The 56,630-nt window shown below is 71.8% G+C and carries 48 protein-coding genes (1 of these 48 running past the window's edge); 15 read left to right on the forward strand and 33 right to left on the reverse strand.

Features of this window, described 5'->3' with window-relative positions; all coding sequences use genetic code 11:
• Nucleotides 1-261 precede the first annotated feature (261 nt).
• From ACFY9V_RS34005 to ACFY9V_RS34025, 5 genes are all read right to left on the reverse strand, one after another.
• Complete coding sequence (locus ACFY9V_RS34005; RefSeq protein ID WP_391164216.1) at nt 262-1,770, reverse strand: alpha-L-arabinofuranosidase C-terminal domain-containing protein; 1,509 nt, start codon at nt 1,768-1,770, stop codon at nt 262-264.
• A 134-nt stretch (nt 1,771-1,904) separates the two neighbouring features.
• Nucleotides 1,905-2,840 carry an ABC transporter permease subunit gene (locus ACFY9V_RS34010; RefSeq protein ID WP_391164217.1) on the reverse strand — a complete coding sequence of 312 codons (936 nt, stop codon included), beginning with the start codon at nt 2,838-2,840 and terminating at the stop codon, nt 1,905-1,907.
• Nucleotides 2,830-3,747 (reverse strand): sugar ABC transporter permease, encoded by a 918-nt coding sequence (locus ACFY9V_RS34015; RefSeq protein ID WP_355349689.1) that lies wholly within the window; start codon nt 3,745-3,747, stop codon nt 2,830-2,832. Before ACFY9V_RS34015 ends, ACFY9V_RS34010 begins: the two co-directional genes overlap by 11 nt.
• Before the next feature lie 5 nt (nt 3,748-3,752).
• Complete coding sequence (locus tag ACFY9V_RS34020; RefSeq protein WP_355349692.1) at nt 3,753-5,033, reverse strand: ABC transporter substrate-binding protein; 1,281 nt, start codon at nt 5,031-5,033, stop codon at nt 3,753-3,755.
• A gap of 306 nt (nt 5,034-5,339) precedes the next feature.
• Nucleotides 5,340-6,383: a LacI family DNA-binding transcriptional regulator gene (locus ACFY9V_RS34025; protein ID WP_355349695.1), complete on the reverse strand. Its 1,044-nt coding sequence runs from the start codon at nt 6,381-6,383 to the stop codon at nt 5,340-5,342.
• A gap of 347 nt (nt 6,384-6,730) precedes the next feature.
• Here ACFY9V_RS34025 and ACFY9V_RS34030 point away from each other — a divergent pair, with 347 nt between their 5' ends.
• Nucleotides 6,731-8,551 carry an arabinofuranosidase catalytic domain-containing protein gene (locus ACFY9V_RS34030; protein WP_391164218.1) on the forward strand — a complete coding sequence of 607 codons (1,821 nt, stop codon included), beginning with the start codon at nt 6,731-6,733 and terminating at the stop codon, nt 8,549-8,551.
• A gap of 85 nt (nt 8,552-8,636) precedes the next feature.
• Here the strand turns inward: ACFY9V_RS34030 and ACFY9V_RS34035 are convergent, their stop codons facing one another.
• Entirely contained in the window at nt 8,637-10,958 is a 2,322-nt protein-coding gene (locus ACFY9V_RS34035) for an FUSC family protein (protein WP_391164219.1), read from the reverse strand.
• Nucleotides 10,959-11,265: 307 nt separating this feature from the next.
• Here ACFY9V_RS34035 and ACFY9V_RS34040 point away from each other — a divergent pair, with 307 nt between their 5' ends.
• Nucleotides 11,266-11,472, forward strand: a complete 207-nt coding sequence (locus tag ACFY9V_RS34040) for a cold-shock protein (RefSeq protein ID WP_188280047.1) — start codon at nt 11,266-11,268, stop codon at nt 11,470-11,472.
• Between the two features lie 138 nt (nt 11,473-11,610).
• Here ACFY9V_RS34040 and ACFY9V_RS34045 read toward each other — a convergent pair whose 3' ends face one another.
• The 11 genes from ACFY9V_RS34045 to ACFY9V_RS34095 all read right to left on the reverse strand — a co-directional run bounded on the left by ACFY9V_RS34045 (nt 11,611) and on the right by ACFY9V_RS34095 (nt 22,569).
• Entirely contained in the window at nt 11,611-12,942 is a 1,332-nt protein-coding gene (locus ACFY9V_RS34045) for an ammonium transporter (RefSeq protein WP_391164220.1), read from the reverse strand.
• Between the two features lie 79 nt (nt 12,943-13,021).
• On the reverse strand, nt 13,022-14,377 hold the full coding sequence (locus tag ACFY9V_RS34050; protein ID WP_391164221.1) for an ammonium transporter: 1,356 nt from the start codon (nt 14,375-14,377) through the stop codon (nt 13,022-13,024).
• Between the two features lie 78 nt (nt 14,378-14,455).
• Nucleotides 14,456-15,520, reverse strand: a complete 1,065-nt coding sequence (locus ACFY9V_RS34055) for an urease accessory protein UreD (RefSeq protein ID WP_391164222.1) — start codon at nt 15,518-15,520, stop codon at nt 14,456-14,458.
• On the reverse strand, nt 15,517-16,146 hold the full coding sequence (ureG, locus tag ACFY9V_RS34060) for an urease accessory protein UreG (protein WP_355349715.1): 630 nt from the start codon (nt 16,144-16,146) through the stop codon (nt 15,517-15,519). Before ureG ends, ACFY9V_RS34055 begins: the two co-directional genes overlap by 4 nt.
• A gap of 80 nt (nt 16,147-16,226) precedes the next feature.
• On the reverse strand, nt 16,227-16,925 hold the full coding sequence (locus ACFY9V_RS34065) for an urease accessory UreF family protein (RefSeq protein ID WP_391164286.1): 699 nt from the start codon (nt 16,923-16,925) through the stop codon (nt 16,227-16,229).
• Nucleotides 16,926-16,999: 74 nt separating this feature from the next.
• Nucleotides 17,000-18,724: an urease subunit alpha gene (gene ureC, locus ACFY9V_RS34070; protein ID WP_355349718.1), complete on the reverse strand. Its 1,725-nt coding sequence runs from the start codon at nt 18,722-18,724 to the stop codon at nt 17,000-17,002.
• Complete coding sequence (locus tag ACFY9V_RS34075) at nt 18,724-19,191, reverse strand: urease subunit beta (protein WP_355349721.1); 468 nt, start codon at nt 19,189-19,191, stop codon at nt 18,724-18,726. Before ACFY9V_RS34075 ends, ureC begins: the two co-directional genes overlap by 1 nt.
• A 43-nt stretch (nt 19,192-19,234) precedes the next feature.
• Nucleotides 19,235-20,071: a sirohydrochlorin chelatase gene (locus tag ACFY9V_RS34080; protein ID WP_391164223.1), complete on the reverse strand. Its 837-nt coding sequence runs from the start codon at nt 20,069-20,071 to the stop codon at nt 19,235-19,237.
• Entirely contained in the window at nt 20,068-20,373 is a 306-nt protein-coding gene (locus tag ACFY9V_RS34085; RefSeq protein WP_355349727.1) for an urease subunit gamma, read from the reverse strand. Before ACFY9V_RS34085 ends, ACFY9V_RS34080 begins: the two co-directional genes overlap by 4 nt.
• Before the next feature lie 134 nt (nt 20,374-20,507).
• Nucleotides 20,508-21,497: an urea transporter gene (locus ACFY9V_RS34090; RefSeq protein WP_355349730.1), complete on the reverse strand. Its 990-nt coding sequence runs from the start codon at nt 21,495-21,497 to the stop codon at nt 20,508-20,510.
• Between the two features lie 538 nt (nt 21,498-22,035).
• Nucleotides 22,036-22,569: a TerD family protein gene (locus ACFY9V_RS34095; protein ID WP_391164224.1), complete on the reverse strand. Its 534-nt coding sequence runs from the start codon at nt 22,567-22,569 to the stop codon at nt 22,036-22,038.
• Nucleotides 22,570-22,932: 363 nt separating this feature from the next.
• Here ACFY9V_RS34095 and ACFY9V_RS34100 point away from each other — a divergent pair, with 363 nt between their 5' ends.
• Nucleotides 22,933-23,796, forward strand: a complete 864-nt coding sequence (locus tag ACFY9V_RS34100; protein WP_391164225.1) for a GH25 family lysozyme — start codon at nt 22,933-22,935, stop codon at nt 23,794-23,796.
• Nucleotides 23,797-23,939: 143 nt separating this feature from the next.
• Here ACFY9V_RS34100 and ACFY9V_RS34105 read toward each other — a convergent pair whose 3' ends face one another.
• Nucleotides 23,940-24,194 carry a hypothetical protein gene (locus tag ACFY9V_RS34105; protein WP_355349739.1) on the reverse strand — a complete coding sequence of 85 codons (255 nt, stop codon included), beginning with the start codon at nt 24,192-24,194 and terminating at the stop codon, nt 23,940-23,942.
• Between the two features lie 102 nt (nt 24,195-24,296).
• Nucleotides 24,297-25,103, reverse strand: a complete 807-nt coding sequence (locus ACFY9V_RS34110; protein WP_391164287.1) for a VOC family protein — start codon at nt 25,101-25,103, stop codon at nt 24,297-24,299.
• A 345-nt stretch (nt 25,104-25,448) separates the two neighbouring features.
• On the opposite strand from ACFY9V_RS34110, the gene ACFY9V_RS34115 reads away from it, so the two are divergent.
• The 3 genes from ACFY9V_RS34115 to ACFY9V_RS34125 are packed head-to-tail and all read left to right on the forward strand — an operon-like array spanning nt 25,449 to nt 28,995.
• Nucleotides 25,449-27,131, forward strand: a complete 1,683-nt coding sequence (locus ACFY9V_RS34115; protein WP_355349742.1) for an FAD-dependent oxidoreductase — start codon at nt 25,449-25,451, stop codon at nt 27,129-27,131.
• Nucleotides 27,128-28,648, forward strand: coding sequence for an ATP-binding protein (locus ACFY9V_RS34120; RefSeq protein WP_355349745.1), 1,521 nt, complete (start codon nt 27,128-27,130; stop codon nt 28,646-28,648). The genes ACFY9V_RS34115 and ACFY9V_RS34120 overlap by 4 nt, the downstream gene beginning before the upstream one ends.
• Nucleotides 28,645-28,995: a UBP-type zinc finger domain-containing protein gene (locus tag ACFY9V_RS34125; protein ID WP_355349748.1), complete on the forward strand. Its 351-nt coding sequence runs from the start codon at nt 28,645-28,647 to the stop codon at nt 28,993-28,995. The genes ACFY9V_RS34120 and ACFY9V_RS34125 overlap by 4 nt, the downstream gene beginning before the upstream one ends.
• Before the next feature lie 98 nt (nt 28,996-29,093).
• Here the strand turns inward: ACFY9V_RS34125 and ACFY9V_RS34130 are convergent, their stop codons facing one another.
• From ACFY9V_RS34130 to ACFY9V_RS34140, 3 genes are all read right to left on the reverse strand, one after another.
• Entirely contained in the window at nt 29,094-30,107 is a 1,014-nt protein-coding gene (locus ACFY9V_RS34130) for an LAETG motif-containing sortase-dependent surface protein (RefSeq protein ID WP_391164227.1), read from the reverse strand.
• Between the two features lie 315 nt (nt 30,108-30,422).
• Nucleotides 30,423-30,839 (reverse strand): ATP-binding protein, encoded by a 417-nt coding sequence (locus tag ACFY9V_RS34135; RefSeq protein ID WP_355349754.1) that lies wholly within the window; start codon nt 30,837-30,839, stop codon nt 30,423-30,425.
• A gap of 208 nt (nt 30,840-31,047) precedes the next feature.
• Nucleotides 31,048-31,938 (reverse strand): serine hydrolase, encoded by an 891-nt coding sequence (locus tag ACFY9V_RS34140; protein ID WP_391164229.1) that lies wholly within the window; start codon nt 31,936-31,938, stop codon nt 31,048-31,050.
• Between the two features lie 387 nt (nt 31,939-32,325).
• On the opposite strand from ACFY9V_RS34140, the gene ACFY9V_RS34145 reads away from it, so the two are divergent.
• A complete protein-coding gene (locus tag ACFY9V_RS34145; protein ID WP_391164230.1) occupies nt 32,326-33,168 on the forward strand; it encodes a universal stress protein in 843 nt (280 codons plus the stop codon).
• A gap of 6 nt (nt 33,169-33,174) precedes the next feature.
• On the opposite strand, the gene ACFY9V_RS34150 is transcribed toward ACFY9V_RS34145, so the two are convergent.
• A complete protein-coding gene (locus ACFY9V_RS34150) occupies nt 33,175-35,616 on the reverse strand; it encodes a glycosyl hydrolase family 65 protein (protein ID WP_391164231.1) in 2,442 nt (813 codons plus the stop codon).
• 106 nt (nt 35,617-35,722) lie between these two features.
• Nucleotides 35,723-36,457 carry a pyridoxamine 5'-phosphate oxidase family protein gene (locus tag ACFY9V_RS34155; protein ID WP_391052146.1) on the reverse strand — a complete coding sequence of 245 codons (735 nt, stop codon included), beginning with the start codon at nt 36,455-36,457 and terminating at the stop codon, nt 35,723-35,725.
• A gap of 364 nt (nt 36,458-36,821) precedes the next feature.
• Here ACFY9V_RS34155 and ACFY9V_RS34160 point away from each other — a divergent pair, with 364 nt between their 5' ends.
• The 3 genes from ACFY9V_RS34160 to ACFY9V_RS34170 all read left to right on the forward strand — a co-directional run bounded on the left by ACFY9V_RS34160 (nt 36,822) and on the right by ACFY9V_RS34170 (nt 40,079).
• Complete coding sequence (locus ACFY9V_RS34160) at nt 36,822-37,445, forward strand: FAD-dependent oxidoreductase (protein ID WP_391164233.1); 624 nt, start codon at nt 36,822-36,824, stop codon at nt 37,443-37,445.
• A gap of 256 nt (nt 37,446-37,701) precedes the next feature.
• Nucleotides 37,702-38,220 carry a flavodoxin domain-containing protein gene (locus ACFY9V_RS34165; protein ID WP_391164234.1) on the forward strand — a complete coding sequence of 173 codons (519 nt, stop codon included), beginning with the start codon at nt 37,702-37,704 and terminating at the stop codon, nt 38,218-38,220.
• 89 nt (nt 38,221-38,309) lie between these two features.
• Nucleotides 38,310-40,079 carry a GAF domain-containing protein gene (locus ACFY9V_RS34170; protein ID WP_391164236.1) on the forward strand — a complete coding sequence of 590 codons (1,770 nt, stop codon included), beginning with the start codon at nt 38,310-38,312 and terminating at the stop codon, nt 40,077-40,079.
• A gap of 126 nt (nt 40,080-40,205) precedes the next feature.
• On the opposite strand, the gene ACFY9V_RS34175 is transcribed toward ACFY9V_RS34170, so the two are convergent.
• The 4 genes from ACFY9V_RS34175 to ACFY9V_RS34190 form a co-directional block, all read right to left on the reverse strand.
• Entirely contained in the window at nt 40,206-41,273 is a 1,068-nt protein-coding gene (locus tag ACFY9V_RS34175; protein ID WP_391164237.1) for an Acg family FMN-binding oxidoreductase, read from the reverse strand.
• 101 nt (nt 41,274-41,374) lie between these two features.
• Nucleotides 41,375-42,085, reverse strand: coding sequence for a response regulator (locus ACFY9V_RS34180; RefSeq protein ID WP_391164238.1), 711 nt, complete (start codon nt 42,083-42,085; stop codon nt 41,375-41,377).
• Nucleotides 42,086-42,294: 209 nt separating this feature from the next.
• Nucleotides 42,295-42,726: a cyclic nucleotide-binding domain-containing protein gene (locus tag ACFY9V_RS34185; protein ID WP_355347441.1), complete on the reverse strand. Its 432-nt coding sequence runs from the start codon at nt 42,724-42,726 to the stop codon at nt 42,295-42,297.
• Nucleotides 42,726-43,418 carry a CBS domain-containing protein gene (locus ACFY9V_RS34190; RefSeq protein WP_355347444.1) on the reverse strand — a complete coding sequence of 231 codons (693 nt, stop codon included), beginning with the start codon at nt 43,416-43,418 and terminating at the stop codon, nt 42,726-42,728. Before ACFY9V_RS34190 ends, ACFY9V_RS34185 begins: the two co-directional genes overlap by 1 nt.
• Before the next feature lie 326 nt (nt 43,419-43,744).
• On the opposite strand from ACFY9V_RS34190, the gene ACFY9V_RS34195 reads away from it, so the two are divergent.
• The gene (locus tag ACFY9V_RS34195; RefSeq protein WP_391164239.1) at nt 43,745-44,872 is read left to right on the forward strand and encodes a universal stress protein; all 1,128 of its coding nucleotides are present in this window, start codon (nt 43,745-43,747) and stop codon (nt 44,870-44,872) included.
• 280 nt (nt 44,873-45,152) lie between these two features.
• Nucleotides 45,153-47,537, forward strand: a complete 2,385-nt coding sequence (locus ACFY9V_RS34200) for a phosphoketolase (RefSeq protein ID WP_391164240.1) — start codon at nt 45,153-45,155, stop codon at nt 47,535-47,537.
• A gap of 79 nt (nt 47,538-47,616) precedes the next feature.
• Here ACFY9V_RS34200 and ACFY9V_RS34205 read toward each other — a convergent pair whose 3' ends face one another.
• Together ACFY9V_RS34205 and ACFY9V_RS34210 are read right to left on the reverse strand one after the other, a co-directional pair.
• Nucleotides 47,617-48,777 (reverse strand): cation:proton antiporter, encoded by a 1,161-nt coding sequence (locus ACFY9V_RS34205; RefSeq protein WP_355347453.1) that lies wholly within the window; start codon nt 48,775-48,777, stop codon nt 47,617-47,619.
• Nucleotides 48,778-48,858: 81 nt separating this feature from the next.
• Nucleotides 48,859-49,413, reverse strand: a complete 555-nt coding sequence (locus tag ACFY9V_RS34210; protein ID WP_391052131.1) for a hypothetical protein — start codon at nt 49,411-49,413, stop codon at nt 48,859-48,861.
• Nucleotides 49,414-49,894: 481 nt separating this feature from the next.
• On the opposite strand from ACFY9V_RS34210, the gene ACFY9V_RS34215 reads away from it, so the two are divergent.
• Entirely contained in the window at nt 49,895-50,518 is a 624-nt protein-coding gene (locus ACFY9V_RS34215; RefSeq protein ID WP_355347459.1) for a hypothetical protein, read from the forward strand.
• Nucleotides 50,519-50,687: 169 nt separating this feature from the next.
• Here ACFY9V_RS34215 and ACFY9V_RS34220 read toward each other — a convergent pair whose 3' ends face one another.
• Nucleotides 50,688-51,236, reverse strand: a complete 549-nt coding sequence (locus ACFY9V_RS34220) for a hypothetical protein (protein ID WP_391164241.1) — start codon at nt 51,234-51,236, stop codon at nt 50,688-50,690.
• A 60-nt stretch (nt 51,237-51,296) separates the two neighbouring features.
• Nucleotides 51,297-52,454, reverse strand: a complete 1,158-nt coding sequence (locus ACFY9V_RS34225; RefSeq protein ID WP_391164242.1) for a site-2 protease family protein — start codon at nt 52,452-52,454, stop codon at nt 51,297-51,299.
• A gap of 606 nt (nt 52,455-53,060) precedes the next feature.
• Here ACFY9V_RS34225 and ACFY9V_RS34230 point away from each other — a divergent pair.
• The gene (locus tag ACFY9V_RS34230; protein WP_391164243.1) at nt 53,061-54,623 is read left to right on the forward strand and encodes an arabinofuranosidase catalytic domain-containing protein; all 1,563 of its coding nucleotides are present in this window, start codon (nt 53,061-53,063) and stop codon (nt 54,621-54,623) included.
• Between the two features lie 11 nt (nt 54,624-54,634).
• Here the strand turns inward: ACFY9V_RS34230 and ACFY9V_RS34235 are convergent, their stop codons facing one another.
• Nucleotides 54,635-55,537 (reverse strand): ribonuclease BN, encoded by a 903-nt coding sequence (locus tag ACFY9V_RS34235; RefSeq protein ID WP_391164244.1) that lies wholly within the window; start codon nt 55,535-55,537, stop codon nt 54,635-54,637.
• Between the two features lie 221 nt (nt 55,538-55,758).
• On the opposite strand from ACFY9V_RS34235, the gene ACFY9V_RS34240 reads away from it, so the two are divergent.
• On the forward strand, nt 55,759-56,630 hold the 5' portion of the coding sequence (locus tag ACFY9V_RS34240; RefSeq protein ID WP_391164246.1) for a phosphotransferase. Its footprint extends 181 nt past the window's final position; the window shows 872 of its 1,053 coding nt (coding positions 1-872); its start codon is at nt 55,759-55,761; the stop codon falls past the right edge of the window.

Raw genomic sequence — 56,630 nt, forward strand, 5'->3', positions numbered from 1 at the left:
GCCGCCCCGCCGGAGGGGGTGGCGTGAGGGGCCCGACTCCACCCACCCCCTTCCGCCCGCCCCGCCGGGAGGTCGGGGGGCGCAGGGGTCGGGCTTGCCCCCCCCCCCCCCCCCCCCCCCCCCCCCCCCCCCCCCGGGGGGGGCCCGGCGGGCCCCCCCCCCCCCCCCCCCCCCCCCCCCCCCCGCGGCATATCCGGCCTACGGGTCGAAACGGCTCCGGGGTACGGGCGGCGCGGGGCAGGAGGCAGAGAGTCCGGTGGATCAGCTCGTGATCGGCGCCGTCCGGATCATCGTCCAGGAGACCGGCGGAAGCTCGGCGGACAGACCGTTGGCGTCCACGAAGTGCCGGGTGCTGGAGCGCGGCTCGACGCGGCCGGGTGCCGTCCTGGAATTCGTGGCGAGCAGGTCCTGGCCGCCGAGGACGACGTGTTCGACCACGTCGTGCTCGGCGCCGGCCATCCGCAGCCGCAAGGTGGCCGCCTGGGTGTCGTCCCGGTTGACGGCGAAGATCGTCGTCTCGCCGGTCTCGGGGTCGCGGGTGGCGGTGACGTCGACGGCGGCGACGTCTCCGAGCGTCGTGGAGTGCAGGACGGGTGAGTCCGGCTCGACGCGCAGGACGTCGCCGCGGGCGTGCCGGGCGGTGAGGGCGAAGGGGTAGAAGATGGTCTGCCGCCACGCCCCGGTGTCGGGTTCGGTGCGGATGGGCGCGATGACGTTGACGAGCTGCGCGAGGCAGGCGATGGTCACCCGGTCGCTGTGCCGGAGCAGGCTCATCAGGAGGTTGCCGAGGACGACGGCGTCCTCGACGGTGTACTCGTCCTCGATCAGCCGGGGCGCCCGGGCCCATTCCAGGTTGTCCTGGCCCTCGAACCGGCTCTCGTACCAGAGATTCCACTCGTCGAAGGAGAGCTGGAGCTTGCGGCGGGAGCGCTTCTTGGCGGCGATGTGATCGCAGGTGGCGACGACCCCCTCGATGAAGGTGTCCATGACCTGCGCGGAGGCGAGGAAGCCCACGCGGTCGTCGCCGTGCTGCTCGAAGTACGCGTGCAGCGAGATGTAGTCGACCACGTCGTACGCCTCGTCCAGGACGTCGGCCTCCCAGGAGCCGAAGGTCGGCATCCGTTCGTTGGAGCTGCCGCAGGCGACGAGCTCGACGGACGGGTCGATCCGGCGCATGGCCTTCCCGGTCTCGGCGGCCAGGCGGCCGTACTCGGTGCCCGTCTTCTGGCCGACCTGCCAGGGGCCGTCCATCTCGTTGCCCAGGCACCAGGTCTTGATGCGGTGCGGTTCGCGGACCCCGTGGGCGATGCGCAGGTCGGAGTAGCGGGTGCCGCCGGGGAAGTTGGCGTATTCGAGCAGATTGCAGGCGTCCTCGACGCCGCGGGTGCCGAGGTTGACGGCCATGATCGGTTCGACGTCGGTCTGTCTGGCCCAGGCCATGAACTCGTTGAGCCCGAAGGTGTTGGGTTCGAGCGAGCGCCAGGCCAGGTCGAGGGCGACCTGGCGCTCGACGCGGGGGCCGACACCGTCCTCCCAGCGGTAGCCGGACACGAAGTTGCCGCCGGGGTAGCGGACGGCACTCACGCCGAGTTCACGGGTGAGCTTGATGACGTCGAGCCGCAGGCCGTCGGCGTCCGACTCGGGGTGGCCGGGTTCGTATATGCCTCCGTAGACGCAGCGGCCCATGTGTTCGACGAAGGAGCCGAACAGGCGCGGCGGAACCGGGGCGATGACGAAGGCGGGGTCGATGGTCGCGGTGCAGGTGAGCACTCCGGTCTCCGGTTTCTCTGTGATGTCTCAGCGAAATGGGCATGGCGGAAAAGGGCGGGCGGAAGGAGCGGTACGGCGGGGGGATGGCGGGTCGGCCGCGGGCGCGGAAAGGCGGCGGGGAATCGGCCGGGCCGCTATTTGATTCCCGTGGTCGCGACGCCCTGCACGAAGAAGCGCTGGAGGACGAGGAAGGCGATGGCCAGGGGACTCAGGGAGATCGCGGCGCCCGCCATGAGCGCGGCGTGGTCCACACCCGACTGACTGGAGAACAGCGTCAGGGCCGCGGGCAGCGTCTGCATGTCGACGTTGTTCGTCACGACCAGCGGCCACAGGAAGTCGTTCCACAGCGCGGCGAACTGGATGATGAACAGCGAGGCGAGGGCCGGTTTGGCGTTGGGCAGGATGATCCGCCAGTAGACCGTGAAGTCGTTGGCCCCGTCGATCCTGGCCGCGTCGTCCAGTTCGCGCGGCAACTGCATGAAGAACTGGCGGAGCAGGAAGATGCCCAGCGCGCTGGTCGCGCGGGGAATGATCAGGCCCTGGTACGAATTGAGCCAGCCGAGGTGGAACAGCGTCAGGAAGACCGGCACGAGGGTGACCTGGAAAGGCACCATCAGCGTGGCCAGGATCAGCAGGAACACCACGTTCTTGCCCCGGAAGCGCAGCCTGGCCAGCGCGAACGCGGTCATCGAGTCGAACAGCAGGAGGAGCACGGTCGTGCCGCCCGCGAAGACGAACGTGTTGAGCACGAGCTTGCCGAACGGGAGTTGGCCGAGCACCGCGCGGACGCCGTGCAGGGTCCAGTCCCGCGGGATCAGCCGGGCGGGGTCGGCGTACAGGTCGGCGTTGGTCCTGAAGGCGACGCCGAGCATCCAGACGAACGGGATGATCATCGCGACCGCGCCGACGGTGACGGCCGCCCAGGACAGGACCGTGCCGCACCTGGCGCCGTACCGGACGGCGACCTTGGCCGCGGGCCACAGGCGTACCGGCCCGGTCGGCCGGGGGCCGTTCCCGTACGGGCTCGCGCCGCCCTTGGCGGGGCGCGGCCGGAGTGTGTCAGTCGGCATCGCGGAACCTCGACAGACGCAGTTGGAGTGCGGAGATCGCCAGGATGATCACGAAGAGAATCCAGGCGACGGCGCTGGCGTAGCCCATCTGGAATTCCACGAAACCCTTCTGGTACAGGTACATCACGACGGATTCCGTGTGGAAGATCGGCCCGCCGCTGGTCATGGAAAAGACCAGGTCGAACAGTTGCAGCCCGGTGACCGTGGCGATCAGCGTGGTGAACAGCAGTGCCGGGCGCAGCGCGGGCAGGGTCACATGGCGGAATCGCTGCCACGCGCCCGCGCCGTCGAGCGCCGCCGCCTCGTACAGGTCGGGCGGGATCTGCTGCATACCGGCGAGCAGCACGATCATGGTGAATCCGACGTTCTTCCAGATGCCCACGACAATGACGGTGGGCAGCGCCAGCGAGGTGGATTGCAGCCATTCGGGAGGCGTGACGCCGATTCCGGAGAGCCAGGCGTCGACCAGGCCGACCTGCGGGTCGAGCAGGAATTTCCAGACGATTCCGCTCACCACGAGCGAGGCGATGAAAGGGAAGAAATACGCGGTGCGCAGCAGCGCCGAATACCAGGTCGTCCTGCGCAGCCGGGAGGCGATGGCCAGCGCGATCAGCACTTGTCCGACGGAGACAGCGGCGGTGTAGATCACCGTGACGCGCAGCGCGTTCCAGAACCGCGAATCGTGGTAGAGCGCCGTGTAGTTGTCGAGACCCACGAATTTGTGGTGGGCCTCGCCGACGGTCCAGTCGTGCAGGCTCATCCAGCCGGACTGGACGATCGGCTCCGCGATGAACACCCCGATGAGCAGGACGCTCGGCAGGATGAACAGATAGGCGCTGTTGATACGGGGCCTGCGCCGCCGTACGGGTGCGGGCTTCCCTGCGGAGGGGAAGGGTGTGCTCGACATGAGGGCTACTTCTTGCAGCCGGTGAGCGAATTGATCGCCTTGGCGGCCGAGTCGGCGGCGGACTGGACGTCGGCGCCGCGTTCGATCTTCTGGATCAGCGGGACGTAGACGTCGCTGTCGATGCGGGTCGAGTTCGGCTGGCCCGCGAGGTAGAGCTTGGCGTGCGGCAGCGCGGCGGCGAACTGCGCGACGGTGGGATCGCCGTTGACGGCGCCGCCGAGGTCGGTGCGGGCGGGCGGGAAGCCGGAGACCTTCGAGAACTGCGTCTGGGCTGCCTTGCCGGTGTACCAGGCGAGGAATTCCTTGGCCTCGGCCTGGTGCTTGGAGGTGCGGGCGATCATCAGCGGGACCGTCGAGGCCAGTGTCACCGGGCCCGCGGAGCCGACCGGGACCTGGGCGATGCCGAGGTCGACGCCCGCGGACGTGAAGCCCGCGGCGGCCCACGGGCCGTTGATCTCCATCGCGGCCTTCTTGGCGGAGAACAGCGTGTCGGCGTCCGCGCCCGCCTGGCCGACCGGGCTGATGTGGTCCTGGCTGACCAGGCGGCTCCAGCGGGTCAGCGCCTGGACGCTGGCGGGGCTGTTGACGACGGCGCAGTTGTCGGGGCCGACGATGTCGCCGCCGCTCATCCACTGGAGGATCGGCCACATCTGGATCGTGTTGTTGTCGGCGAGCGAGAGGCCGTACTGGCTGGGCTTGCCGCCCGATCCCTTGGTGAGCTTCTTGGCGTCGGCGATGAACTCGTCCTCGGTGGCGGGCGGCCGGCTGATGCCCGCGGCGGCGAACATCGCCTTGTTGTAATAGAGCACGAGCGTGGCCATGTTGGCGGGTACCGCGTAGAGCTTGCCGTCGACGGTGAAGGCGGACTTCACGGCGGCGGGGAAGGCGGCGGAGTCGATCTGTCCGGTGCCGGCGCCGACCGCGGGGTCGAGCGGCAGCACCGAGTTGGTCTTGATGTAGGTGAAGATCGCGCCCGGGTCGGAGCTGGGGGTCGCCAGGTCGGGGCCCTGGCCGGTGGCCCAGGAGGCGGGCAGCTTCTGACCGATGGTGGCCCAGGGTTCGGCCGTCATCGTGACCTGGATCTTGGGGTGGCCGGCGTTGAACTCCTTGATCAGCGCCTGGTACGAGGGGGCGTCGGGGCCGGTGAAACCGGTGAGCATGGTCAGCTTGACCACGCCGCCGGAGGTACCGCCGCCCGCGCCGTTGTCGCCGCAGCCGGCGAGGAGGAGTGAGACCGTGGTGGCGGCGGCGAGTGCCGCGGCCGTTCTCCCGAATCTGACGTACATACCGATCGTTCCATTCCGTTCGGTGCCCCGTCGCTGCGGGGTCGGAGGGTCGATGTGGCTGTCTCCTTCTGCGCACCGCCCGTCCGGGGGCGCGCACCGCCCGTCTCCGGGCGTCAATCACCCGTCCGCGGGCGTGCGTCAGCCGCGTGCGGGTGTGAACCACCCGTCACCGGCCGCGTACCGCCGGTCCTGGGCGTGAACCGCCCGTCCGGGCGGGGGTGTTGGGTACGGCCCGCCCGTCCGGGCGGGGGTGTTGGGTACGGCGTTGGCCTTCGGCCGTGGCCGGTGGCTGGGCGGGGCGGTCGCTCAGCCGGGGTGGCTTCCGCAGGACTCCCGGATCACGAGGTCGAACGGCAGCACGGTGTGGACCGGGTCGGGTGCGGTCCCGTCCACCAGGTCGAAGAGGATGGCCGCGGCCTTCTGGCCGAGCGATTCGGCGGGGACGTGGACGGTGGTGATCCCCGGCGTGGTGAGCCGGGAGACGCCGAAGTCGTCGTATCCGGCGAGCGCGATGTCCTGCGGTATGCGCAGCCCGCGGGAGCGGATCTCCAGCATCGCGCCGTAGGCCATCTCGTCGTTGGCGGCGAAGATCGCCTGGACGTCGGACATGCTGTCCAGCACCTGCCGTGCGGCGAGCCTGCCGGACTCCTCGCTGAAGTCGCCGACGGCCAGGGTGTGGGTGCAGGGCCGTCCCGAATCGGCGAGCGCGGTGCGGAAGCCCTCGTAACGGTCCACCGCGGTCTGGTGGTTGAGCGGTCCGCTGATGTGGGCGATACGGGTCAGCCCGTGGTCCTCCACCAGGTGGCGGGTGATGGCCGCGGCGCCCGCGATCTCGTCCACCCCGACGCTCACCGCGTGCGGCAGGTGGACGAACCGCCCGATGAGGACCACCGGCAGCGCGGAGTCCACCATGCGGTTGACGTTGGGGTCGCTGATCGAGGCCGAGGCGACGATCGCCCCTGACGCGGCCTGCGAGCGCAGCACCCGCTCGTACGCCGCGACGCCGTGGGTCTCGTCGGGGTTGGTCGACACCATGAGCGCGGCGTCGCGGGTGTTGGCCTCCGCGGTCACCCCCACCAGCAGGTGCATGAAGTAGGGGTGGCCGAAGACGTGCTGGCCGGTGTTGGGCACGACGACCGCGATGGAGGTCGAACGGCCCGCCCGCAGCGCCCGCCCCGCGGAGTTCGGGACGTAGCCGAGCTTGGCCGAGGCGGCCCGTACCGCCTCCTTGGTCGTCTCGCTGATCCGCGGATGGTTCGACAGCGCCATCGAGGCGGCGCTCTGCGAGATCCCGACCGCCGTCGCCACGTCCTTGAGCGTGACGGTGGCGCGCTTGTCCGCCGACGCCATATGGCACCCCTCTCAGCAAGAAGCCACCGCCTGAAGCAGGCAACCACCGTCGGGAAGATACCGGCCGGATGTGGTGCGCCAAGGGTTGCTCTAACGATTCAGCGCCTCGGACGCTAAGTGACGCCGGACCGCTCGTCAAGCCTTCGGGACAAGATTGTCCGGGCGTATGACCGCAGGTTCCGAGGGTTGACGGGCACTACGAGACGCCTCTAGCTTCGAAGTCGCTGAATCGTATGAGCAGTTCGCATCTCTCACCGTGTTCCGTGCCATCCCCCCACGGAGAAAGGTCGACGATGACCGCTTCGACGACGACCGCTCGCGACCACCGACCATCCGCACGCCACCTGTTGAGGCGCTTACGCGGCGTCCTGCTCGCCCTGGGCGCGACCTTGACCCTGACCCTCGGCCTGCTGGTCGGTGTCACCGGTCCCGCGCACGCCGCCGCGAACCAGCCGTGCGACATCTACGGCAACGCGGGCACCCCCTGCGTGGGCGCCTTCAGTACGGTCAGGGCGCTGTACGGCTCGTACAACGGCGGCCTGTACCAGGTCACCCGCGTGCGGGACGACGCCGCCCTCGACATCGGGCCGACCGGGACCGGCGGCTACGCGAACGCCGGTGCGCAGAACGCCTTCTGCAACGGCGTGGTGTGCGTCATCACCAAGATCTACGACCAGTCGCCGCGCCACAACGACCTGACCATCGAGGGTTCGGGCACCGCCGGGGCCGCCGATGTCGGCGCCCTGGCGAACGCGCTGCACGTCACGGTGGCGGGGCACTCCGTCTACGGCGTCTATGTGCCGCCGGGCGTCGGGTACCGCCATGCCGTCGGTTCGGGTGTCGCCGTCAACGGGCAGGCCGAGGGGATGTACATGGTGACCAGCGGCACCCATGTCAACCGCGACTGCTGCTTCGACTTCGGCAATGTCGAGGCGATCCCGAACGACACGGGCGCCGGTCACATGGACGCGCTCAACATGTCGTTGGCCCGCGCGTGCAGCCCCTGTTCCGGCGACGGTCCGTGGGTGCAGGCCGACCTGGAGAACGGCATCTTCCAGGCGGACACCAACGCCCACAGCGTCAACGGCGGCAATGCGAGCCCCTTCGTCACGGCCGTGCTGAAGAACAACGGCCAGACGTCCTTCGCTCTCAAGGACGGGAATTCGCAGTCCGGCGGGCTCACGACCTGGTGGAACGGCGCGCTGCCACCGGGCTACGCGCCGATGAGGCAGGAGGGCTCCATCGTGCTCGGCACCGGCGGCGACAACAGCAACCGCGCGGTCGGGTCGTTCTTCGAGGGCGTCATGACCTCCGGCTATCCCACCGACGCGGCGGACAACGCCGTACAGGCGAACGTGGTGGCGGCCGGCTACGCGGGCGACACGGCCGGGGTCGCTCCGGCGACGGTCGCCGCGCCCGGCGGGAAGTGCGTGGACGTGACCGGGGACGACGTCGCGAGCAAGGGCGCCGCCGTCCAGCTCTGGGACTGCCAGAGCGGCGCCGCAGATCAGCACTGGGTGCACGAGCCCGACAGTTCGCTGCGGACGCTGGGCCGCTGCATGGACATCAACGGCAACGGCACCGCGAACAACACGCAGGTCGAACTCTGGGACTGCAACGGGGTCGGCGGGCAGAAGTGGGTGCAGCGGGCCGACGGCTCGCTGTTCAACCCGCAGTCCGGCCGCTGCCTGGACGCCACCGACGGCGCGTCCGCCAACGGCACCCGCCTCCAGATCCACGACTGCAACGGCACGGCCGCCCAGGTCTTCACCGTCAACGGTGGATCGATGATCGCCGGGCCCGGCGCGAAGTGCCTGGACATCACGGGCGACGACATCGGCGGCGATCTGTCCGCGGCGCAGTTGTGGGACTGCCAGTCCTACGCCCGCGACCAGCACTGGGTGCACACGTCCACGAACCGGCTCACCACGCTCGGCCGCTGCCTGGACATCGCGGGCAACGCCACCGCGCAGGACTCGTTGGTGGAGCTGTACGACTGCGACACCGCGGTGGGCGGCCAGGTGTGGGTCCAGCGGTCCGACGGATCGCTGCTCAATCCGCGGTCCGGGCGCTGCCTGGACTCCCCGGACGGCGCCACGGCCAACGGCGCCCGCCTGCGGATCCACGACTGCAACGGCACGGCCGCGCAGAAGTTCGCCCTGAACTGACCGCGGCGCCGCCGAGGCCCGGTGGTGCGGGAGCGCGAGCCCCGTACCACCGGGCCCTGGCTGCCAGGGCTCACGCGCGACCGATTCAGGCCGCCCGGCGGCTGCCGGTCCTGCCGGCCGGCGTCTCGACCGTGACGCCGAGCGGCCGGGCCAGGCCCGCCACGCCCTCGTCCAGCCGCTGGAGGTGGCGCAGCACGCGGAAGGTGACGGAGCCCGAGCGCGGTACGGCGGAGCCGGTGCCCTCCAGCATGGAGGCGATGCTGGGCTCGGTCCGGATCGCGCCCTGCGCCGTCCCGTCCGCTGCCGTCGTACCGCCCTTGGCCCTGCCCTTCCCGCCCTTGTCGTCCTTGATCTCCTCCACATGGGCGATGAGCACGTCGAGGTTGTGCTCCAGGCGTACGCCGACGGCCGTCAGCCGGGGGTCGGCGGCGATGCTCTTGCTGTACGGGACCAGTTCGGCGGTCGCCGCGAGCGAGCGCGCGTGGTAGGCGCAGGTCTCCAGCAGGGCGACCAGATAGCGAGCGGTGCGCCTGCGGCCCCGCAGCGGGGTGATCGGGTGGGTCAGCGGGTGCGTGGAGCGGCGCAGGTCGTCCAGCGCGGTGTCCAGTTCGCGGGCCAGGTCCAGCAGGTCGACGGCCGGGCCGCCGCTGAGCTGGGCGACGGCGGCGGTGGCCACGTCGCGGAGCTTGGCCAGGACGGTGACCAGTTGCTCGTCGGTGCGCAGATCGGTGTGGACCGGGAAGATCAGCACGGCCGCGATGACCCCGCAGGCGGCGCCGAGCGCGGTCTCCTCGATGCGCAGTACGAGCACCGAGACGCTGTACGTGTGCAGCAGGCTGTAGAGCAGGCCGAGCATCGCGGTGACGAAGAACGACATCAGCGCGTACGACACCGGGGCGGTGAAGAACATCGCGAAGATCAGCACCAGAACGAGGGTGAACGCCGTCCAGGTGTGGTTGCCGACGACCCCGGCGAGCAGCACACCGGCCACCACGCCGCACACCGTGCCGATCAGCCGCCGGTAGCCCTTGACCAGGATCTCGCCGGTCGAGGAGGTGTTGAGGAAGACCACCCAGCAGGTCAGGACCGCCCAGTACCAGCGCTGCGTGGACAGGAACTCGCCGCCGAGGATGGCCAGCGCGGACCCCGCGGAGACCTGGACGGCGGCGCGGGTCGTGCGGCGCTTGAGGCCGGTACGGTCCTGCTCGCTCTCGCCCTCCCCCGCCAGCGCCAGGTCCTCGGCCTCGAACTCCTCGCGGGAGCGGATCGTCTCGGGTGTGTCGTCGGACTCGTCGCCCGGCCCGTCGAGCGCCAGCCGCAGGCCGAGGACGGCGCGCGCGGCCTCGCCGATGCCGCGGAAGGCGTCCTGGACGGCGAGCGAGGCGCGCGGCAGATTCTCGTCGTCGCGGTAGGCCAGCAGGCGGTTGCGCACCTGGGTGACGGCGGTGCCGGGGTCGTCGGTGCCGAGCCGGGTCACCAGCAGGTGCAGCGCCCGCAGCTCGGCGCGCAGCTTGCGCAGCGCGTCGTCCTCGTCGTCGGTGCGGCGCGCGGGTGCGGGCAGCGGCGCGTTCGGCAGGTGGAGCGTCAGGGTGTCGGCGCGTTCGGCGCTGCGGGCGGTGAGCAGCAGCAGGCCGAGGCGTTCGACGGCGATCTCGGCGTCCGCGACCCGGCGTTGCAGCAGGGCGGCGGTGGCCTCGTCGTCGGTGCCCACCTCCAGCGCGCTCTGGATCATCAGGGCGGCCTCGTGCAGCCGGGCGACGTCCTTGCGCAGGTCGCCGATGACGCTCTCCAGCCGGTCGGAGTCGGCTTCGAGGAGGTCGATCTGGGTGGCGACGAGCTGGGCGGTTCTGGCCCGGAACGCCTGGCGCAGCCGCCCCAGGGTGCGTTCCGGGGTCTCGGGGACGAGCGCGAAGCGCATGACGGCGCTGCACGCGAAGGCGACGGCCAGCGAGAGGTAGAGCGACGGCAGGCCGGCGCCGGTGGCGTGGACGAACAGGGAGAGGAAGTAGATCTGGAAGCCGATCATGCCGAGCGCGGTGCCGCGTTCGCCGAAGCGGCGGGCGTAGGCGGCGCCGAAGATCAGCAGGATGAAGGCGAGGTCGCCGATGACGATGTGCGGGTTGAGCAGTGCGCCGAGCGACACCGAGGCGAAGGCGGTGGGCAGCCCGAGGGCGAGGGTGACGGCCTGGTCGCGTACCCGCTTCTCGCGGATGGCGAAGGTGGAGACCATGGCGGCCATGGCGCCCGCGACCATATGGGTCACGGAGATGTGCAGCAGGGACAGGATCAGCAGGGCGAGACCGATCGAGCCGACCGTCCGCAGTCCCGCCATCAGCCGCAGCAGGCCGGGGTCGGAGGCCGAGTAGCGGTCCCAGACCCTGTGGCGGATCCTCCGTGCCGTTCTCATCGTGCCGCCGCGTTCCCTCGTCAAGATCGGATCCCGCCCCAGCATCCCACGAGCGTGCCCGGCCGGTGCGACCGCCCACCCCCGGACGGGTCAGTGTTGCTCCGGATGACGGGTCGGTCGAGGGCCGGTTTCCGGCCGTGGCGCGGCGCATGTTCGCCCTCCGCGGTCATCCGCGCGATCGGCGTGCATGCGGCGCGCCGCGATGGGGTACGTACGGCTGCGGGTGCCCGTAGGCGGGCGTCCACAGGCCGCGGATCCACCAGGTTCCGCGACCGGTGCAGACCACAGACGCAGAGGACTCACACGCATGGCCAACGGCACGGTGAAGTGGTTCAACTCCGAGAAGGGCTTCGGGTTCATCGCCCAGGAAGGCGGAGGCCCCGATGTCTTCGCCCACTACTCCAACATCCAGGGCAACGGATACCGGGAGCTGACCGAAGGCGAGCCCGTCACCTTCGACGTCACCCAGGGCCAGAAGGGTCCGCAGGCGGAGAACATCGTCCGCGCGGGCTGAGCCGTACACGGTCCTCCGGGTCCGGGTCCGCCGTCATGGCGGGCCCGGACCCGTCCGTTTGCGGGCGACCGCCGCGTTTGTGACGCATCCAATGCGATGCCTCGGGTCCGGTCCCCCGCGCGGCGGTCCGTACGAAGGTCAGTTCCGCTCGTGGGAGGCGAGCAGAGTGCGCAGTTGGGCGATGAGATGGCTGGGGTCGTTGTCGTCCGTCGGGGCGGCGGGACCGCGCAACGTGTCGGTGACGTCCTGGAGTTGGCTGGCGACGTCCGTGTCGTACGCCTGCTCGTGCTCCACGATGCCGCCGGGCTGGCGCAGCCCGACGGTCTTGTCGACGACCTTGCCGATGACGGCGGTCATGGTGAAGGAGAACAGTCCCAGGACGAGGACGGCGACGAGCTGGTCGCCGAGCAGCCCCCACGAGCCGCCGTAGAACAGGCCCTTCTTGCCGGTGACCGCGCCGGTCGCGGCCAGGCCGGCCATCAGCATGCCGAACAGGCCGCCCCAGCCGTGGATGCCGACAACGTCCAGGGTGTCGTCCACGCCGAGCCGGTACTTCCAGCTCACCGCGAAGGCGCAGGTCAGCCCGGCGAGGAAGCCGATGACGGTGGCCCATACCGGGCTGACCCCGGCGGCCAGCGGCGTCATGGACACCAGGCCGGTGACCGCGCCCATGGAGATGTCGAGCAGGGTGACGCGCCGGTTGTGCCAGTAGCTGGTCGCGGCCCAGCCGATCATGGCCGCGCCCGCCGCGAACTGGGTGTTCACGAACGCCATGGTGGTGCTGGCGGGCCCGTTCAGATAGGAACCGGCGTTGAAGCCGAACCAGCCGAACCACATCAGGGCCAGGCCGATCACGACCAGCGGCAGATTGTGCGGACGGATCGGCTGGCGCTCGAAGTCCTCGCGCTTGCCCGCGACGATGGCCAGGGCGAGACCCGCGGCGCCCGAGCTGAGTTCGACCACGGTGCCGCCGGAGAAGTCGACGGCGCCGACCTCCTTGGCGACCCAGCCGTCGCTGTCGAACACCCAGTGCGCCATGGGCACGTACACCAGCAGCGTCCAGGCGCAGACGAAGGCCGTCCAGCCGCGCATCGTGGCGCGCCCGGCCACCGATCCGCTGATCAGGGCCACGGTGACGATGGCGAAGCTCATGTGGAAGACGGAGTGGATCACGGTGGGCACGTCACCGGTCGCGCTGTTGAGGGAGACGCCGCGCAGGAAGGCGTGGTCGAGGGTGCCGATCATGCCCAGCCCCTCGGCGTCGGGGCCGAAGGCGAGCGAGTAGCCGACCGCCCACCAGATCAGCGTGACGACGGCGACGCAGGCGAAGCACATCTTGAGCATGGCGATGATCTGACTGGTCCTGACCATGCCGCCGTAGAAGAAGGCGAGTCCCGGGGCCATCAGCAGGACCATGGCCGTGGCCATCATCAGCCAGGCGGTGTTGCCGGAGTCGAAGTGCTGGTTCATGACAGGTCCTCACACGGACGGCCGGGCGTGGCCGCTGATTCGGGTACGAGTACGGCTGCGGAGGGGTACGCGGGCGCGGTCATCGGTCGCGCTCGCGTCGTTCCAGGACGTCGAGGATCTTGTTGACGCGGGCCATGTCGTCGTCCGGGGCCGCCGGGGCGCCCACCCGCGCCGGGTGGCGCGGCTCGTCCAGCCGGGCCCTGACCTCGTCCAGCGTCGCGTTGTCGTACGCGATCTCCTCGTCCCGGCCCGGCACGTCCTCGTACTCCGCCTCGGTACGGAAGCCGACCGTGCGGTTGACGGCCTGGGCGATGAGCCAGGTGACGACGAAGGAGAACGAGCCGCAGGCCAGCACGGCGACGATCTGGCGCCAGAGCAGATCGAGACCGCCGCCGTAGAACAGGCCCTCGCGCCCGCTCATCGCGGAGGTGGCGAACAGGCCGATGGACACCGTGCCGACGATGCCGCCCCAGCCGTGCACGCCGACCACGTCCAGGGTGTCGTCCACGCCGATCTTGAACTTGAGGTTGATGGCGAAGGCGCACACCACACCCGCGGCGAAGCCGATGCACACCGCGCCCAGCGGCGACACCTCACCGCAGGACGGCGTGATGGCGACCATGCCCGCGACGGCCGCGGAGGTGACGCCGAGCATGTCCACGCTGCCCAGCCGCCACTTCTCGATCAGCGGCCAGCCGATCATGGCCGCGCAGGCGGCGAGTTGGGTGTTGAGGAAGGCGGTGGGCGCGGCGCCCGCCACGTGCAGCGCGGATCCCGCGTTGAAGCCGAACCAGCCGAACCACAGCAGGGCCAGGCCGATCACGACCAGCGGCAGATTGTGCGGGCGCACCGGCTGGCGCTCGAAGTCCTTGCGCTTGCGCAGCACGATGGCCGCGGCCAGGCCCGCCGCGCCGGAGTTGAGTTCGACGACGAGGCCGCCCGCGAAGTCCAGCGCCTTCAGATGCGCGGACACCCAGCCGTCGGGGGCGAACACCCAGTGCGCCAGCGGTACGTAGACCAGCAGGGTCCAGGCGGCCACGAAGACCAGCCAGCCGCGCATGGTGGCGCGGCCCGCGATGGAACCGCTGATCAGCGCGACGGTGATGATGGCGAACGACATCTGGAAGCAGGAGAACAGCAGCGTGGGGACGCTGCCGTGCAGGTCGGTCATGGTGACGCCGCGCAGGAAGGCGTGGTCGAGGTTGCCGAGCAGGCCCGCGCCGAGGTCGGGGCCGAAGGCGAGGGTGTAGCCGACCGCCAGCCACAGCACGGTCACCAGGGCCAGGCAGACGAAGCTCATCTTGAGCATCACCAGCACGTGCTGGGTGCGGACCATGCCGCCGTAGAAGAAGGCCAGGCCGGGTGTCATCAGCAGCACCATCGCGGTGCTCGCCAGGAGCCAGGCGGTGTCGCCCGTGTTGGCGGTGGCGGCCATGAGCAAGGGGAACTCCTGTGAACGTACGGCGGTCGGTCGAGGTCGGCGCCGTTGTCGTCGTCGGCGGGCGTGCGGGGGTCAGGGCTTGCGCATCGCGGGCGCGGGTACGCCGATCAGCAGCCTGCGTACGGCGTCCCACGCGAGACGCAGCGCGCTCGCGGCGGTCCGCGGGTCGTCGGTGAGCAGCCGCAGCCAGGCCCCGCTGTCGCCGGGCAGCACGCTCACGCCGAAGAGCGCCGGGCTGTCGGCGAGGGCCTCGTGCAGGGTGTCGGCGACGGCCGCGGCCGGTGCGCGCGCGGTGACGACGTAGAAGGTGGACACGATGTCGTGGCCGCCGAGGACGGCCAGGCCGGTCACCGGGGCAGCGCCCGGTTCGAGCCGCATGGCGTCCACGGCGAGGAGCGCGCCGTCGGGGCGCCGGATCTCGACGTCGGAGGCGAAGACCTCGTAGGCGTGGCGCTCGTCGCGCGCCAGGCGGCCCGCGTAGAGCGTCTCCGCGGCCAGGACGGTCGCGGTGGCGTCGGCGGTGACGGTGGTGCGCTGGTAGTAACGGGCCCCGGCGTAGGGGATCGTCGGGTCCGGCAGGTACTCGACGTAGGAGTCGGCTCCGGCGTCGACGGCGACCTGCTGGGTCGCGTAGTCGAACTCCATGCGGTGGACCCTGGTGGCCGTCTGCGTGGTGAGGTGGGTGGCCGCGCCCGGTCCGCAGGTGACGTCGATACGGAGCCGGTCGCCTTGCAGGATGCCGCCGCCGGTCGACATCACCTGTGTGATGGGCAGGTCGGGCCTGGCCGGGTCGTAGTAGAGCGGCCGCATGATCTGGAGCGGGGTCTTCTGGAAGTGGCCGGTCAGTTCCGTCCGTTCGGCGCGGCGCTCGAAGGTCAGTTCCAGCAGCCCGACCTTGCCCGCGTGACCGACCGGCAGGGTGTCGGGCACGGCCGCGTGCCGGCGGACCTCCCGGGGGACGCGCGCGGGCTCGTAGTGCGCCGGGTCCAGCCGGGCGGGGCGCGACGGCGCGACGGCCCGGTCGTCGGAGCCCTTGGTACGCACCGGGTGCTCGGGGCCGTCCGGTTCGGCCACCCGTACGGCCGGCGACGGCGCTTGCCGCGGCGCCCGGGCACGAGCGGCGCCGGTGAGGCTCATACGGCGGCGACCTTGCGGTACGTCTCCAGGAAGGTGGCGATCTCCTCAAGACCCTGCCCGCTCAGGCAGTTGGTGAGGATGACCGGCGCGCCGTCGCGTACCCGGTGCGCGTCGGCCTCCATCACCGACAGGTCGCACCGCACGTACTGGGCGATGTCGATCTTGTTGATGACCAGCAGGTCCGACTCGGTGATGCCGGGACCGCGCTTGCGGGGCATCTTCTCGCCCTCGGCGGTGTCCAGCACGAACAAGAAGAGGTCGACCAGGACCGGGCTGAAGGTGAGGGTGAGGTTGTCGCCGCCGGACTCGAAGAGCAGCGTGTCCACGTCGGGGAAACGGTCCAGCAGTTCCGCGCCCGCCGCCAGGTTCATCGTCGGGTCGTCGCGCACCGCCGTGTGGGGGCACGCTCCGGTCTCCACGCCCACCACCCGCTCGGGGTCGAGCACGCCTTCCAGGGTCCGCCGGACGTGCTGGGCGTCCTCCTGGGTGTAGATGTCGTTGGTGACGACGGCGGGCCGGTGCCCGCGGCTGGTGAGGATCGGCACCAGGGCCTCGATCAGCGCCGTCTTGCCCGATCCCACCGGGCCCGCGATGCCGACGCGCAGGACGTGGCGTTCGTTGTGCATGGGGTGCTGCCTTCCGTCGCTGAATGTGTGTGTCGTGGTGGGGTCCGGCCGTGCGGCCGGAGTCAGGACATGACGGATCGTCAGGTCATGAACAGCCGGGCCTGCGCGCGTTCGTGGCGGCCCGACATGACGTCGGCCATCGGTACGCAGCCCCCGAGGTCGGCCAACTCCGCGGTGAGGGCCCGCGCGACGACCTCCTCGATCACCGGCGCCGTCGCCCGCAGGACGACCTGGGCCCGTACGTGGTCGGTCAGGCGCAGCCGGAGCGCCGCGCCGACGAAGCTGACGGCGAGCGCGAACAGGTCTCCGGTCACCGCCTGTTCCGCGTCCACCCCGGCGGCGGCGTACACGGCGCCCGCGACCGCCGCCTGCGACCCCGGCGCACCGCCGCCCGCCACGAGCGCCGCGTAGCGCTCCAGGACGGGTCCGCCGATCACGGTGCCCGCGATGTCGAGGAGTTGGCGCCCGACGCGGGTGGAGGCCACCCGCATCTCGCGGTTGAGCTTGGCCGCGTGCAACCGCTGGTCGACCCGCGCGACCAGGTCCCAGTCCCCCGCGCACACCGCCCGGTGCGTGAGCACCAGGGCGGTGGCGTCGCAGGGACCGATCCCGTGGCGCAGCAGATCGGCGAGCAGCCCCGGCACGTCGGCCGCCGTCACGGCCTTGGCCTGGGCGAAGCCCTCCAGGCTGTGCGAGAGGGTGTAGAAGCCGCTGGGGAAGGCCGAGTCGGTCAGCTGGAGGCTGACCAGCAGCGCCCCCAGCCGCCCCGGCCGCCCCATGACGGAATCGGCCGGAGCGTGCGGGGCGGCCGGAGCGTGCGCGCCGTTCGAGGCGTACGCGCCGTTCGAAGTCGTCATGCCAGGAAGAACAGTTGGGTGAGCGGCAGTTCGCGGGCGGGGTCGATGGTCGTGGGGACTCCGTCCAGCGTCACCTTGTACGTCTCGGGGTCGACGGTGATCTTCGGCAGGGAGTTGTTGCGGACCATGTGCTGCTTGCCCACCGAGCGGCAGTGCCGTACGGGCAGAATCCTGCTCTCCAGGCCGAGCCGCTCCGGGACACCGCCCGCGATGCCCGCCTGGGACATGAACGAGACCCGGGTGGCCTGCTTGGCGCGGCCCTTCGCGCCGAACATCGGCCGGTAGTAGACCGGTTGCGGGGTGGGCAGCGAGGAGTTGGGGTCCCCCATCTGCGCCCAGTTGACCAGGCCGCCCTTGATGACCATCTTCGGCTTGGCCGCGAAGGCGTTGATCGGCCACAGCACGATGTCCGCGAGCTTGCCCGCCTCCAGCGACCCGATGTGCTCGGCCATGCCCGCCGCGATGGCCGGGTTGATCGTCATCTTCGCGAGGTAGCGCAGCACGCGCAGGTTGTCGTTGCGTTCGCTGTCGCCGTCGAGCTTGCCGCGCTGGTCCTTGCAGTGATGGGCGGTCTGGAAGGCGCGGGTGAAGGACTCGCCGACCCGGCCCATGGCCTGGGAGTCGGAGGAGAAGATGGAGATGACGCCCTCGTCGTGCAGCACCGTCTCGGCCGCGATCGTCTCCGCCCTGACCCGCGAGTCGGCGACGGACACGTCCTCGGGGATGTCGTGGCTGAGGTGATGGCAGACCATCACCATGTCCAGCAGCTCGTCCACCGAGTTCACCGTGTACGGCAGGGTCGGGTTGGTGGACGACGGCAGGACGTTGGGCTCACCGGCGATCCGCATGATGTCCGGGGCGTGCCCGCCGCCGGCGCCCTCGGTGTGGAAGGTGTGGATCGTACGGCCGTCGATCGCGGACAGGGTGTCCTCGAAGAACCCGGACTCGTTGAACGAGTCGGTGTGGATGGCCACTTGCACGTCGTACTCGTCGGCGACCCGTAGCGCGGTGTCGATCACGGCCGGGGTGGTGCCCCAGTCCTCGTGCACCTTCAGACCGCACACCCCGGCCTCGACCTGCTCCACCAGCGCGTCGGGCTGCGAGCCGTTGCCCTTGCCCAACAGCCCGATGTTGACCGGCAGATCCTCGGCCGCCTGGTACATCCGGCCGATGTTCCACGGGCCCGGCGTGCAGGTCGTGCCGTTGGTGCCGTCGGTGGGTCCGGTGCCGCCGCCCACCAGCGTGGTGATCCCGTTGCTCAGCGCCGCCTCGGCCTGCTGCGGGGAGACGAAGTGGATGTGCGTGTCGATGCCGCCGGCCGTCGCGATCAGGTGCTCGCCGGAGATGACCTCGGTGCCGGGACCGATGGTCAGCAGGGGGTGGACGCCGTTCTGGGTGTGCGGGTTGCCGGACTTGCCGACCGCCGCGATGAAGCCGTCCTTGACGCCGATGTCGCCCTTGACCACGCCCAGCACCGGGTCCAGCACGACCACGTTGGTGATGACCAGGTCCAACGCGCCCTGGGCGGCGGTGGCCTGCGGGTCCTGGGCCATGCCGTCACGGATGCTCTTGCCGCCGCCGTAGACGGCCTCGTCGCCGTAGAGGCCCTCGTTGAAGTCCTTCTCGACCTCGACGACGAGGTTGGTGTCGGCGAGGTGGAAGCGGTCGCCGACGGTCGGGCCGTACAGGTCCGTGTACTGCTTGCGCGGGAGCGTCGCCATCACCGGTCACCCTTCGTCTTGTTCTTCGCGCTCTTCGCGCCCTTGTCGTTCTTCGCGGCGCCGTCGGCGGCGGCGCTCTTGCCCGCGCCGCCGGCGGTGTCCCCCGTCGCGCCCTTGAACCCCAGGGCGACGGCGCGGGCTTCGGCGGCGATCCGGGTGGTGGCCGAGTTCAGGCCGCCGTTGACGAGGCCGCTGAAGCCGACCAGCCGCCGGTGGCCGCCGAATTCGGTCAGCGTCACCTCCCGCGAGTCGCCGGGCTCGAAGCGCACCGAGGTGCCCGCGGGGATGTCCAGGTGCATTCCGTACGCGGCCTCGCGGTCGAACTCCAGGGCCCGGTTGGCCTCGAAGAAGTGGTAGTGCGAGCCGACCTGGACCCCGCGGTCACCGGTGTTCGACACGGTGACCGTGGCCGTGGCGCGGCCGGCGTTGATCTCGACGGGATCATCGCCGTACAAGTAATTCGGCATGGCTGGTCTCTCTTTCTCGCGGGAACGGCGGCAACCGGTCGGTTCAGTGCGGGAGATGGGCGTGCGGGTGGCTGTGGGTGTGCGCACCTGGTGCGGAGATGTCGGCGTGCGTGTGGGCGAAGCCGTGGCCGTGTTCGGCGTCCAGGCCCGCGGCGACGCCGTCGTCGCCGTGCGCCAGCCGGTGCAGGGCCTCGGTGCGGCGGGCCGCGACGACCCCCTCGACGGCCGCCCGGCTCAGCAGCGGGCCGCCCTCGACCGCGCCCGCGACCGGCGGGGACGACGTGGCGGGCGGCCCGAACCCGGCCGACAGCAGCAGCACGTCCTCGGCGCCGAGCCGTCGGCAGCGCTCCACGCCCTGCGGCACATCGGGGTCGCCGTCGGTGAAGGCGACCTCGACCCAGCGGTGGCCGCCGTACTGGCGCACCAGCCGGGCCACCCGGAACAGTTCGGCGTCGGCGAACGGGTCGGCGGCGGGCGCGGTGACCAGGACGGCGGTAGCGTCCCCCGCGCCCCGGCCCGCGGCGGCGCGCAGCCAGCCGACCAGGTGGTCCTGGGTGCCGAAGGGCGCGCCCAGCACCGTACGTCCGCTGCCGCCGCCCTCCTGCGCCCAGCGCAGCGACCGCGCCGCCTCGGCGACCAGCGCGCGGTCGCGGCCCAGCGTCATGGGGATCACGCAGACCGGTGCGTCGCGCTCGGCGAGCAGGCGGGCGACCGCTTGGGTGAGGGGCGCGCCTGCCGGGACCACGGTGTACGTGTCCCCGGCGCCGCTCCCGGCCCACGGCGCGAGGTCGCGGGCGGCGGCGCTCTCGTGCCCGCCGACGAGCACCACGCTCGCGGCGGCGGCCGGGGTGCGCACAGTGACGGAGCTCGGCGCCGTCACGCCCCGACCGGGTCGTGACAGGACACCAGCTTGGTGCCGTCGACGAATCCGGCCTCCACCTGGAGCAGCGGCAGCATGTCGCGTACGCCCGGCATCACGTCACCGGCGGCGACGACCTGCTTGCCCAGCTCCATGCACTCCGCGACGGAGCGCCCGTCGCGCGCGGCCTCCAGGATGGCCTCGCTGATCAGCGCGCATGCCTCGCTGTAGTTCAGCTTCACACCGCGGTCACGGCGCTTGCGGGCCAGATCGGCCACCACGTAGATGAGGAGCTTGTCGACTTCGCGAGGGGCGAGGTTCATCCGTTCACTCTCTTCTTGGGCTCTTCGGCTCTTCGGTTGGGCTCTTCGGCTTCAGGGGTACGGACAGGGGGCGGGAGGCCGCCCGAGGGTGATCACATACGGGCGGTCGCATACGGGCGGTCACATACGGGCGGTCACGTGCGGCGCAGGCGCGGGATCGAGGGGACGGCGGCGACGAAGACCACGGCGGTCAGCACGAACGGCCAGGTGAGGGCGTGTCCGCCGAAAGGCGCGACGATGTTGTCGAGGGCGGCGGTCACCACGGTCGCCACCCCCGCGCCGCCGATGGCGTAGACCAGGCTCCAGGGACCGGGCGCGATGAACACCCCGCACAGCGCCATCGCCACCAGGACCGCGTTGTACCCCAGCAGCCCCTGGCCGACCTCGGCCGCCGGTGCGCCGAGCAGGACCGCGACGGCCAGCGCGGTCGCGCTCCCCACACACGCCATCGCCGCCGCCAGCCGGTTGGCCAGCGCGATGCCGATGAGGAACATCAGGCCGACGTACCACTGGGACATGAAGAAGATCTGGCCGAAGCTGGAGAGGAAGGCGTGCCAGGTCTGATCCCACGTCAGCGCGGTCCGGCCGCTGGCGGTCGCGGGCAGGGCGGCGAGGCTGTGCCCCTGGTGCCACGCCTTCTCGAATCCCGGCGCCCCGACGGTCATGACGGTGGTGACCAGGCAGAACGGAATGGTGAACGTCGGTACGTCCCAGGTCCCCAGCATGATCGCCAGGGCCGTCGTCACCACGACCACCAGGCTGGAGGCGAAGACGGCGAGCAGGAACGTCGACCAGTGGCCGGGGCCGAGGAAGACCGAGAAGCCGGTGCCGACCAAGCAGCCGTTGAACCCCCGCAGCCCCGCGCCGACCAGCGCGTGCTCGATGCCCAGCGCGTGGGCCGTCGCGGTGGCGACCGCCGCGCCCAGCAGCCCGTACACCCCGTGCTGCCAGCCCGAGACGAACAGCGCCGCGAGGAACACCGCCCCGCACAGCGCGCTCGGCATGAAGTCCACCTGCGCGATGCCGCGCAGCACCTCCATCCCGAACGACACCGGAGGGCGGTTCTCCAGACGCCCCAGCGTGCCGCCGCCGCTGCCATCGCTCGGTCCGGCCTTGTCGGACATGCAGATTTCCACGCCTTCGGTCAGAACGGCCAGGTGCGACCCGTGCGCCGTGCATCCGGACAACCGATCAGCACAGATCGACCCACAAGGGGACGAATCGGTGTAATCAGACCAACATCACGGAAGCTAGCAGCGCCGGAGCCGCGCCCGGCGCCGACATGATGGCGCCTTCACCCATTCGGCGACTTATGTGATGACGTGTCCGCTGACCGGCGGCGCGTAATCTCCGCCCACAGGACGCCAGTTGCCGTTCCGCTCGCGCCGTCTCCGGGCGTGCGGCCACCTCCCGCGATCCGCGGGCAGGCCGACGGCGCGCCCCGGCTCGTCGTCCTGGACCAGACGACGGGCGCGCGCCAGGAAGCAACGGCCGCTCTCTAGGGCCTGTCCGGCGGATCATGGGCGGTCCAGGCGGCGCCTGGCGCGTGCGAGCGCAAGGCGCCGGGATGGCCTCATAGCGGAGCTGTTCGGGCATGTCGGCTACGCGGCGGGCGTGCGTGCCAGGGGGCGAAGGGGCCGTTCGTGATCCGCCGGACAGGCCCTAGGCGGCCCCGCCGCCCATCAGCCGTCCGAAGGCGGCCGGATCGGCGTCGTATCCGCGGACGTTCCGGTGGAACCGCCACTCCCCCGCGTCCCCGCGGGTGAATTCGGCGACGGTCGCGGCGGTGGCGTCGGCCACGTCGGCGAAGTCGTACTCCAGGAGGGCGTTGTATCCCTCCAGTAACCGGATGTCGGGGTTCGCCGCCTGGCCGAAGGTGAGCCGGCCGTCGCGCTGCTGGATGGCGACGCCCACCACGACGCGGCCGTACGAGGCCGACAGCCGGTCGAGTTCGATGGTCATGCTCTCGTCGGCGCCGAAGCCCTTGCCGGTCTTGCTGTCGCGGTTCAAGGTGATGGTGCCGTCGGGCGAGCGGCTGTCGAAGTACACGAGGTACGCGGGCTCGCCGTACCGGTCGTCCGTGGCGAACGTCGCGGCGATCAGGTCGAGATCGGTGTCGGGCGAGCCCAACGGACTCGGATCCCACCGCAGTTGGACCTCGATCTTCCCGCTGCCCTTGTTGAGGCTGCTGCTCACCGGGTCTCCCCCTCCTTGGAACCGCGCCGACGTGCGAGAACGTACCGATCGTGCCGGAAGCGAACGTGCCGGATGCACGGGCCGCGCCGCCCGGTCGTCCGCGCCCCGGCCGTGGCCGCGTCGCCGACCGCCGGGGTCCATGCCTCGATTAACCACACCGCCGGGCGCGCTGTCCACACCGCCTCCGGCGGCGTCCTGCGTACTTTCACCGCCGGGGCGCGCCGCAGCTCCCGGCCCCGCGTACTGGCATAGACCAACGACGGTCACCGGAGCCCCTTCCGCCCCAGGGTTCTACGCGCGTAACCTCCTCGTTGTCATGGCCACACCACCAAGGAACCACCCCCCTCGCCCTTGGAGGCGCACATGGACAACGCCGGACACGACTCCCGGCGCGGGTCGGTGCCACGCCGCGCGCTCGCGGCGATCGGCACGCTGACCGCTCTCCTCGCCCTGTTCGTCGCGGCTCCCGGCGCGGCCACCGCGGCCTCCCCTTCCGGCGGCGGCAGCCCCATCGCACACCCCGAACTGGACTGGATGGGCTCGACCGTCGCGGCCCACGAGGGCCGGCCGAGCGACGGCGGCACGGTGACCCCGAACGCCGCCCAGACCCTCGGCTTCGACGTGAGCCACTACCAGGGCGCCGTCAACTGGGCGGGCGCGTACGCCAACGGCGCCCGGTTCGCCTATATGAAGGCCACCGAGGGCACGACCTTCCGTGACCCCAACTTCTCGGCGAACTACACGGGTTCGTACAACGCGGGCTTCATCCGGGGCGCCTACCACTTCGCGAACCCCAACGCCTCGACGGGCGCGGCCCAGGCCGACTACTTCGTCGCGCACGGCGGCGGCTGGTCCAAGGACGGCAAGACGCTGCCGCCCATGCTGGACATCGAGTACGGGCCGTCGTCCACCTGCTGGGGGCTGAGCCAGGCCGCGATGCGGACCTGGATCACGTCGTTCATCAATGAGGTGCACGCCAAGACCACCCGCTGGGCGACGATCTACACCACGACCAACTGGTGGACGACCTGCACGGGCAACACCTCCGCCTACTCGGCCAACGACCCGCTGTTCATCGCGCGGTACGCCTCCAGCGTCGGCACCCTGCCGGCCGGCTGGCCGTTCTACACCTTCTGGCAGCACGCCGACTCCGGCGTCTTCCCCGGTGACCAGGACTACTTCAACGGGGCGCTGAGCGGACTGCGCAATCTCGCCAACAACACCTGAGCACACGACGCACGAGCGCACGACGTACGAGCGGGCGGCACCCGAGCGGGCACGACGGCGGCCCCGCGCCCACGGCAGGGAGGAACCGTGGGCGCGGGGCCGCCGCACGCGCGGACGCGGGCCGTCAGCGGACGGCCGCGACGTCAGTGGGAGCTGTGGTGGCCCTCGAACGCGTAGCCGCCACCGGCCTCGAAGCCACCGATCTCACCCTTGACGGTGGTGATCCCGTACGGGCCGCCGAGGTTGGTCTTCTCGAAGCCGGCGAAGCCGCCCGCGGTGTGGAAGCCGCCCATCCCGGCGTGACCGCCGTCGTGCGAGACGGCGGCAGCGGCCGGAACAGCCGACATGAGCCCGGCGGCGGAAACGGCGGCGACGGTGATGGCGATACGACGAAGCATGTCACTCTCCTGTGTGTTGGTGGGTGAGCCTTCACCGTGACCCGGTACCGCCCGGCCCGCATCTCGTCGCGCGCACACGGCTGACGGACGGCCCCGAACGGGCTACGCGACCTCCGGCGCGGTCAGCGTGAACAGTCCGCCGTCCGGGTCACGGACGACCGCCGACTCCCCCGCGGGGCCCGCGTGGTGCGCCACGACACCGCCGCCGTTGGCGCGGACCGCCCGCAGTGCGGCGGGCAGGTCGCGCAGGGTGAAGAAGACCTCCCAGTGCGGGCGCTCGACGGGGTCGGGCGCGGCCTGGACGGCGCCGCGGCCGAGCCGGGCCACGACCCGCCCCGCGCTGCGCAGCACCACCTCGTCGCCCTCGTACGCCACCTCGCAGGCGCCGGGCCGGTCGCTGGCCCACAGCAGCACCTCGCCGTAGAAGATGGCCGCCTCGAACGGGTCGGGGGTGCGCAGCCGCAGCCACACCGGCTGCTCGTCGCGCCAGCGCGGCCAGGATTCGGAGAGCAGGCCCTCCCAGATGCCGAAGACGGCGCCGTTGCGGTCGGCGGCCAGGGCCGCGCGGCCGGATTCGAAGGCGATCGGGCCGACGGCGACGGTGCCGCTGCGCTCCCTGATCCTGGCCGCGGTCTCGTCGGCGTCCTCGACCGCGAAGTACGGCGTCCAGGCGACGGGCACCTGCCAGGCGGAGGCCAGCTCGGCGATGCCCGCCACCGGCCTGCCGTCGTCCAGCGCGACGCTGAACCGGCCGCCCAGCTTCGTCCCGCGGTAGGTCCAGCCCAGGACCGCCGCGTAGAAGCGGTGGGTCGCGGCCAGGTCGCGCGAGGTCAGGCTGACCCAGCACGGCGCGCCGAAGACGGCGTCGCTGGATGTCGCGCCCGTCCCGGGGCGCGGGCTCTGGCGCATGGACACGGCAATCACCACCTGACGGGTTCGACGCGGGGCCGGACGCGTTCCCGCGGGCCGCCGGGTCGGCGGGGCGGATCGTCCTGGTCCGTCCCTCAGTGTGCCGTCGATGGGCCCGGACCTCCTGTCGAGCCGGTCGGACCGTCACGCTCCGTGGTGCCCGGCGCCTGACAGTGAGCGCGCACGGCGCGGCTGCCGGGGGTCTCCGAGGCGCCGCCGGGCGCGTCCTCCGAGGGCGAACACGGTGGAACTGCGGGTGGCAGGCCGCGTACCTAGGATGGGAGTGGCGGGCCGCGGCGCCATGCCGTGGCCCGGCACCGGCGATCCGCACGAATGGGGGCATGGATGCTGGGGACAGAGCCCAGCGGCGCGACACGGACCGTGATCGTGACCGTCGACGACGATCCCTCGGTGTCGCGTGCGGTCGCACGCGACCTGCGGCGGCGTTACGGCGAGGAGCACCGGATCGTCCGGGCGGAGTCCGGGGAGTCGGCGCTGGAGGCGCTGCGCGAGATGCGGCTGCGCGGCGACGCGGTCGCGGTGATCCTGGCGGATTACCGGATGCCCGCGATGAACGGCATCGAATTCCTCGAACGGGCGATGGATGTGTATCCGGGCGCCCGCCGGGTGCTGCTGACGGCGTACGCCGACACGGGCGCGGCCATCGACGCCATCAATGTGGTGGACCTCGACCACTATCTGCTCAAGCCCTGGGACCCGCCGGAGGAGAAGCTGTACCCGGTGGTGGACGCGCTGCTCGACGCCTGGCGCGCCTCGGACCACCGGCCGGTGCGGGAGACGAAGGTCATCGGTCACCGCTGGTCGGCGCGGTCGTCCGGGGTCCGCGAATTCCTGGCGCGCAATCAGGTGCCGTATCACTGGTACGCCTCGGACGAGCCGGAGGGCCAGAAGCTGCTGGCCGCCGCGGACGAGGACGGGGTACGGCTGCCGGTGGTGATCACCCCGGACGGCAAGCCGCTGGTGGAGCCCACCGACCAGGATCTGGCCAGCAGTGTCGGTCTGGCGACGACGCCCTCGGCGCGCTTCTACGACCTGGTGGTCATCGGCGGCGGCCCCGCCGGTCTCGGCTCCGCGGTCTACGGCGCGTCCGAGGGGCTGCGGACCGTTCTGGTGGAGCGCACCGCGACCGGCGGGCAGGCGGGGCAGAGCTCCCGGATCGAGAACTACCTGGGCTTCCCCGACGGGGTCTCCGGCGGGCAGCTCACCGACCGCGCGCACCGGCAGGCCACCCGCTTCGGCGCCGAGATCCTGACCGCGTGCGAGGTCACGGGGCTCGAGGTCAGCGGCTCGGCGCGGACCGTGACCTTCGCCGACGGCTCCGCGGTCTCGGCGCACACGGTGATCCTGGCGACCGGCGTGTCCTACCGGCAGCTCGACGCGCCCGGCGTGTCGGAGCTGACGGGCCGCGGTGTGTTCTACGGTTCCGCGCTGACCGAGGCGGCCCGCTGCCAGGAGCAGGACGTGTACATCGTCGGCGGGGCGAATTCCGCCGGGCAGGCCGCGGTGTATCTGGCCAGGGGCGCCAAATCCGTGACGATCCTGGTCCGGGGCGACTCGCTGACCTCGTCCATGTCGCACTATCTGGTGCAGCAGATCGGGGCCACCCCGGCGATCAAGGTGCGTACGCGCACGGAGGTCGTGTCCGCCGAGGGCGAGGACCATCTGGAGCGGATCACGCTGCGCGACACCACGACCGGCCTGACCGAGACGGTCGACGCGGGCTGGCTCTTCGTGTTCATCGGCGCCGCCCCGCTGACGGACTGGCTGGACGGGGTGGTGCTGCGCGACGAACGCGGGTTCGTCGTGGCCGGTCCCGATCTGGCGCCGCCGGGCGAACGCCCGGTGGACTGGCCGCTGGAGCGGCCCCCGTACCACCTGGAGACCAGCGTGCCGGGGGTGTTCGTGGCCGGTGACGCGCGCGCCGAGTCCGCCAAGCGGGTGGCGTCCGCGGTCGGCGAGGGCGCCATGGCCGTCATGCTCGTCCACCGATACCTGGAGCGGCTATGAGCGTCCAGTACCTGCCGTGCGACGTGGCCGAGCTGCGCTCGCTCTTCTTGTTCGAGAAGCTGACCGACGACCAGTTGGACTGGCTGTGCCGCAAGGGCCGGGTGCAGATGGAGGAGCCGGGCGCCGTCTATCTGGAGGGCGAGCCCGCGACCTGCTTCTACGTGCTGCTCGAAGGCACGGTGGTGATGTCGCGCCGGGTGGGCGCCGACGACGTGGAGGTCTCGCGCACCTCGGACCGCGGGGTCTACGCGGGCGCCTTCCAGTCGTATCTGGGCGACCGGGTGCCGCAGGTCTACAACAGCTCGCTGCGGGTCACCGAGCCGTCGCGCTTCTACGTGCTGTCGGCGGACCACTTCGCCGAGCTGATGCGCGAGTGGTTCCCGATGGCCGTGCACATGCTGGAGGGGCTGTTCTTCGGCAACCGCAGCACCAAGCAGGCCATCGGCCAGCGTGAGCGGCTGCTGGCCCTGGGGTCGCTGTCGGCCGGTCTCACCCACGAGTTGAACAATCCGGCCGCGGCGGCGCTGCGGGCCACGGCCACGCTGCGCGAGCGGGTGGCCGGGATGCGGCACAAACTCGGCATGATCGCCGGGGGGCCGCTCGACCGGGCCACGCTCGCGACGCTGATCGAGCTCCAGGAGCGGGCGGTCGAGCAGTCCGCGAAGGCCGTGCAGCTCACCCCGATGGAGACCTCGGACCGCGAGGACGCCATCTCCGACTGGCTCGACGACCACGGCGTGACGGCCGGGTGGGACCTCGCGCCGAATTTCGTGCAGGCCGGGCTCGACACGGACTGGCTGGAGCGGGTGGCCGCGACGGTCACGCCCGACACCCTCGACAGCGCGATGCGGTGGCTGAACTACACCGTCGAGACCGAGCTGCTGATGAACGAGATCCAGGACTCCACGGCCCGGATCTCGACCCTGGTCAACGCGGCGCGGCAGTATTCGCAGCTCGACCGGGCGCCGTACCAGGTGGTCGACGTGCACGAGTTGCTGGAGAGCACGCTGCACATGCTGACCGGCAAATTCGGTCCGGGCATCAAGGTGGTCAAGGACTTCGACCGTACGCTGCCGAAGATCCCCGGCTATCCGGGTGAGCTGAACCAGGTGTGGACCAATCTCATCGACAACGCGGTGGCCGCGATGGAGGGGACGGGCACGCTGACGGTGCGTACGGCGCTGGACCGCGAGCAGCTTCTGGTCGAGTTCCGTGACACCGGAGCCGGTATCGCGCCGGAGATCCGGGAAAGGATCTTCGAGCCGTTCTTCACCACCAAGCCGGTGGGCGAGGGCACGGGGCTGGGACTCGACATCTCCTGGCGCATCGTGGTGAACAAGCACCACGGCGACCTCCAGGCGGAGTCGGTGCCCGGCGACACCCGTTTCCTGGTCCGCCTGCCGCTCACGGCGGAGCAGCCGGAGGCCGCACCTGATGCCGCGTCCGACGCCCGGCCGGAGGCGGCACCGCAGGCCAGCTCCGACAGTCCGTCCGACAATCAGCGGGAGCCGTCATGACGACCACCCCAGGTATCGACCCCACCGCCCGGCCCAGCGGGGCCGGTTGCGCCGACTGCGACGCGGCGGGCGGCTGGTGGTTCCATCTGCGCCGCTGCGCCCAGTGCGGGCACATCGGCTGCTGCGACTCGTCGCCCGCGCAGCACGCGAGCGCGCACTCGGCGGCCACCGGCCATCCGATCATGCGGACCTTCGAGCCGGGCGAGGACTGGTTCTGGGACTTCACGACCGACGCGTACGTCGAGACCGACGTGGCGCTGGCCCCGCCGCAGAGCCGTCCGGCCGACCAGCCGGTGCCGGGCCCGGCAGGCCGGGTCCCGGCGGACTGGCGCGCCCACCTCAACTGAGCGGCGGACGCGCCGAGTCGGCGTACCGCGCGGACCGGCGTACGTCGGGCGGGAGCACGCCGTCACGGCGTGCTCCCGGCCCGCGTACGCCGGATCCGTCAGCGGTGGGCGCTGCTGTTGCGGCGGCGGGTGAAGTAGACCGCGCCCGCGCCGAGGACCAGCAGGGCGGCGCCGCCGCCCGCGAAGGCCACGGTCTGCGAGCCGTTGCCGCCGGTCTCGGCCAGGTCACCGCTGGAGGTGTCGGAGGCCGGCTCCACGACCGGCGAGCCGACCGGGCCCGCGGAGTTCGTGGGCGACGCCGTCGGTGACGTGGTGTCGTCGACGACCGGGGCGCTGGAGCTCGGCGTCGTCGACGGAGTGTCGGACGGGGTGTCCGACGGCGATTCCGACGGGGTGTCCGACGGCGATTCCGACGGGGTGTCGGTGACGGAGTCCGTCGGGGACGGGCTGGTCGTCTCGCTGTCCGAGGGCTCGGGCGAGGTGGTGGTCGAGTCGCTGGGCTCGGGGCTGTCCGTCGTCTCGCTGGGGGACGGGGACGGGGAGTCGGTCACCGAGTCGCTGGGCGACGGGGACGGGGTGGAGCACGGCGCGCTGCCGTTCCACGCCGTGATCAGGTTCTCGGGGGTCGCGGAGTACGGGTAGCGCGGCAGCTTGCCGTGGCCCTTGCCCTCGCCGCCGTCGTACTTGATGCCGTTGCCGTACAGGTCGATCTGGCCGAAGCAGGACGGCGCGTAGGCGCTGACGTCCAGGGTGGCCCGGGTGTTCTTGTGGTCGAGCTGGGTGGTGTCCCAGCCGAGGAACGCCTGCGTGCCCGAGGTGTCCCAGGTGGGGCCCTCGGCGCTGTAGGAGGCGAGCGAGACGACGTACGTGCAGCCCTTGTTGACCTTGTCCGTCAGCCGGACCGTGATCTTCGTCGGGGCCGGGTCGTTGATCCGGCCGTTGTCGGACCAGGTCTTCCCGCCGTCCTCGGAGTGCTCGATGTGCGACCGGCCGCAGTTGTTCTTGTCGTTGCCGGACGCCTGCGCCGTACCGACGCCCGCCAGCGTGACGGCGGCGGTGAGCGAGCCGAGGCCGACCACGCCTATGGCTCGTCTGGTGATGGAACGCTGCACTGAATCTGCTCCCTGCACTGTGAACGGGCAGCGGAGGCAGGCGGAGCGGGTCGGACCCTACGCCGTGCGCGAGACTCGTGCCCGGTGGCCTGCGATGGAGTCTCGCCGCCGACGATGATCGGCCTGTTGGCCGGTGACCGAGTATGCCCGTGCGGGGGACGGTCTGTACAGCGCGAAAACGCCGTTTTCGCGGCTTTGCGGTCGGATTATCGCCCTGCGAATGTGTCGCCGCACTGATACCGAAATGGGGCGGCGTTCACGGGAGTTCGCAGGAGTTCCCAGGAGTTGACTGGAGTTCACCCGCGGCGGGGCGCTTTACCAGGAGTGCGTACAGGTGCCGCCGGGCGCGTGGAAGCAGGCGGTGACGGTCTTTCCGTCGGGGCGCGGGTGGGCCTCCCACTCGTCGGCGAGCGCGTCCACGATGGCCATGCCCCGGCCGTGGGTGCGCTCCTCGTCGGGCGCCTTCTCGGCGGGCAGCATGTCGGAGGAGTCGCTGACGCTCAGGTGCAGGCAGCAGCCGTCCCAGACCATGACGACCTGGGCCTCGCTGTGCGCGTGCACGTGGGCGTTGGTGACGAGTTCGGAGACGGTCAGGACGACGGAGTCCGCCGTGTCGGGCGCCTGCGTGCTCCAGCCGAGCACGTCCAGGTGCTCGCGCGCCCACTCGCGCCCGGCCCTGACGCCGTACGAGACAGGGAACGACCTGGCCCAGCCGACTGCTTTCACGGACATCTCGCACGCTCCCGCACCGAGTCGTTGTGTGCTCGCCGACCGAGCCCCGGCTCCGGTGACGGTCGGGGCCCCCGGCCGCCATGCCGGTGGGGCGATGGGCGGCCGGGCGCGGTCCCCTGCGAGTCCCCTGCGGGGGATGAACGTCCCCTACCCCCGCCCGCGAACGCCATGCCGGGCAGGTGGCGGGAGGCTTCCCGCCCCCGTACCGCTACCCCTTCAGCGCGTAGTCCATCAGCTTCCGCGCGTCCGCCGTGCGGGCCGCCTGCGTCGGGGCGGCGAGCACCGTGCCGATGACGGTCCTCTTGCCGCGGGTGGCCGCGAAGACCAGGCAGAACAGGGACACGGGCCCGGATCCGGTCTTGACTCCGGCGGCGCCGCGATAACTCCCGAGCAGCGTGTCGGTATTGGTCCACGTCATGGTGCGGTGGCCGCCGTTCTTCATCGCGACGCTCTGCCGGACCGACTTCGTCTTCACCACGGCACGGAACGTGGGGTATCGCATCGCGCTGCTCGCGATCCTCGTCAGATCGCGCGGAGTCGAGTAGTTCGATCCGTTGCCGACGCCGTCGAACGAGTCGAAGTGGGTGTTCCTCAGACCGATGCCCTTCGCCGTGGAGTTCATCCTCGCGATGAACGACTTCACGCGGGCGGCCCGCGTCCGGCCGCTGCCGAAGGTGTCGGCCAGCGCGTACGCCGCGTCGCAGCCGGACGGCAGCATCATCGCGTACAGCAACTGCCGGACGGTGGGCCGGTCGCCGACGACCAGACCGCCCGACGACGCGCGCTTGGCCACCACGTAGTCGTGGTACGCCTTCTGGACGGTGACCTGCGCGTTCAGGTCGAGGCGTCTGTCGGCCAGCACCACCCGGGCCGTCATGACCTTGCTGGTCGATCCGGTGGAACGGCGGGTGTCCGCGGCCTTCGTGAACAGTGTCCGGCCGGTGCCGTCGTCCATCACGAAGCCGCCCTTGGCGACGATCGCGGGGGCGGCGGTCCGGGACGCCGTCGCCACGGGCGCCGGGGTCGCTTCGACGCGGGCCGGGACCGCGAGCCCGGTGGACGCCAGAACGGCCCCTGCCGTGAGGGCCGCCACGGACATGCGACGAATGATATTACTGCCGGTTTTCACGACGAATACTCCAACGGTCAACCCTGCGCGGGCGTTCAAGAACGCGACTCGACCAGGGGATGCGCGGACGGACCCGATGGATGTACGCGCGACGACGAATTCACCCGCCCGCCGTACATCCCGGCGGATCGGCGTAGCACGATCTTCTGATCCGACCATGTGATCCGACGTCCTGGCCCGGCGTACTGATCCGACATTCTGATCCGGCGTTCTCGTCGGCGAATCTCGGCCGACCCCGCCGCAATCGCACGGCTCCGGCCCGTTCGGTCCGGGTACGGGGCCGTCGGTCCCGCACGCCAGCGCCGAAAGCGGGGATGCTGGAGGCAGGGGGGCGGAACACGCCAAGGAGGTCCACTCATGACACGCGCGATCGTCACGGGCGCCGTCGTCGCGGGGACGGACGGCTCGGCCGAGAGCCTCGCGGCGGCGGACTGGGCCGCGGACGACGCCGTGCGCCGCGGACTCCCGCTGCGTCTCGTACAGGCGGTCCCGCTGGCGGGTCCCCGTGAGCGCGTGACGCGTCCCGCGTGGTCCGCCCACCCGACCGCGGACGAGATCGGCCGCCGGCATCCGGACCTGTCCGTCACCGTCGACCAGATCGCCGAGCAGGTGCTTCCGGTGCTCTTCTCCGCCGCCGACAGCGCCGAGCTGATGGTGCTGGGCACACGAGGCGCGGGGGCGGTGCAGGAGCTTGTGCTCGGCTCGACCGCGCTCACCGTCGCGGGCCGGGCACCGGTCCCCGTGGTCCTGGTGAGCGCCGCTTCCGGCACGGGTGCTCCATCGGGAGCCGACGGCGCCGGTGACGTCGTCCTCGGCCTCGACCTGGCCGCGCCGGACGGCCGATCGGTCGAATTCGCCTTCGACGAAGCCGCCCGGCGCGGCGCGCGGCTGCGCGTCGTCCACGGCTGGAGCGAGCCGCTCCACGACGGCGCCGGTCCCGTCGATCCCGATCAGGCGCTCGCGGCTGCCCTGGGCGCCTGGGCCGAGAAGCACCCCCGTACCCCGGTGGTCACCGAGGCCGTGGTCGCGGCGGCCGCCGCGCAGCTCGCGGCGGCGGCATCGCACGCCGCGCTCCTCGTCCTGGGCCGCCGCCCCCGTACCACCCCGGTCAGCGCGCATCTCGGTTCGACCGCGCACGCCGTTCTCCGCCGGGTGACGCTGCCGGTGGGGATCGTGCCGCACGCCCCGGCGGCCACCTGAGGCGAATCACCCCTCGCCGCCGCCCCCTGGAAGGCGCGGCGGCGAGGGGTGATTCGCCTCAGGCCACCCGGGCAGTTCGGTCACGACCTCCTCGCCCGGGGCCACGGTCACCGTCCGGTCGCCGACGACGAAACGGACGGGCTCCTGGCCGGAGAGCGGGACGGAGATGTGGAGGCGGCCGGAGCGCAGGGTGAGGCCCACGCCCCAGTGGCCCCGGTAGCGCAAGGACAGGCGGAAGCGGGACAGTTGCGGCAGCGGCACCGGATCCAGTCGCAGCGCGTCGCCCAGTGGTTCCAGGCCGGTCAGGCCCCGCTGGACGAGGTCGAGCGTGCCGGCCATGGCCCCCAGATGGATACCCTCACCGGTCGTGCCGCCCTGCACGTCGGCCACGTCGCCGACGAGCGCCTCGTGCACGTAGGTCCATGCGTCGTCGCGGCGGGAGCGAGCGAGCACCCATCCGTGCACCAGCCCGCTGAGCGTGGAGCCGTGGCTGGTCCTGGCGAGGTAGTGGTCGACGGTCGCCGACCAGGTCGCGTCGTCGAGCCGCTCCCCCAACCGTTCGAAGACAGCGGCCAGTTCGGCGGGCGGGAAGAGGTAGCCGAGCATCAGCACGTCGGCCTGCTTGGACGCCTGGTAGCGGTTGACGCTGTCGCCCTCGGCCTCCAGGACGCGGTCGAGACGGCGGATGTCGCCGTATCTGGCCCGGTAGTCCGCCCAGTCGAGTTCGGCGAGGTCGCCGTAGCCGTCGAACTGACTGATGACGCCTTCGTGGAACGGCACACGCAGGCGTCGTGACACGTCCTCCCACAAGGACAGTTCCGCCGGGTCGAGCCCGATGCGCTCGAACAGTTCGTCCCTGCGGGGAGCCGGCAGGGAGCGGGCCAGTTCAAGCGCGCGGGCCAGCACCCAGGCCGCTGTGACGTTGGTGTAGGCATTGTCATCGATGCCGGGGACCTCCGCGTCCGGATACGCGTCGTGATATTCGTCGGGGCCGACGACCTGACGTATGCGGTAGCGCTCGTACGCCGGGTCCCATGCCGCTGTGTGCGCCCAGAACCTGGCGATCTGCAACAGCATCTCGGCGCCTTCGGTGTGCAGGAACGCGGTGTCGCCGCTGGCCAGGCAGTAGTGCCAAATGTTGTACGCCACGGCAGAGCCGACGTGATGCTGCAAGTGGGTGTGGTCCGGCAGCCACCGGCCGGAGACGGGATTCAGGTGCAGCCGCTGCGTTTCCTCGCGTCCGTCACTGCCGCTCTGCCACGGGTACATCGCCCCGGGTCTGCCGATGGCGTCCGCGGCCCGGCAGGCGGCGCCGAGCCTGCGGTGACGGTACATCAGCAGCGCACGGGAGACCTCCGGCAGGTGTACGTCGAGAAAGGGCAGCACAAACAGCTCGTCCCAGAAGACATGCCCTCGGTACGCCTCCCCGTACAGCCCGCGCGCCGGTGTTCCGACGTCCAGGCCCGCCGTGTGGGGCGACAGCGTCTGGAGGACGTGGAACAGGTGCAGGCGCAGCACGTGTCCGGCCTCACCGGCCACCTCGATCTCCGTGCGTTTCCACAGCCGGTCCCACGCGCCCGTGTGCGCGCTGAGCAGGGCGGGGAACGCGGGCGCGCGAGCCACACGGTCCAGGGCGGCCTGCCGGGGACCGCCGATCGCCGGGTCGCGCGAGGTGTGCAGCGCGAGGACCTTTTCGACGGTGATCACCCGCTCGGGGACGACCGGGAGTGTCATCCGGTGGAAGCTGGCCCTTCCGCCGGGCGCGAGCGGCGTCGCCTCGCAAGGGTGCTCCCTGACACGGACGCGGGCGGCCATGGCGACGGCGATGCGGGAGGAGGAGGTACGGCAGGTCAGCCAGACCGTGTCCGTGCCGGTGGTCCCCGTACGGTGGTCGGTGAGGTGAGCACCCGCCAGGTCGCTGTAGCGCTCCACTCCGGTGTTGCGCACGTCGCCGTCGATTCCGGCTTCGATCTCCAGTTCGCCGGACCAGCCGTGGGCGGTGAACCGCGCCCGCTGCGCTGCCAGGTGCGCGTCGCCCATGTGGGTCAGGCGGGTTTCCTCCACCGTCAGCTCGCGCCCCTCGCGGTCGCGCATCCGTGTCCGCCGGTGCAGGACGCCCCGGCGCATGTCGAGGGTCTGTTCGTGGGCGAGCACGGTGCTGGTCTCGGGGCCGAACCATGGACCACCGACCGCGCGTACCCGCAAAGGCAGCCAGTTCGGAAGGTTGACCATGTCCTCGTTGTCGACCTCGCGTCCCGCCACCTCGGACGTCAGACGGTTGTAGCAGCCCGCCGCATACGTGCCGGGGTAGTGCACAGGACCGGCTGCCGCCTCCGCGAACGCCCCCCTCGTCGCGAAGTATCCGTTGCCCAGAGCGCAGAGCACCTCACGCAACCGCTCCCGCGACGGGTCGTAGCCCGCGTAGCGCCAGGTCCACTCGGGCTCCATCGGCGGTCCCTTCCCGTGTCACCCTCCATGGTCGCGGCTCGGGCGGACACCCGCAGCCCGAGCCGGGCCGGGGCCGTGCCCACACGGTCGGAGCGGTAGCGGGACGTCACTGTGGACGGTACGTTGCCTCACTCCGCGCGGCCCCGCCGCCGGGTTCCGGCTCCAGGCCGCTCTCGACGCGCCGTCCCGAGACGGCGCCGGGACGGATACGCGTCCACACGGGCCGCGGCCCTCCCGCCCAGGGACCCTCGCCCTCTGCGGCCGCGAGGCGCCGTTCGGTCTCCTCGTCCCGCACGCGCTCCGCGGTGCCGGTGATCAGGACGCTCCAGCCCTGGCTGAGACGGTCGTCCACCCTGTCCACCTGGAAGGAGACGGCCTGCCCGCTCTCCGGACAGGCGGCGCTCCCGGGGCTGGTCCGGTAGACGACCGTGCGCGCGTCGACCGTGTAGTTGACCGGGATCACCACGGGCGCGGCGGCTCCGGCCAGCGCGATTCTGCCCACCCCATGCCCGCCGACCAGATCCCAGCACTCCGCCGTGGTCAGGCTCCGAAGAGACGGACGCGGAGCGGGCGCGGCCTGCCCGGGAGGCGGGTGGCTGGGGCCGTGGAGCAGTTCCGGGTAGGACATGCTCAGGGCCGCCGCGACGCGCAACAGCCCGTCGGGATCGAAGTCGGTGTCCTGCCGCAGCAGGTCGTTCAGATAGCGCGGGGCCATACCGGCTCGTCTGGCCACCTGGCCCATGCTCAGCCCGAGTGCGCGCCCGCGCTCGGCCACACGGCCCGCGATACCCGGGTCACCTGGCGACGGTGCGCTCATGCGATGGCTCTTGTGGTGGTTCATGCGCTGCTCCTCCGCCCGCTTCGGCTCCCCCGCACTCCAGTACGGCACCGCATGTGCGGGTCGAACGCGGCAGGCGTCGTCGTGTGGTCGGCCTGGTACGAGCGCGCCATGGGAACCCCGTACAGGTCCGTGATCCGGGCGTTCGGCACGAGGGCACGCCTCCTTGGGTCCGACTCCAGCCTCCCGCGTGCCGAGCGGCGTCGGCAGGGCCGAACGGTCCCGGTCCACGGGCCGGTGGACGGTCGTCCACGACGGCTCCCGCACCGTCGGCTCGGGAAGCCGGGCGTTCGGTGCCCGAACGGCCTCGGGGGGAAGGCCGGTTGGCCCGTGGTGGACGTGACCGGGGCTGCCGGACAGTGCGGGTATGAAGAAGCGAATCGTCATCCTGGGAAACGGCAGTACCGGAATCCTGGCGGCCAACAGACTGCGTCGCCGGTACGACGAGAGCGAATTCCAGATCGTCGTGGTCGGGAAATACGACACGCGTGACCACGAGGTCGAACTTCTCATGGCCATCGGTGTCCTCGGCTCGCGCACCCTCCTGCCGCCGGAGGACGGCCGGCTCCGCGCCGGGATCGACTTCCGTCACACGGAGATCGGCAGTGTCGACGTGGCCCGGCGGGAGGTCTGCTGCACCGACGGCTCCTCGATCGGTTACGACGTCCTCGTGGTGGCCACCGGAGCGCGGCCCGTACCGACGCCGGACGGTGTGCTGTACGGCGGTGCCAGGTACGTCGTACGCTCCGCCGGACTCGGCGACGCGTGCGGTCTCGTCCGGGTGGACCCGCGTACCCTCCAGTCCCGCGCCGCTCCCGAGGTGTTCGCCGTCGGCGCCGCGACGGGAACGCCCGCCGACACCGGCGCGGGCCCGCACGTCGCGGTCGAACACCTGGTGGCGGGCGTACAGGAGTTCCTCACTCGCACCGCGGACCAGGCGCCCATGACCCCGCGCCTTCGGGTATCGCGGGATGTCGTGCAGTCCTGCTGAGCGGTCGGACGCCGACGCGGCATGGCCGACTCTCCCGGAGCAGGGCCGATCGGCCCTCGGCTGCGCCCCGGACGGCACCGGCGGGCCGCGCGGTGACCGGCGGATCGTGGAAGGGGCAGCCCACGAGCGGAAGAGCGCGGGCCGTCTCGGATACCGCACGCCGCCGGTACCGGGGCCGCCGGGCGGACCGGTCAGGTATCCGGCCCGTGCCCGCGATGGCCGCGCTGATCCGCACCGATCGATCGAGGTGAGCAGGGTGAAGACCATCCGCGTTCTCGTGGCGTACGGGACCAGGAACGGCTCCACCGCCGAGATCGCCGAGTGGATCGGCGAGGCGCTGCGCGAGCGCGGTATCGCGGCCGATGTCCGTGCGGCGGGCGGGGTCAAGGACGTCGGCGCCTACGACGCCGTGATCCTCGGCGCGGGGGTGTACGCGGGCCGCTGGCAGCGCGACGCGGTCCGGCTGGCACGTCGGCAGCGGGCGCGGCTCGCCCACAGGCCCGTGTGGCTGTTCAGCAGCGGCCCGCTGGACTCCTCGGCGGCCGCCGGAGATCTGCCCGCGACACCCGCGGTCACCCGGCTCGCCGACCGGATCGACGCCCGCGCGCATGTCACCTTCGGCGGACGGCTGACCGACGGCGCACGCGGCTACGTCGCCCGGCAGATCCTCCAGCAGGGACGCGGCGGCGATTTTCGCGACCCGGAGCGGATCCGCGCGTGGGCGCGCTCGGTCGCGGAAGAGCTGCGGGAGGGGGCAGGCACCGTTGTCATCTGACCGCAGGGTGCAGGAGGCCCCGGCGCTCGACCACCGGCACTCGACCACCGGCCCGGCACCCCAGCCGATACGGTAGGACGCAGGGGCTGATGCTCGGGGTTCGCGGTGCGCGTGGAGGACCGGTGGGAGAGGACGGCGACAGCTCGGGCGGGCGCTTGCCCCGTTTGCAGCTCGATGAGCTGCTGGACGAGTTGCAGGTCCGCATCGGGGCGGTGCGCGGCACGCAGAATCGGGTGCACAGCCTGCTGGAGGCCGTGCTGTCGGTGGGCCGGGAGCTGGACCTCGCGCATGTGCTGCGGCGGATCGTGGAGACCGCGGTCGTCCTGGTGGACGCCGAGTACGGCGCGCTGGGCGTGATCGGCGACGACGCCCGGCTCTCGGAGTTCCTGACCGTCGGGGTGTCCGAGGAGGAGGCCCGCGCGATCGGGCCGCTGCCCTCGGGGCACGGTCTGCTCGGTGAGCTGATCCGCCACCCGGAGCCGCTGCGGCTCGCTGAGTTGTCCGATCACCCGGCGTCGTACGGCTTCCCGGCGAACCATCCGCCGATGCGCTCCTTCCTCGGGGTGCCGATCCGGGTGCGCGACGAGGTCTTCGGAAACATCTACCTCACCGAGAAGCGCGGTGGCCGGGAGTTCGACGGCGACGACGAGACGCTGCTGTCGACCCTGGCGGTCGCGGCGGGTGTCGCGATCGAGAACGCGCGGCTGTACAAGACCGCCCGCGAGGGGCAGCGGTGGATGGCGGCCAACGCGGAGATCGTGAGCAAGCTGCTGTCGGGCGCCGGTGAGATGGATGTGCTCGGGCTGATCGTCGAGCACGGCCGGCACATCCTGGCCGCGGACCTGGGCGTGGTGGCGCTGCCGGTCGAGGGGACCACCGACCTCCAGGTGATGATCGCCGTGGGGGTGGACGCCGAGACCCACCGCGGTCTGGTGCTGCCGTGCGAGGGCTCGTTCATGGGCGCCGCGATGGCCGCGGCGCGGCCGATCACCACGGTGGAGATCGCCAAGGACCCGCGGGTGACGTCGGGGCCGCCGCGCTGGAACGGCCTGGGGCCGACGATCGCCGTGCCGATGATGGCGGGCGGCGCGGTGCGCGGTGTGCTGCTGCTCGCCCGCGAGCTGGGTTCTGTCCCCTTCACCGAGGCGGAGTCCTCGCCGCTGCTGAGCTTCGCCGGGCAGGCCGCGCTGGCGCTGGAGCTGGCCGAGCGGCGGCGCGGCGCCGAGCAGCTCGCGCTGCTGGAGGACCGCGACCGGATCGCCCGTGACCTGCACGACCTGGCCATCCAGCGGCTGTTCGCCACGGGGATGACCTTGCAGAGCGCGGTGCGCTTCGTCCAGCACCCGGAGGCGAGCGAGCGGCTGCTGCGCGCGGTGGACGACCTGGACGAGACCATCAAGATCATTCGCTCGACGATCTTCGGGCTGCGCTCGCACGACCGGGAGCGGACCGCGCGCGGCCTTCGGATACGTGCCTCGATGGCGGTCGAGGACGCGGTCCCGACGCTCGGCTTCACCCCCGCCCTGCGGATGGAGGGGCTGATCGACACCGATGTGCCCACGCCGGTCGCGGAGGAGACCGTCGCCGTCCTGGTCGAAGCCCTCTCCAACGTCGGACGGCACGCCCGGGCGACCTCCGCCGAGGTCTCCCTGGTCGTCGCCTCCGGGACCCTGACCGTCACGGTCGACGACGACGGCGTGGGCGCCCCTTCCGGCGGGCACCGCAGCGGGCTGCGCAATCTGGAGGAGCGGGCCGCGCGGCTCGGGGGCCAGCTGTCCCTCTCCGCCAGCCCCCGCGGCGGCACCCGCCTGGTCTGGCGGGTGCCGGCCGCCCCGCCCTCGGCGGGGCCCAAGGCGTAGCCGGCGCCGCGCGCGTCAACGACCCTCCAGGTCAATACACCTAGGGCCTGTCCGGCGGATCATGGGCGGTCCAGGCGGCGCCTGGCGCGTGCGAGCGCAAGGCGCCGGGATGGCCTCATAGCGGAGCTATTCGGGTATTCCGGCAACGCGGCGGGCGTGCGTGCCAGGGGTCGAAGGGGCCGTTCGTGATCCGCCGGACAGGCCCTCGGGCGTGTGCGTTCCGGCATCGGTGACGTCGGCGACGGGGCGCCGGGGTGTGGCCGGGCCCTCCGGTCCGTAGCCGAGGCGGATCAGCATCTGTACGTGTTCCATGCCGCCGCGCGGGTCGCGCAGCAGCCACCGCAGGTCGTCCCATTCCAGCGCCTGATGGAGCAGTGACGCGCGGACAGTGTGAGCGGTCGCGACGAGCAGGACGTGCTCCAGCGCCTGACCGGCGCGCAGCCAGTCGGCGGGGCGGTCGTGGCAGGTGGACAGGACCGCGATCACCGGTTGCCGCTCGAAGGCCGCGGAAGGCTGGTAGTTCTCCGGGCGCAGCGCGGAGAAGTCCCGCAGCGGCAGTCGGCCCGCGCTGTCCTGGGGGCCGAGCGCCCGGCCCGGCAGGCCGTCCGCGCTCCCCTCACGGATCCAGCTCCGGCTCTCGGCCCGGCGGTCGGAATCGCTCATGCCGCGCCGCTCGGCCTCCGTGGTGAACTCCAGCAGGCGGGCCGTCTCCTCCGCGGCGGGCCGTACCAGCCGGGCGCCCTCGGCGTCCGCGGCCTCGGCCAGTTCGGTCAGCACCTGGGCGGGAAGCGCCTGCTCGGAGAACGGCAGACGGCTGCTGTGCCGCCGCCAGATCGCGTCGTACAGGTCCTGCCGGTCGCGGCGGGCACCGGTCGGCAGCGGTCCGGCCAGGCGTACGGAGGCCAGCAGGTCGGGCTCGGCGGGGTCGGGCAGCAGCCGCAGCACCGGGTCCCAGCCGAAGTGGGCGACCGCGACCCGGAGGTTGAACAGGGCGGCGCCGACCGACAGGTGGACGGCGCGTCCCATCGGGTCGACGTGCCGCAGCCCGCGGTCGACGGCCGCCCGTACCTCCAGCGTGCTGGTGTCGGGGTCGAGCCGGAACCGCCACGGCTGAGTGTTGTGGATCGAAGGCGCCGCGCCCGCCGCGGAGATCAGCTTCTCCAGGGTCTCCGCGTCCAGTGGTGCGGTCCGCATCGTGTTCTCCTCCCGGCCGTCCTGCTTCCAGGCTGACGGAGCACGACGGGCGGCGGGAGGGGCCGTCTGGTGCCCGGCCGGAGGGCCGGTCGGCCCCGTGTTCAGCGGCGGCCGTGCTCCGGCGCGGAGTGCTGGGCGGTGTCGTGCGTGGCCATGACGGCCGCCTGGATGCGGCGCTCCACGCCGAGCTTGGCCAGCAGCCGCGAGACGTTGTTCTTGACCGTCTTCTCCGACAGGTACAGGCGCTTGCCGATCTGGCCGTTGGTGAGTCCCTCACCGACGAGTTGGAGGATCTCGCGCTCGCGCGGTGACAGCGAGGCGAGCGCCTCGACCTCGGGTTCCGCCGTCGCTGTCGGGCCGCCGCCGCGCAGATTGCTCATCAGCCGGGAGGTGGTGGCCGGGTCGAGCATCGACTGCCCCGAGGCGACGGTCCGCACGGCGGCGACCAGGTCGGAGCCCTTGATCTGCTTGAGCACATAGCCCGCCGCGCCCGCCATGATCGCGTCGAGCAGCGCGTCGTCGTCGTCGAAGGACGTCAGCATCAGGCAGGCGAGACCGGGCATCCGCGACCGCAGCTCGCGGCAGACGGTGATGCCGTCGCCGTCGGGCAGCCGGACGTCCAGGACGGCGACGTCCGGCCGCAGGGCCGGTCCGCGGGCCTCGGCCTGTGCGGCGGTCGCGGCCTCGCCGACCACCTCGATGTCAGGTTCCGAGTCGAGCAGGTCGTGGACGCCGCGCCGGACGACCTCGTGGTCGTCCAGCAGGAAGACCCTGATCGGCGCCTGCGGTGAGAACTGCCGTACTTCGGTCATGTGCGCCGATCCTTCGCCCTGTCGTGTGCCGCGCCCGGTCCTCCGATCATGAACGGTCGTACGGACCCGTTGCTAGGGCCGAACGGTCCCTTGGCCGGTATCGGACGTCGGGGCAGGGTCTGGAGCGCAGTTGTCGCCCATCGCGGGCCCACGGCCGGGAGGCCGCTCAGCCTCCTTCGCTTCCGCGTTCTCCGCGGCTCACGGGCTGCTCACCGCTCGAGCAGTCTGGCCCGGGTGCTCTGCAACCTGTGGGCGACGACCTCGCCGACCTTCATCGCCAGGGCTCGTCCGAACACCGGATCCGCTTCGGCCAGCGCCCGTACCACGGTGGCGTCGAACTCCTGTGCCCGCACGGGGCTTTGGGCCTGGGCGCCCATCTGCCAGACGTACGGCGGGAACAGCCAGGACCAGCCGAGCAGGTCTCCGGGGCCCAGCATCTCCACCTCGGGGGCCGGGCGCCCGGGCCGCCGGAGGTCGAGGGTGACGGCGCCGGTGCGCACGACCCAGAACCGGTCGGCCCGCTCGCCCTCCTCGTAGATCCGGGTGCCCGCGGGGAACGACACCTCTCGGGCAAGGCTCTCCAGCCGCTGCCGTCCGGGGGACGGGAGCGAGCTGAACAGGCCAGTGGTAGCGGTTCTCATCACCGTGCCCCTTCCGGTCGCTTCGCTTCGGCGAGGGAGTCGTCGAAGCGTGAGGTGAGTCTGTTGACGACGCCGACGACCCCGTCGATCCGTCCGGTCATCCAGCCGGCCACCGGCACCTGGTCCGCCCGCTCCAGCCGGCCCTCCAGGGTGACCACGCCGCCGGAGACCGTGACCCCCACCGCGTCCGACGGCGCCCAGAAGGTCTTGACGAAGACCTCGTCGATCACCTCGGCGCGGATCTCGTCGTCCGGGCGGAGGAAGACCCGCAGCAGGTCGCGCCGGGTCACGATGCCGACCAGGCGGCTCTCCTCGTCGAGGACGGGCAGCCGCTCCACCCCGTGCTCCAGCATGGTGCGCGCGGCGCCGACGACCGACTCGTACGCCTGGACGGTGACGGCCGGGGCCGACATCAGCTCACCCGCGGTGCGGGCGCGGGCCTTGGCCGCCTTCCGGTACGCGGCACGGTTCAAGGACATGCGCCGCGCGGGGACGTTCCACGCCTGCTCCGCCTGGCGGAACATCAGGTCGGTCGCGGAGATCACGCCGATCACCTTCTCGTCGTCGTCCACCACCGGCACACCGCTCACCCGGTGCTTCCCGAGCAGCCCGGCGATGTCCTTGAACGGTGTCGCGGGGCGGACGCTGACGACGTCACTCGTCATCACGATCCCGACCTCACGCTGCTTCATGACCCACTCCTCCGCGGACGCGCTCGCCTGCCGCCCCTCTCCCTTCACGGTGCGGCGCGCGCACTCCGTGTTCCAGGGCCACAAGGGGTGGCCGCCCCGGCCGACCGGCCCTCGCGAGGTCCCGGTGCCGGGGCCGGTGGGGCGGCTCGCGCCGCCGCCCGGTTCCGCTCCACGTCGGCCAGGTACCGGCACGGAGCCCGCGGCGAAGCCTCCCGTTCATATGTATAACCAGGAGAATGGAGAGATAAAGGGTAAAACGGTGAGATCTCGGGGCGTCCGGTCGATGTGCGGGCCGGTTCGGCCTCGGCGGCGAGAAGGGAACGGCCATGGCGTGCGGAAGCCTGCGGGTGTATCTCGGGGCGGCCCCAGGGGTGGGCAAGACGTACGCGATGCTCGGCGAGGGCCACCTGCGTGCCGACCAGGGCACCGACGTGGTCATCGCCTTCGTGGAGGACTACGGCAGGCCGCTGACCCACCGGATGGCGGAGGGCCTGGAGCAGGTGCCGCGCCGGACCGTCGGATACCGCGACTGCGCCTTCACGGAGATGGACCTCGACGCCGTCCTCGCCCGCCGCCCGCAGCTCGCGCTGGTCGACGAGATGGCCCACACCAACATCCCCGGCGCACGGAACAAGAAGCGCTGGCAGGACGTCCACGAATTGCTCGACGCGGGCATCAACGTGATCTCCACCGTCAACATCCAGCATCTCGAATCGCTCAACGACGTGGTGGAGCACATCACCGGGGCCAAACAGCGCGAGACCGTTCCGGACGACGTGGTCCGCGGCGCGGACCAGATCGAGCTCGTGGACATGTCCGCCGAGGCGCTGAGGCAGCGGATGGCCGACGGAGACATCTATCCGCCGGAGCGGGCCGAGCTGGCACTGGTCAACTACTTCCGCGCCGGAAACCTCACCGCCCTGCGCGAGATCGCCCTGCTGTGGGCAGCCGACCGGGTCGAGGAGGCTCTTCAGCGCTACCGCGAGGGCCACGGCATCCAGCAGCCCTGGTCCGCGCGCGAGCGGGTGCTGGTCGCCCTCTCCGGCGGCGCGGAGGGCGACACCCTCATCCGGCGCGCCAAGCGCACCGCGTCCCGCGGCGCGGGAGGCGAATTCCTCGCCGTCCACGTCGAGCCCGACGACGCGTCGACGTCCCCTTCCGCTCACCTGCCGACCGAACAGCGCGCGCTGGTGGAAGAGCTCGGCGGCACGTACCACACGCTCACCAGCGGCGACCCGGCCCGCGCCGTCCTCGACTTCGCCCGGCGGGTGAGCGCCAGCCAGATCCTGATCGGCGCGACCCGGCGCACCCGCCTCCAGAGGCTGTTCAGCCGGGGTGTCGGCGAGATCATCGTCGAGGGCTCGGGCGACGACATCGACGTATGCGTCGTCACCCATTCCCGTGCCGCCCACGGCCGACTGCTCCGCGGCCACCAGGCCAGGCAGGACGGCTGAGTCACGCGCGGCGCTCCGCCAGACGGGGCGTCGGCACCACGCGGCCGGGGCGGTTGCTCCGTGAGCGATGCGGAAGGCGTGTCCGCCCGGATCGCGCCACACGCCTCGGGCGGTTACCCCGGCCGACCGGCACCTCGTGGCAGACTCGCGCGAGGAACGCCGTGTCCCGACCCGGGGGCGCTGGCCCGAACGGCCCCCGATCGCTGCCCGGTCGGCTCTGTCGGACCGCGGGCGAGACCTCCGAGTCTGGGACGACGACTTCGACTCCGCGGAGGAAGACATGTCTCAGGCACCCCCGGCCCAGCCGGGCAGCGCTCTTGACGACACCGAACTGGCCGCCCTGGTCGCCCACTGGAAGGCGGCCAACTACCTGTCCGTCGGCCAGATCTACCTGCTCGCCAATCCCCTGCTCGAGGAGCCGCTACGCCCCGAGCACATCAAGCCGCGGCTGCTCGGCCACTGGGGGACCTCCCCCGGCCTCAACCTCGTGCACACCCACCTCAACCGGGTGATCAGGACCCGCGGGCTGGACGCGCTCTGCGTATGGGGCCCCGGACACGGCGGCCCCGCGGTGGTGGCCAACTCCTGGCTCGACGGCAGTTACTCCGCGACCTATCCCGACATCGGGCGGGACGCGGACGGCATGGCCCGGCTGTTCCGGCAGTTCTCCTTCCCCGGCGGCATCCCCAGCCACGTCGCGCCCGAGACGCCCGGCTCGATCCACGAGGGCGGCGAGCTGGGATATTCGCTGTCCCACGCGTACGGCGCGGCCTTCGACAACCCGGACCTGCTGGTGGCGTGTGTCGTGGGCGACGGCGAGGCGGAGACCGGTCCGCTGGCCACCTCCTGGCACTCCAACAAATTCCTCGACCCCGTGCACGACGGCGCCGTCCTGCCGATCCTGCACCTCAACGGCTACAAGATCGCCAACCCGGCGGTGCTGGCCCGGCTCCCCGAGCACGAGCTGGACGAACTGCTGCGCGGCTACGGCCACGACCCGATCCACGTGACGGGCGACGACCCGCACGACGTGCACCGGGCGATGGCCGCGGCCATGGACACCGCGCTGGACCGTATCGCCGCCATCCAGGACGCGGCGCGTGCGGGCGACGACGGCGAGCGGGCCCGGTGGCCGATGATCGTGCTGCGTACGCCGAAGGGCTGGACGGGACCCGCCGAGGTCGACGGGCTGCCGGTGGAGGGCACCTGGCGGGCGCACCAGGTGCCGCTGGCCGGGGTCCGTGACAACCCGGAGCACCTGCGCCAGTTGGAGCAGTGGCTGCGCTCGTACCGCCCCGAGGAGCTCTTCGACCGGGACGGCCGCCCGAGCGCCCAGGTGCTGAGCTGCACGCCGGACGGCGAGCGGCGGCTGGGTCTGAACCCGCACGCCAACGGCGGTCTGCTCCGGCGCGACCTGCCGGTGCCGCCGCTGGAGGACTTCGCGGTGGCGGTCGACAAGCCGGGGGTGAATCTGCACGAGCCCACGCGGGTGCTCGGCGGGCTGCTCAAGCAGATCATGGCCGACACCGCGGAGCACCGGGACTTCCGGCTGGTCGGCCCGGACGAGACCGCCTCCAACCGGCTCGAAGCCGTCTACGACGTGAGCGGGAAGGCGTGGGAGGCCGAGGTACTCGACACCGACGAGCACCTGGAGCGCGGCGGCCGGGTGATGGAGATCCTGTCCGAGCACACCTGCCAAGGGTGGCTGGAGGGCTATCTCCTGACGGGCCGTCACGGCCTGTTCTCGTGCTACGAGGCGTTCGTGCACATCGTCGACTCGATGGCCAACCAGCACATCAAGTGGCTGCGCACCTCACGGCCGCTGCCGTGGCGGCGGCCCATCGCGTCGCTCAACTACCTGCTGACGTCGCATGTCTGGCGGCAGGACCACAACGGCTTCTCGCACCAGGACCCCGGCTTCGTGGACCACGTCCTCAACAAGTCCCCCGAGGTCGTGCGGGTCTATCTGCCGCCGGACGCCAACACCCTGCTGTCGGTGGCCGATCACGTGCTGCGTTCCAAGGACTACGTGAACGTCGTGGTCGCCGGGAAGCAGCCCTGCTTCGACTGGCTCGATCTGGAGGCCGCCCGCGCGCACTGCGCACGCGGCGCCGGCATCTGGGAATGGGCGAGCTCCGAGGACGGCGCGGAACCCGATGTGGTCCTGGCCTGCGCCGGTGACGTCCCCACGCAGGAGACCATCGCCGCCGTGTCCCTGCTGCGCGAGCACCTTCCCGACCTGTCGGTACGGGTCGTCAACGTGGTCGATCTGGCGCGGCTGCTGCCCAAGGACGAACACCCGCACGGCATGCCCGACGCCGAGTACGACGCGCTGTTCACCCCCGACAAGCCGGTGATCTTCGCGTACCACGGCTACCCGTGGCTCATCCACCGGCTCACCTACCGCCGCACCGGCCACGCCCATATGCATGTGCGCGGCTACAAGGAGAACGGCACGACCACCACGCCGTTCGACATGGTGGTCCGCAACGACCTCGACCGCTACCGGCTGGTCATGGACGTCATCGACCGCGTCCCCGGCCTCGCGGTGGCGGCGGCGCCCGTCCGTCAGAAGATGGAGGACACCCGGCTGCGCCACCACGCCTGGATCCGCGAACACGGCGTCGACCTCCCCGAGGTCGCCGACTGGTCCTGGACCGGCTGAGGGCCGGGAACGATTAGAGGTGGGAACGGCGGGCCTTCCGGATTCCGGGAGGCCCGCCGTCGCCGCGCGGGGCTCGCGGTCAAGGGGCGGCCGGTGCCGCGAGGCCGTGGTCCTTCGGGGTGCTCGGGCCGGTGAGGGAGGTCGCGAGGGTGGCGGCGGCGATGGTCACCAGGGCGCCGAGCATGAGGGCCGCGGCCTCACCGGGTTCGAGCAGGCGCAGTTGGGTGCCCAGGGTCGCGGCGGCCACCGGGACGCCGAGCTGGGCGGAGGCGAGGACGCCCACGGCGAAGGGCTGGCCGGTGACCCGCAGCGCGGCGTGCACCGCGACCGCGCCCAGCCCGAGCGCCACGCCGAGCACCGCGAAGGAGGGGTGACCGGCCAGGGCGCGCAGATCGAGGGACGCCCCCAGCCACAGGAAGAACAGCGGGCCGAGGAAGCCCTCGGTCAGGGCGAAGAGCTGTTTCGCCAGGCGGCGGGGTTCGCCGATCGCGGAGACGACCAGGCCGAAGGAGAAGCCCGCCAGCATGATCGAGACATGGGTTCGCACGGCGAGCGCGGCCAGTGCGAACAGGATGACCAGGCTGATCCGCAGTTCCAGGGCGAAGCGCCGCTCCTCGGAGAGCCGGTGCATTCTGCGCCGCAGGCCGTCGCGCTCGAACCGGCGCAGGACCAGGAACAGCGCCGCCGCGCAGGCGATGACCGCGCACGCGCCGAGCGCCGCGCGGGCGGCGTGGCGCGGGTCGATCACCAGGGGCAGGGCGACGATGCAGGCCGTGTCGGCGACCGCGACCTGGGGCAGCATGCGCAGGATCTGCGGGCCGCCGAGCGACAGCGAGTCGACGATCGGCAGGATCAGCGCGGCGGACGACGACGCCATCAGCACCGTATAGAGAGCGGTGTGCCCGGTGTCGAAGCCCCGCGCCAGGAGGAATGCGGGGACCGCCGCCAGGACGCCGACGGCCAGGGCGCGCCCGGCCCCGCTGCCCAGTCCCGCGCGCAACTGCGGGTCACGCACCGGTACCCGTGCGCCGGCGACGAACATGATCAGGGCGAAGCCGATGTCCGCGAGGAAGGCGAACGTCGGATCGTCGGCGTGCAGGTAGCCGATCACGGTGGGTCCGAGCAGGACACCGGCGGCCAGCTCGCCCAGGACGACGGGCAGGTGCCACTGTTTCGGCAGGGCCAGCAGCGGGCCCAGCAGGGCGGCCAGGGACAGGACGGCCAGCGTCGCGAAGCTCACAGGCGGGGTCTCCTGGCAGACGGAAGGACCGGCGGGTCACTCACCGTACTGGCGGGACCGTGGCCGGGCCAGCACCGTCGGTCACACGCTGTGGTGGCCCCAGCGCGAGTCGGCGTCCGTCCACTCGGCGTCCCAGCGGGCACACCGGCGGTGGTCGAGGAGTTTGGTGGTGATCCCGCAGCCGATCAGGACGCCGACACAGATGGCGAAGGCCGCTCCCGCGCCGATCACATCGGCCTGGAATTCCCCGGAGGAGGGGGACAGCGGCTGCGCGACCTCGACACCCTGGCTGTTGGTCCACACCGGAACGACGGCACCGCGGGAGGTGCCGGGACTGGCCGTGACGATGCCGGTGAGCACGGTGCCGTCGGGCGCCTTCCACTGCGCCGGTACGTCCACCCGGGACAGCCGGTAGCCGTCCGGGGCCTTCTGGGTCAGGACCGCGCTGGTGCTGTGCCGGTCGAGACGCTGCTGCGCGTACTCGCGCTCGAGACCGTGCGCGGTCGAGACTCCGACCAGCACCGCGACCACCAGCGCGGCCAGGGCCGCCGCGAGGAAGGCCCACGCCTCCACGGCGTACGAACGTCGGCGCAGCGGATTCTTCCGCAGACGCCACAGCCAGATTCCGCGTTCCATGGTCGGTCCCTCCTCGTCGAGCGACACGACGGGGGCCGACTGACCCCGTGTCTCCACGCTCCCGCCTCCCGCGCCGTCTGCGGAGGGCCGAACGGCCCTGTCGGGTGGGTGGACCGGACCGCGTGGGACGCCGCCGGGCTCCGCAGCCGGACCGCATGAGCGCTTCGGCCACCCGTCACCGAAACGGAGCGGGCATGAGCACACGGTGAGTGGTCGCGCGATGGCCGGACGGGTGAGGTCTGTCGGGGCGCCGGAAGGCATCAGCGGCGGACGGTGGCCGACGGGCCCGCCGTGGGACGCCTGCCGCCTCGAAGCCTCGACGCCTCGGCACGTGACGCCTCGGGGCTCTCGGCCCAACCGGGCCGCCAGGCAGAGCCGTTCGGCCCTGCGGGTCGGGCCGTGAGCCCCCAGCGTGCGGCCAACACCGCGCGGCACAGTGATGTCTGACCGAACGTCAACCCCCATTGAACTGGGAGCCGTCATGGCAGTCCACGACCACACCCGGCAGCACGCAGGGTTCCGCCTCCCCGCTCGGAACAAGGCGTCCGCCGACCGCGGCGGCGACGCGACGGCCGTCGGCACCGACTCCGCGCTCGTCGCCAAGTCGCTCGCCACCGTACGGATCGCGACCGGTTTCGTCTTCCTGTGGGCCTTCCTCGACAAGACCTTCGGCTGGCACTACGCGACCGGCTCCGGCAAGGGCTGGATCGACGGCGGGTCGCCCACCAAGGGGTTCCTGTCGGGTGTCTCCGCCGGTCCGCTGGAGTCGTTCTTCCACGACATCGCGGGCAAGGGCTGGACCGACTGGCTGTTCATGCTCGGCCTGCTCGGCATCGGCGTCGCCCTCATGAGCGGCGTCGCCCTGCGTCTGACCGCCGCCGCGGGCACCGTCTTGATGGCCATGATGTGGGCCGCCGAATGGCCGCCCGCGCAGCACCTGTCCACCGGCGCGCCGAGCATGTCCTCCAACCCGTTCGTGGACTACCACCTCATCTACGCCCTCGCGATGATCCTCTTCGCCTTCGCCGCGGCGGGCACCACCTGGGGCCTCGGCCGGGCCTGGGCCCGCGTCCCCCTCGTCGCCCGCCACCGCTGGCTCGTGTGAGCCCCGCACCACCCGCGCCTGACGGGGCACCGCCACCACGGCGGTGCCCCGTCGCACGCGTGCGCGCCCTCGATGTCCGTCGTGGGCGCCGTCAGCGGGCGACAGCGTTCGTGAGCGGTCGGTCAGTGGCAGGTCAGTGGCCGGGTCAGTGGCCGGTCAGCGGTCGTCGTCAGCGCGAGGCCCGGCGGAGCCGCTGTACGCGCCGCAGGCGGCGGAGCCTGGCCAGGAGCGTGCGGTGCCGTGCGGTCGGCACGTTCTTCTCGGGGGACGGCCGAGGGTCCGCGGGGGGTGGCTGGGGATTCGCGGGCCGGGTGGAGGTTCGGCGGTCCGCGGTGGACGGCCGGGAGGTCGCGGGCGGCACGGGCGGGCCGGGCGGCGAAGGCGCGTCGGGCGGCGTCGGCGCGTCGGGCCGCGGGCCGGCGTCCTGGGCCGGGTAGAGGCCCTCCTCCGGGTAGCGGGCGGTGGCGATGGCGTCGACGATCTGGTCGTCGGTGAAGGCGGCGCCGCCGAGGACGTGCGGGAGGAAGCCGATGAGGACGCCGTCGCGCGTCACCACCGCGTCCAGCCCGGCGGCTCCGCCGAGGTTCCACTGAGCCTCGCTGCCGTCCCCCAGCGCCACGCCGATGCCGAATTCGTAGACGCCCGCGTCGGCTCGGTGGGCCATGACGCCTCGTGCGCGCAGGGCGGTCACCATGCGCTCGATGCGTTCAGGATCCATGGCAGAAGTCCTTCTTTCCGTCGCCTCTCCCCCGTGCCGCCGCGTGGGTGCGGCCTTCGGTCAGGTGGTGTGGCCCGCTCCGTGGGCGGCAGGGGGCCGGGCCGGCGGGTGCGGGTGGCGCCGGGTCAGCCCGGCGATGTCCTCGGCGGTGATCACGCCGACGACGCGGTTGTCGTGCAGGACGAGAACGGGGCTGCCCGAGGTGGTGGCGAGACGGTCGAAGACGTCGGTGACCCGGTCGTCGGGGTCGACCAGCAGGCAGCGGTCCAACGGCAATGCGACGTCCCGTACCCGGGTGTCCCGCCTGCGCACCGCCGGGACGGACAGGAGCGCGGACGCGGTGACGACGCCGCTGGGCCTGCCGTCGAGGTCGGTCAGCGGAATCACCGTACGGACGCCGACGCCGGAGGCCGAGGTGGCCAGGAATTCGTCCACGGTGTGCCAGTCCTGGCCCGCGACGGCCGGGTGCATCGCCTGGGTGACACGGACGCCGCGCAGGGTCTCGTACAGCACCGAGCGGCGGACCTCTGCGTAGGCGGTGAAGGAGATGAAGGCGCCGAGCAGGACCAGCCACAGCCCCGCGGCCTGGCCCATGAGGACTTCGAGCCAGCCGCCGGCGAGCAGCGCGACGCCGAACACCTGGCCGCAGCGCCCGGAGATCCTGGCCGCGCGCTCGCGGTCGCCGCGGATCCGCCAGATCACCGCTTGCAGGACCCGGCCGCCGTCGAGCGGGGCGGCGGGCAGCAGGTTGAAGACGCCGAGGAGTCCGTTGGCCCACGCGACCCAGGCGAGTACGGCCGCGGCCACGGCCCAGTGCAGCGTGTCGTCGACCGCCACGGCGGCGGCCAGGAACAGCCCGCCGAGCACCAGGTTGGTCAACGGCCCGATCGCCGCCACCCAGCCCTCGTCGCGGGGCGTGGTCGCCGACCCCATCCGGGTGACGCCGCCAAGCGCGAAGACCGTCACGTCCTTGACCTCGATCTTCGCGCGGCGCGCCGCCAGGGCGTGGGCCGCCTCGTGCGCGACCAGGCTCACGGCGAGCGCCAGGGCGCCGATCAGCGCCCCGGTGCGGTAGGCGGCCGCGGAGTGGCCCGGCGCCCAGGCGGACAGCACGCCGCCGCCCAGGGCGACGCTGACGAAGAGGATCAGCAGGGGCGCGCTCCAGTGCATCCGCAGCGGCACACCGGCGATCCGGCCCAACCGCACCGATCCGTTCATCGCACCCTCCAGCCCCCGCCCACCGCGCACCGCGCAAATCGCGACAAAAGCCGCCCTCCCCTCCATGGTCCTCCCCCGCGCCCCGGACCGTGCGGCCCGGCCGACTCCGGGGCGGGATCTTGACGTCTCCCATGCACCGCCGCCCCCGTCCCCCGAGGCGCCCGACGAACGGAGGCCGGGGCGCCCAGGGCGGGATTTCTTCTGCCCAACGCCTTGACGCCGCCACAGTGAGCGCTAACAATAACGGCCAAGCGATAGAGGGTCAGACCCCCGCGTGACGCGCTCTCGCGCTCTGCGTCCAGGCCGAGCCGCCACGGACGGGCCCGGGAGTCGGTAGCGCGTCGGCGGGGCGAACGGCCCTCCGGTATCCCGCCGCCGCCAGGGACGGCGCGGGCCAGGACCGTTCACGCACGGTCGGCGCGCCTCGGCGTGCCGGACCCGCCGCGTGCCGCCTTCGCGTTGCCGCAGCACTGGACCATGTCGCGTTGTTAGCGATCACAATTCAAGCTCACCGCAACCGTCACGGAGACGCCGTGCGGCCAGGTGCGATGCGCCGCCGCCCGCTGCCGGGCGGCGGTCCCCCCACTCACATCGAGGAGGACATTCATGTCCCTGACCGCAACGAATCCCTTAGCGGGCCGCTTCAGGAAATGGGCGCTCTGCCTCGCCGCCGCGGCGACCCTCGTCGCGGGTCTCCTGCTCGGCGGCACGGGCACCTCCCACGCGGCGGGTTCGCTCCCCTGCGACGCGTACAGCGCGGGCGGCACCCCCTGCGTGGCCGCCCACAGCACCACACGGGCGCTGTACTCCACGTACAACGGCTCGCTCTACCAGGTCAGGCGCGCCTCCGACAACGCCACACAGAACATCGGCGTGCTGAGCACGGGCGGATACGCCAACGCCGCCGCACAGGACTCGTTCTGCTCCGGGACGACCTGCGTGATCACGGTCATCTACGACCAGTCGGGACGCGGCAACAACCTCACCCAGGCGCCCGGCGGCGGGGCCGCGGGCGGACCCGACAATCTGGCGAACGCGACCGCGGCGCCGACCACGGTGGGCGGCCACAAGGCGTACGGCGTCTACGTGGCGCCCGGCACCGGCTACCGCAACGACCACACCAGCGGGATCGCGACCGGCGACCAGCCGGAGGGGATGTACGCGATCCTCGACGGCACGCACTACAACGGCGGCTGCTGCTTCGACTACGGCAACGCCGAGACCAGCAACAACGACACCGGCAACGGCCACATGGAGGCCATCTACTTCGGGAACATCAAGGTCTGGGGCTACGGCGCGGGCAACGGCCCCTGGGTCATGGCCGACCTGGAGAACGGCCTGTTCTCCGGCGTGAACCAGCACTACAACGCCAACGACCCGACGGTGAATTTCCGCTACCTGACCGCCATGGTCAAGGGCGGCCCGAACCAGTGGGCGATCCGCGGCGGCAACGCGCAGTCGGGCGGCCTGTCGACGTACTACAGCGGCGTCCGCCCCAACGTCTCGGGCTACAACCCGATGCACAAGGAGGGCGCGATCATCCTCGGCATCGGCGGCGACAACAGCAAGGGCTCCGCCGGTACGTTCTACGAGGGCGTGATGACGTCCGGCTACCCCTCCGACGCCACCGAGAACGCGGTGCAGACCAACATCGCGTCCGTCGGGTACACGACCCAGTCGTCGGGCTCCGGTTCGCTGACCCCCGGCTCGCGGATCTCGCTGCGGGCCACGACCGCGTGCTGCACCACCGACTACATCCGGCACGACGACAGCGACGCCAATGTGGTCATCTCCCCGGTGTCCGCGTCCAGTTCGGCGACCGACAAGGCCGACGCGACCTGGATCGTACGGGCGGGTCTGGCCAACAGCGCCTGCGTCTCCTTCGAGTCCGCCAACACCTCGGGGCAGTACCTGCGCCACTCCAACTTCCAGCTCAAGCTCAATGCCAATGACGGCGGTTCCCTCTACGCCCAGGACGCCACCTTCTGCCCGCAGCCGGGCAACAACGGCCAGGGCAACACCTTCCAGTCCGTCAACTACACCGACAAGGACATTCGCCACTACAACAACACCGTCTACATCGGCGGCAACGGCGGATCCAACGCCTGGGACAGCGCCACGTCCTGGAGCGACGACACGAGCTGGGTCGTCTCCCAGCCCTGGGGCTGAATCGTTCGACGTTACGGGCCGCGCCGCCACCCGGCGACGCGGCCCTCCCCGTCCGCCACCGCCTCTCCTTCCGTCGCTGTCTCCGCTTCCGTCGCTGTCTCCGCTTCCGTCCCCGTCTGCTGGGGGCCGGCCGCCCGGCGGGCGCGGGTCTGCTGGATCTCGCAGCCGATGAGGGGGCCGCCGAAGAAGACGAAGCCGACGCCGATCAGCCAGCACTGCACCATCAAGACGGTGCCGACCGAGCCGTAGGTGACGGCGTTGGTGACGATGAGCGGCGAGAAGACCAGCCAGGAGAAGCCCCGCAGGCCGACGAGGCCCGCCATGGTGAGGACGGCGCCGGGCAGGGCCGCGCGCCAGGTGATGAGGCCGCCGAGGAGGAAGCGCTGGCCCCACCAGAAGAAGAGGACGCCGAAGACGAGGGTGAGGGTGATGCGCACGACGGCCTGCCGCCAGCCGTGGCTGAGGAAGGCGCCGCTCTGGGCCTCGGCGAAGAGATACGCCGTCAGGCCCGCGAGCCACACCGCGCGCCGCCACACGCTGTGCCAGGGGCTGGCGGGCAGCTCCCAGACCTTGCGGTAGCCGGTCTCGACGCTGGCCGCGAAGGACAGTCCGAAGATCGCGAGCGAGGCCAGGCTGAGCGCGCTGGTGGTACTCAACACCCGCCGTGGTGTGGCGAACAGGCGCTGCACGGACTCGGCCGGGTGCGGGGACAGGCCCATGCCGTCGACCACCCACTGGGCGAAGCCGGTGCGTTGGAAGGGCGCCGCCGCGGCGACCACGATCAGCAGCGGCATCAACGTGACCAGGCCGAGCGCGGCGAAGCCCATCGAGCGTTGCAGCAGCTCCAGTTCGGCGCCCTTGCGCCACACGCGTCCGGCCGCCGAGCCCTCCCAGACCCGGCGCAGATCCACCATCGTCCCCCTCCTCAGCCGGAGTTCAGCCCCGTGCGGTCGCTGTCACCGTTCCCCGTACGCCGTCCTCGTCGCTCCTGTGTTCGGCGTATGCCCCCGCGCACGGCCGGCTATCCGGGATGGGCCAGGTCTCCGCGACGCGGAACGGGAGTACGGGGACAACGGAATACGCATCGTCACCGCCGCCCGTGGGAGACTGCACGGTCGATCGCGAGGGGTGGGGCATGCACACGGAACGCGGATTTCCGGACCGCGAGCGGCTGGAAGGGGTGGCACGGGCCGCCCTCGGACCCGGCCGCCGCATCGCACGGGTCGACCGACTGCGCGGCGGCAGCAAGAAGGGCGTCTACCGGCTGACGCTCGACGACGACTCGACGGTCATCGTCTACATCTGGGACGACACCGAGGACTACTGGCCGAGCGACGGCACGGACGCTGACCACACCGACCCGTTCTCGCACGCCTCCGGCATCGACCTCTTCGAGGCCGCGCACGGGCGCCTTCACGCCCTCGGCGTCCGCTCACCGCGGATCCGTCTGACCGATACCAGCAAGGCGCACTACCCCGCCGACATCGCGGTGGTCGAGGACGTGCGGGGCCCGACTCTTGAGGAGATGGTGCGCGCCGACCCCCGGAGCGCGGCCCCGGTCATGGACCGCCTCGCCGAAGCGCTCGGCCTGATGGCGGACCACACCGCTCCGGGCTTCGGCAAGGTCGCGCTGGTCGACAACGGCGGTGTGTCGAAAGGCGGTTCGTGCGAGGGGGCCGTCCTGGACCGCGCCCTCGACGACCTGTACGAGGCCGCCCGGCGCGACACCCGTATCGCCGTCGTCCGCGACCGGCTGGAGGACGTCGTGCGGACGGCGTACGCCGCGGTGCCCGCGCGCGAGCGGTTCGCCGTCGTGCACGGCGAACTCGGTCCCGACCACGTACTGGTGGACGCCCGAGGCAGGCCGGTCTTGATCGACGTCGAGGGGCTGATGTACTTCGACGTCGAGTGGGAGCACGCCTTCCTGCGCATCCGCTTCGGCGACCACTACGCCCGGCTGCTGCCCGGCCGCCCGGCGCCCGGCCGAGGTCCGGACCGGGGCGGGGC

The sequence above is a fragment of the Streptomyces sp. NPDC008317 genome (genome assembly GCF_042955955.1).
Taxonomy (GTDB): domain Bacteria; phylum Actinomycetota; class Actinomycetes; order Streptomycetales; family Streptomycetaceae; genus Actinacidiphila.

Bases quoted from the DNA above. Each gene is read 5' to 3' on its own strand.
- ACFY9V_RS34010 (WP_391164217.1), bottom strand. From the start codon at position 2,840: ATGCCGACTGACACACTCCGGCCGCGCCCCGCCAAGGGCGGCGCGAGC.
- ACFY9V_RS34015 (WP_355349689.1), bottom strand. From the start codon at position 3,747: ATGTCGAGCACACCCTTCCCCTCCGCAGGGAAGCCCGCACCCGTACGG.
- ACFY9V_RS34020 (WP_355349692.1), bottom strand. From the start codon at position 5,033: ATGTACGTCAGATTCGGGAGAACGGCCGCGGCACTCGCCGCCGCCACC.
- ACFY9V_RS34025 (WP_355349695.1), bottom strand. From the start codon at position 6,383: ATGGCGTCGGCGGACAAGCGCGCCACCGTCACGCTCAAGGACGTGGCG.
- ACFY9V_RS34035 (WP_391164219.1), bottom strand. From the start codon at position 10,958: ATGAGAACGGCACGGAGGATCCGCCACAGGGTCTGGGACCGCTACTCG.
- ACFY9V_RS34040 (WP_188280047.1), top strand. From the start codon at position 11,266: ATGGCCAACGGCACGGTGAAGTGGTTCAACTCCGAGAAGGGCTTCGGG.
- ACFY9V_RS34045 (WP_391164220.1), bottom strand. From the start codon at position 12,942: ATGAACCAGCACTTCGACTCCGGCAACACCGCCTGGCTGATGATGGCC.
- ACFY9V_RS34050 (WP_391164221.1), bottom strand. From the start codon at position 14,377: ATGGCCGCCACCGCCAACACGGGCGACACCGCCTGGCTCCTGGCGAGC.
- ACFY9V_RS34055 (WP_391164222.1), bottom strand. From the start codon at position 15,520: ATGAGCCTCACCGGCGCCGCTCGTGCCCGGGCGCCGCGGCAAGCGCCG.
- ureG (WP_355349715.1), bottom strand. From the start codon at position 16,146: ATGCACAACGAACGCCACGTCCTGCGCGTCGGCATCGCGGGCCCGGTG.
- ACFY9V_RS34065 (WP_391164286.1), bottom strand. From the start codon at position 16,925: ATGGGGCGGCCGGGGCGGCTGGGGGCGCTGCTGGTCAGCCTCCAGCTG.
- ureC (WP_355349718.1), bottom strand. From the start codon at position 18,724: ATGGCGACGCTCCCGCGCAAGCAGTACACGGACCTGTACGGCCCGACC.
- ACFY9V_RS34075 (WP_355349721.1), bottom strand. From the start codon at position 19,191: ATGCCGAATTACTTGTACGGCGATGATCCCGTCGAGATCAACGCCGGC.
- ACFY9V_RS34085 (WP_355349727.1), bottom strand. From the start codon at position 20,373: ATGAACCTCGCCCCTCGCGAAGTCGACAAGCTCCTCATCTACGTGGTG.
- ACFY9V_RS34090 (WP_355349730.1), bottom strand. From the start codon at position 21,497: ATGTCCGACAAGGCCGGACCGAGCGATGGCAGCGGCGGCGGCACGCTG.
- ACFY9V_RS34100 (WP_391164225.1), top strand. From the start codon at position 22,933: ATGGACAACGCCGGACACGACTCCCGGCGCGGGTCGGTGCCACGCCGC.
- ACFY9V_RS34105 (WP_355349739.1), bottom strand. From the start codon at position 24,194: ATGCTTCGTCGTATCGCCATCACCGTCGCCGCCGTTTCCGCCGCCGGG.
- ACFY9V_RS34110 (WP_391164287.1), bottom strand. From the start codon at position 25,103: ATGCGCCAGAGCCCGCGCCCCGGGACGGGCGCGACATCCAGCGACGCC.
- ACFY9V_RS34115 (WP_355349742.1), top strand. From the start codon at position 25,449: ATGCTGGGGACAGAGCCCAGCGGCGCGACACGGACCGTGATCGTGACC.
- ACFY9V_RS34120 (WP_355349745.1), top strand. From the start codon at position 27,128: ATGAGCGTCCAGTACCTGCCGTGCGACGTGGCCGAGCTGCGCTCGCTC.
- ACFY9V_RS34125 (WP_355349748.1), top strand. From the start codon at position 28,645: ATGACGACCACCCCAGGTATCGACCCCACCGCCCGGCCCAGCGGGGCC.
- ACFY9V_RS34135 (WP_355349754.1), bottom strand. From the start codon at position 30,839: ATGTCCGTGAAAGCAGTCGGCTGGGCCAGGTCGTTCCCTGTCTCGTAC.
- ACFY9V_RS34140 (WP_391164229.1), bottom strand. From the start codon at position 31,938: ATGTCCGTGGCGGCCCTCACGGCAGGGGCCGTTCTGGCGTCCACCGGG.
- ACFY9V_RS34145 (WP_391164230.1), top strand. From the start codon at position 32,326: ATGACACGCGCGATCGTCACGGGCGCCGTCGTCGCGGGGACGGACGGC.
- ACFY9V_RS34150 (WP_391164231.1), bottom strand. From the start codon at position 35,616: ATGGAGCCCGAGTGGACCTGGCGCTACGCGGGCTACGACCCGTCGCGG.
- ACFY9V_RS34155 (WP_391052146.1), bottom strand. From the start codon at position 36,457: ATGAACCACCACAAGAGCCATCGCATGAGCGCACCGTCGCCAGGTGAC.
- ACFY9V_RS34160 (WP_391164233.1), top strand. From the start codon at position 36,822: ATGAAGAAGCGAATCGTCATCCTGGGAAACGGCAGTACCGGAATCCTG.
- ACFY9V_RS34170 (WP_391164236.1), top strand. From the start codon at position 38,310: ATGCTCGGGGTTCGCGGTGCGCGTGGAGGACCGGTGGGAGAGGACGGC.
- ACFY9V_RS34175 (WP_391164237.1), bottom strand. From the start codon at position 41,273: ATGCGGACCGCACCACTGGACGCGGAGACCCTGGAGAAGCTGATCTCC.
- ACFY9V_RS34180 (WP_391164238.1), bottom strand. From the start codon at position 42,085: ATGACCGAAGTACGGCAGTTCTCACCGCAGGCGCCGATCAGGGTCTTC.
- ACFY9V_RS34185 (WP_355347441.1), bottom strand. From the start codon at position 42,726: ATGAGAACCGCTACCACTGGCCTGTTCAGCTCGCTCCCGTCCCCCGGA.
- ACFY9V_RS34190 (WP_355347444.1), bottom strand. From the start codon at position 43,418: ATGAAGCAGCGTGAGGTCGGGATCGTGATGACGAGTGACGTCGTCAGC.
- ACFY9V_RS34195 (WP_391164239.1), top strand. From the start codon at position 43,745: ATGGCGTGCGGAAGCCTGCGGGTGTATCTCGGGGCGGCCCCAGGGGTG.
- ACFY9V_RS34200 (WP_391164240.1), top strand. From the start codon at position 45,153: ATGTCTCAGGCACCCCCGGCCCAGCCGGGCAGCGCTCTTGACGACACC.
- ACFY9V_RS34210 (WP_391052131.1), bottom strand. From the start codon at position 49,413: ATGGAACGCGGAATCTGGCTGTGGCGTCTGCGGAAGAATCCGCTGCGC.
- ACFY9V_RS34215 (WP_355347459.1), top strand. From the start codon at position 49,895: ATGGCAGTCCACGACCACACCCGGCAGCACGCAGGGTTCCGCCTCCCC.
- ACFY9V_RS34220 (WP_391164241.1), bottom strand. From the start codon at position 51,236: ATGGATCCTGAACGCATCGAGCGCATGGTGACCGCCCTGCGCGCACGA.
- ACFY9V_RS34225 (WP_391164242.1), bottom strand. From the start codon at position 52,454: ATGAACGGATCGGTGCGGTTGGGCCGGATCGCCGGTGTGCCGCTGCGG.
- ACFY9V_RS34230 (WP_391164243.1), top strand. From the start codon at position 53,061: ATGTCCCTGACCGCAACGAATCCCTTAGCGGGCCGCTTCAGGAAATGG.
- ACFY9V_RS34235 (WP_391164244.1), bottom strand. From the start codon at position 55,537: ATGGTGGATCTGCGCCGGGTCTGGGAGGGCTCGGCGGCCGGACGCGTG.